Annotated in this window: 45 protein-coding genes and 3 pseudogenes (2 of these 48 running past the window's edge); 20 read left to right on the top strand and 28 right to left on the bottom strand. The window is 44.4% G+C overall.

The genetic code is table 11. The features are described 5' to 3' along the window. From PPM_RS12835 to PPM_RS28580, 11 genes and pseudogenes are all read right to left on the bottom strand, one after another. Positions 1 to 140 carry the start of an RrF2 family transcriptional regulator gene (locus PPM_RS12835; protein WP_013371316.1) on the bottom strand. 310 nt of this gene lie to the left of the window's left edge, so only the first 140 of its 450 coding nucleotides appear in the window; it begins with the start codon at positions 138 to 140; its stop codon lies off the left edge, out of view. A 123-nt stretch (positions 141 to 263) separates the two neighbouring features. Continuing rightward, positions 264 to 462: pseudogene (locus tag PPM_RS30085) on the bottom strand (hypothetical protein); the annotation flags it as partial. 128 nt (positions 463 to 590) lie between these two features. Then, a complete protein-coding gene (locus PPM_RS12840) occupies positions 591 to 2,999 on the bottom strand; it encodes a cellulase family glycosylhydrolase (RefSeq protein ID WP_013371319.1) in 2,409 nt (802 codons plus the stop codon). A gap of 482 nt (positions 3,000 to 3,481) precedes the next feature. Then, positions 3,482 to 3,763 (bottom strand): annotated as a pseudogene (locus PPM_RS12845) (family 43 glycosylhydrolase); the annotation flags it as partial. A 275-nt stretch (positions 3,764 to 4,038) separates the two neighbouring features. Then, on the bottom strand, positions 4,039 to 5,220 hold the full coding sequence (locus PPM_RS12850; protein ID WP_013371322.1) for a DUF4272 domain-containing protein: 1,182 nt from the start codon (positions 5,218 to 5,220) through the stop codon (positions 4,039 to 4,041). A gap of 58 nt (positions 5,221 to 5,278) precedes the next feature. Beyond that, complete coding sequence (locus tag PPM_RS12855) at positions 5,279 to 5,650, bottom strand: hypothetical protein (RefSeq protein WP_014599790.1); 372 nt, start codon at positions 5,648 to 5,650, stop codon at positions 5,279 to 5,281. A 451-nt stretch (positions 5,651 to 6,101) separates the two neighbouring features. After that, positions 6,102 to 7,208 carry a Gfo/Idh/MocA family protein gene (locus PPM_RS12860; protein ID WP_013371324.1) on the bottom strand — a complete coding sequence of 369 codons (1,107 nt, stop codon included), beginning with the start codon at positions 7,206 to 7,208 and terminating at the stop codon, positions 6,102 to 6,104. A gap of 75 nt (positions 7,209 to 7,283) precedes the next feature. Continuing rightward, positions 7,284 to 8,012, bottom strand: coding sequence for a ThuA domain-containing protein (locus tag PPM_RS12865; protein ID WP_013371325.1), 729 nt, complete (start codon positions 8,010 to 8,012; stop codon positions 7,284 to 7,286). 36 nt (positions 8,013 to 8,048) lie between these two features. Then, positions 8,049 to 9,221 carry a Gfo/Idh/MocA family protein gene (locus PPM_RS12870; protein ID WP_013371326.1) on the bottom strand — a complete coding sequence of 391 codons (1,173 nt, stop codon included), beginning with the start codon at positions 9,219 to 9,221 and terminating at the stop codon, positions 8,049 to 8,051. Positions 9,222 to 9,273: 52 nt separating this feature from the next. Then, on the bottom strand, positions 9,274 to 10,329 hold the full coding sequence (locus PPM_RS12875; RefSeq protein WP_014599791.1) for a LacI family DNA-binding transcriptional regulator: 1,056 nt from the start codon (positions 10,327 to 10,329) through the stop codon (positions 9,274 to 9,276). A 103-nt stretch (positions 10,330 to 10,432) separates the two neighbouring features. Beyond that, positions 10,433 to 11,344, bottom strand: a pseudogene (locus PPM_RS28580) (GRP family sugar transporter). A 447-nt stretch (positions 11,345 to 11,791) separates the two neighbouring features. Here PPM_RS28580 and PPM_RS12890 point away from each other — a divergent pair. Beyond that, entirely contained in the window at positions 11,792 to 14,026 is a 2,235-nt protein-coding gene (locus PPM_RS12890; protein ID WP_014599794.1) for an alpha-galactosidase, read from the top strand. Positions 14,027 to 14,182: 156 nt separating this feature from the next. Here PPM_RS12890 and PPM_RS12895 read toward each other — a convergent pair whose 3' ends face one another. Then, the gene (locus tag PPM_RS12895) at positions 14,183 to 14,497 is read right to left on the bottom strand and encodes an SDR family oxidoreductase (protein WP_014599795.1); all 315 of its coding nucleotides are present in this window, start codon (positions 14,495 to 14,497) and stop codon (positions 14,183 to 14,185) included. Positions 14,498 to 14,566: 69 nt separating this feature from the next. Between PPM_RS12895 and PPM_RS12900 the strand changes: the two genes are divergently transcribed. Both PPM_RS12900 and PPM_RS12905 read left to right on the top strand, forming a co-directional pair. Beyond that, positions 14,567 to 14,950 carry a hypothetical protein gene (locus PPM_RS12900; protein ID WP_048481107.1) on the top strand — a complete coding sequence of 128 codons (384 nt, stop codon included), beginning with the start codon at positions 14,567 to 14,569 and terminating at the stop codon, positions 14,948 to 14,950. Positions 14,951 to 15,013: 63 nt separating this feature from the next. Further along, positions 15,014 to 15,370 carry a hypothetical protein gene (locus PPM_RS12905; RefSeq protein ID WP_014599796.1) on the top strand — a complete coding sequence of 119 codons (357 nt, stop codon included), beginning with the start codon at positions 15,014 to 15,016 and terminating at the stop codon, positions 15,368 to 15,370. Between the two features lie 247 nt (positions 15,371 to 15,617). Here the strand turns inward: PPM_RS12905 and PPM_RS12910 are convergent, their stop codons facing one another. Then, positions 15,618 to 16,613 carry a Gfo/Idh/MocA family protein gene (locus PPM_RS12910; protein WP_013371331.1) on the bottom strand — a complete coding sequence of 332 codons (996 nt, stop codon included), beginning with the start codon at positions 16,611 to 16,613 and terminating at the stop codon, positions 15,618 to 15,620. 1 nt (position 16,614) lies between these two features. After that, the gene (locus tag PPM_RS12915; RefSeq protein WP_013371332.1) at positions 16,615 to 17,634 is read right to left on the bottom strand and encodes a Gfo/Idh/MocA family oxidoreductase; all 1,020 of its coding nucleotides are present in this window, start codon (positions 17,632 to 17,634) and stop codon (positions 16,615 to 16,617) included. 180 nt (positions 17,635 to 17,814) lie between these two features. On the opposite strand from PPM_RS12915, the gene PPM_RS12920 reads away from it, so the two are divergent. Then, the gene (locus PPM_RS12920; protein WP_013371333.1) at positions 17,815 to 18,681 is read left to right on the top strand and encodes a MurR/RpiR family transcriptional regulator; all 867 of its coding nucleotides are present in this window, start codon (positions 17,815 to 17,817) and stop codon (positions 18,679 to 18,681) included. A 110-nt stretch (positions 18,682 to 18,791) separates the two neighbouring features. Here the strand turns inward: PPM_RS12920 and PPM_RS12925 are convergent, their stop codons facing one another. Continuing rightward, the gene (locus PPM_RS12925) at positions 18,792 to 19,097 is read right to left on the bottom strand and encodes an ArsR/SmtB family transcription factor (protein ID WP_014599797.1); all 306 of its coding nucleotides are present in this window, start codon (positions 19,095 to 19,097) and stop codon (positions 18,792 to 18,794) included. Positions 19,098 to 19,208: 111 nt separating this feature from the next. Here PPM_RS12925 and PPM_RS12930 point away from each other — a divergent pair, with 111 nt between their 5' ends. After that, complete coding sequence (locus tag PPM_RS12930) at positions 19,209 to 20,372, top strand: MFS transporter (protein ID WP_013371335.1); 1,164 nt, start codon at positions 19,209 to 19,211, stop codon at positions 20,370 to 20,372. Positions 20,373 to 20,496: 124 nt separating this feature from the next. Here PPM_RS12930 and PPM_RS12935 read toward each other — a convergent pair whose 3' ends face one another. Further along, positions 20,497 to 21,624 carry an NAD(P)/FAD-dependent oxidoreductase gene (locus PPM_RS12935; protein ID WP_013371336.1) on the bottom strand — a complete coding sequence of 376 codons (1,128 nt, stop codon included), beginning with the start codon at positions 21,622 to 21,624 and terminating at the stop codon, positions 20,497 to 20,499. 150 nt (positions 21,625 to 21,774) lie between these two features. Here PPM_RS12935 and PPM_RS12940 point away from each other — a divergent pair, with 150 nt between their 5' ends. The 5 genes from PPM_RS12940 to PPM_RS12960 are packed head-to-tail and all read left to right on the top strand — an operon-like array spanning position 21,775 to position 26,062. Continuing rightward, on the top strand, positions 21,775 to 22,482 hold the full coding sequence (locus tag PPM_RS12940; protein WP_013371337.1) for a lantibiotic protection ABC transporter ATP-binding protein: 708 nt from the start codon (positions 21,775 to 21,777) through the stop codon (positions 22,480 to 22,482). A gap of 1 nt (position 22,483) precedes the next feature. Next, positions 22,484 to 23,215, top strand: coding sequence for a lantibiotic immunity ABC transporter MutE/EpiE family permease subunit (locus tag PPM_RS12945; RefSeq protein WP_013371338.1), 732 nt, complete (start codon positions 22,484 to 22,486; stop codon positions 23,213 to 23,215). Between the two features lies 1 nt (position 23,216). Next, complete coding sequence (locus PPM_RS12950) at positions 23,217 to 23,975, top strand: lantibiotic immunity ABC transporter MutG family permease subunit (protein ID WP_013371339.1); 759 nt, start codon at positions 23,217 to 23,219, stop codon at positions 23,973 to 23,975. A 36-nt stretch (positions 23,976 to 24,011) separates the two neighbouring features. Beyond that, a complete protein-coding gene (locus PPM_RS12955) occupies positions 24,012 to 24,671 on the top strand; it encodes a response regulator transcription factor (RefSeq protein WP_013371340.1) in 660 nt (219 codons plus the stop codon). Continuing rightward, a complete protein-coding gene (locus PPM_RS12960; RefSeq protein WP_013371341.1) occupies positions 24,662 to 26,062 on the top strand; it encodes a HAMP domain-containing sensor histidine kinase in 1,401 nt (466 codons plus the stop codon). Before PPM_RS12955 ends, PPM_RS12960 begins: the two co-directional genes overlap by 10 nt. A gap of 62 nt (positions 26,063 to 26,124) precedes the next feature. Here the strand turns inward: PPM_RS12960 and PPM_RS12965 are convergent, their stop codons facing one another. Then, a complete protein-coding gene (locus PPM_RS12965; protein WP_013371342.1) occupies positions 26,125 to 28,164 on the bottom strand; it encodes a fibronectin type III domain-containing protein in 2,040 nt (679 codons plus the stop codon). Between the two features lie 414 nt (positions 28,165 to 28,578). On the opposite strand from PPM_RS12965, the gene PPM_RS12970 reads away from it, so the two are divergent. Further along, positions 28,579 to 28,908 carry a DUF3817 domain-containing protein gene (locus PPM_RS12970; RefSeq protein WP_013371343.1) on the top strand — a complete coding sequence of 110 codons (330 nt, stop codon included), beginning with the start codon at positions 28,579 to 28,581 and terminating at the stop codon, positions 28,906 to 28,908. Between the two features lie 127 nt (positions 28,909 to 29,035). On the opposite strand, the gene PPM_RS12975 is transcribed toward PPM_RS12970, so the two are convergent. The 3 genes from PPM_RS12975 to PPM_RS12985 all read right to left on the bottom strand — a co-directional run bounded on the left by PPM_RS12975 (position 29,036) and on the right by PPM_RS12985 (position 30,297). Beyond that, positions 29,036 to 29,242 carry a hypothetical protein gene (locus PPM_RS12975; RefSeq protein WP_013371344.1) on the bottom strand — a complete coding sequence of 69 codons (207 nt, stop codon included), beginning with the start codon at positions 29,240 to 29,242 and terminating at the stop codon, positions 29,036 to 29,038. 37 nt (positions 29,243 to 29,279) lie between these two features. After that, positions 29,280 to 29,531, bottom strand: a complete 252-nt coding sequence (locus tag PPM_RS12980) for a YolD-like family protein (protein ID WP_013371345.1) — start codon at positions 29,529 to 29,531, stop codon at positions 29,280 to 29,282. A gap of 196 nt (positions 29,532 to 29,727) precedes the next feature. Next, entirely contained in the window at positions 29,728 to 30,297 is a 570-nt protein-coding gene (locus PPM_RS12985) for a TetR/AcrR family transcriptional regulator (RefSeq protein WP_013371346.1), read from the bottom strand. Positions 30,298 to 30,434: 137 nt separating this feature from the next. Here PPM_RS12985 and PPM_RS12990 point away from each other — a divergent pair, with 137 nt between their 5' ends. The 7 genes from PPM_RS12990 (at position 30,435) to PPM_RS13020 (ending at position 38,388) form a co-directional block, all read left to right on the top strand. Beyond that, the gene (locus PPM_RS12990; RefSeq protein WP_064964240.1) at positions 30,435 to 31,898 is read left to right on the top strand and encodes a DHA2 family efflux MFS transporter permease subunit; all 1,464 of its coding nucleotides are present in this window, start codon (positions 30,435 to 30,437) and stop codon (positions 31,896 to 31,898) included. 203 nt (positions 31,899 to 32,101) lie between these two features. Continuing rightward, positions 32,102 to 33,637: a nickel ABC transporter substrate-binding protein gene (gene nikA, locus PPM_RS12995; RefSeq protein ID WP_013371348.1), complete on the top strand. Its 1,536-nt coding sequence runs from the start codon at positions 32,102 to 32,104 to the stop codon at positions 33,635 to 33,637. 1 nt (position 33,638) lies between these two features. Further along, positions 33,639 to 34,583 (top strand): nickel ABC transporter permease, encoded by a 945-nt coding sequence (nikB, locus tag PPM_RS13000; protein WP_013371349.1) that lies wholly within the window; start codon positions 33,639 to 33,641, stop codon positions 34,581 to 34,583. Continuing rightward, the gene (nikC, locus tag PPM_RS13005; protein WP_013371350.1) at positions 34,580 to 35,434 is read left to right on the top strand and encodes a nickel transporter permease; all 855 of its coding nucleotides are present in this window, start codon (positions 34,580 to 34,582) and stop codon (positions 35,432 to 35,434) included. Before nikB ends, nikC begins: the two co-directional genes overlap by 4 nt. Before the next feature lie 5 nt (positions 35,435 to 35,439). Next, positions 35,440 to 36,276, top strand: coding sequence for an ABC transporter ATP-binding protein (locus PPM_RS13010; RefSeq protein ID WP_013371351.1), 837 nt, complete (start codon positions 35,440 to 35,442; stop codon positions 36,274 to 36,276). Further along, positions 36,269 to 37,111 (top strand): ABC transporter ATP-binding protein, encoded by an 843-nt coding sequence (locus PPM_RS13015; RefSeq protein WP_013371352.1) that lies wholly within the window; start codon positions 36,269 to 36,271, stop codon positions 37,109 to 37,111. The genes PPM_RS13010 and PPM_RS13015 overlap by 8 nt, the downstream gene beginning before the upstream one ends. Further along, positions 37,078 to 38,388 (top strand): MATE family efflux transporter, encoded by a 1,311-nt coding sequence (locus PPM_RS13020; protein ID WP_013371353.1) that lies wholly within the window; start codon positions 37,078 to 37,080, stop codon positions 38,386 to 38,388. The genes PPM_RS13015 and PPM_RS13020 overlap by 34 nt, the downstream gene beginning before the upstream one ends. A gap of 120 nt (positions 38,389 to 38,508) precedes the next feature. Here PPM_RS13020 and katA read toward each other — a convergent pair whose 3' ends face one another. The 5 genes from katA to PPM_RS13045 form a co-directional block, all read right to left on the bottom strand. Next, positions 38,509 to 39,966 (bottom strand): catalase KatA, encoded by a 1,458-nt coding sequence (gene katA / locus PPM_RS13025; protein ID WP_013371354.1) that lies wholly within the window; start codon positions 39,964 to 39,966, stop codon positions 38,509 to 38,511. A 286-nt stretch (positions 39,967 to 40,252) separates the two neighbouring features. Then, on the bottom strand, positions 40,253 to 40,855 hold the full coding sequence (gene cysC, locus PPM_RS13030) for an adenylyl-sulfate kinase (RefSeq protein WP_013371355.1): 603 nt from the start codon (positions 40,853 to 40,855) through the stop codon (positions 40,253 to 40,255). A 50-nt stretch (positions 40,856 to 40,905) separates the two neighbouring features. Then, positions 40,906 to 41,805 (bottom strand): TIGR02452 family protein, encoded by a 900-nt coding sequence (locus PPM_RS13035; protein ID WP_013371356.1) that lies wholly within the window; start codon positions 41,803 to 41,805, stop codon positions 40,906 to 40,908. Positions 41,806 to 41,810: 5 nt separating this feature from the next. Further along, complete coding sequence (locus tag PPM_RS13040; RefSeq protein WP_013371357.1) at positions 41,811 to 42,293, bottom strand: NADAR family protein; 483 nt, start codon at positions 42,291 to 42,293, stop codon at positions 41,811 to 41,813. Between the two features lie 30 nt (positions 42,294 to 42,323). After that, on the bottom strand, positions 42,324 to 43,229 hold the full coding sequence (locus tag PPM_RS13045) for an NUDIX hydrolase (protein WP_013371358.1): 906 nt from the start codon (positions 43,227 to 43,229) through the stop codon (positions 42,324 to 42,326). Positions 43,230 to 43,524: 295 nt separating this feature from the next. On the opposite strand from PPM_RS13045, the gene PPM_RS13050 reads away from it, so the two are divergent. Further along, entirely contained in the window at positions 43,525 to 43,827 is a 303-nt protein-coding gene (locus PPM_RS13050) for a hypothetical protein (RefSeq protein ID WP_043885972.1), read from the top strand. A gap of 110 nt (positions 43,828 to 43,937) precedes the next feature. Here PPM_RS13050 and PPM_RS13055 read toward each other — a convergent pair whose 3' ends face one another. From PPM_RS13055 to PPM_RS13065, 3 genes are read right to left on the bottom strand one after another with little or no spacing between them, the layout of a single operon-like run. Then, positions 43,938 to 44,819: a hypothetical protein gene (locus PPM_RS13055; RefSeq protein ID WP_013371360.1), complete on the bottom strand. Its 882-nt coding sequence runs from the start codon at positions 44,817 to 44,819 to the stop codon at positions 43,938 to 43,940. Then, the gene (locus PPM_RS13060) at positions 44,806 to 53,397 is read right to left on the bottom strand and encodes a non-ribosomal peptide synthetase (protein ID WP_014599799.1); all 8,592 of its coding nucleotides are present in this window, start codon (positions 53,395 to 53,397) and stop codon (positions 44,806 to 44,808) included. Before PPM_RS13060 ends, PPM_RS13055 begins: the two co-directional genes overlap by 14 nt. Beyond that, positions 53,398 to 56,841, bottom strand: coding sequence for a non-ribosomal peptide synthetase (locus PPM_RS13065; RefSeq protein WP_014599800.1), 3,444 nt, complete (start codon positions 56,839 to 56,841; stop codon positions 53,398 to 53,400). 177 nt (positions 56,842 to 57,018) lie between these two features. Between PPM_RS13065 and glsA the strand changes: the two genes are divergently transcribed. Next, positions 57,019 to 57,671 carry the 5' portion of a glutaminase A gene (gene glsA / locus PPM_RS13070; protein WP_013371363.1) on the top strand. The gene runs 286 nt beyond the window's last position, so only the first 653 of its 939 coding nucleotides appear in the window; the start codon lies at positions 57,019 to 57,021; its stop codon lies beyond the right edge, outside the window.

Genomic DNA, 57,671 nt, shown 5'->3' on the forward strand with positions numbered 1-57,671 from the left:
GGCTCCGACTGAAGATATTTGGCGAGTTCAATACTTGGACAAGCTATGCTTTTGTCCTCCTGCGACAATATAACAAGCGCTTGAACAGCCAGTCCAAACCACTTTGGGTGCTGAGTCGGTGTACAATACTCCTGCTTCAACCTTTACTCTCTCCTTCCAGCTTACTCTTAAGTAGTATGAGTAAATTGTACCGAATTCCCTAATATGCTGCAATAGACGAGCTTACATCCAATTTATATATTTAAATATGGTATTGACTTCTGTGCAACAGCTTCTTTGAAAGATGGAAAGCTTAACACATGATCTGCGGCTTCACGCAATTGATTTGTAGTCAAGCTTTCCATTTGTAACTTAATGTCTGCTCCCATATTGGCGACTTGCCCTGCGATGATCGGCTTGATCCGTGTTCCCAAATGCCTCAAAACAAAGCTTATAGAAGTCAATTGCTTGGTTAAAGACTGTCTTGTTTATTATTCTTTTATTGTTTGTAAGCTGGCAGCTCATGCAACAAAAAAAACCGCCAACTTGGCGGCTTTGTGTACAGAAAAAGCTTGTTTTCGTACTGAACATTGTTGACTAACGTTAAATACTCATGGTTTACTGGATGACTGTTTGTTGGATGAATCGCTATAAACCGAGCTTAACTTTGATGTCGCCCTAATACCATTGGGACCTTCAATGATAATACGACCTTGTTCCGTTAAGCTTGATCCTTGCCAGTCAGTAGTCATATCCAGATAATCAAGACCCGGACTGTTTCCTTTCCAAGACCATGCAAGATAACCGACTCCCTTTTGCTCAGCGTAACTCATAATGGTAGCCTCATCCACATCACCGCTCGTATGCTTAATGCCGAATTCTCCAATCAGCAGAGCTAGGTTTTTATTCAGTACATTATCCATATTGCTCTTTACTGTGGCGGCATTACCTCCGGCATATTCGTACATATGAATGGAGAACATCGTATTTTTAAGCGGATCTGCATTAAAGACTTCTTTTCCGTAGTCAAAAATAGATTGCGGATACTGTCCCCATCCTGCACCATCAACAATGATTGTGTTTTTGATGCCAGCATTTCTGAGCTTAGGTATAACAGACTTATAACCTTGCGCCCAGCCTCCGCCATCCCAAGTTCCATACCATTCGTTCGCGATATTGAGGATGACGGTGCTTTCTTTTCCAATGAGTGCACTTTTCATTTCAATCCAGTAATTAGTAATATTATCCAATACAGTAGCGCTGTCAGACCCTGTGCCATCATGTACTTCTAGAACAACGACCAATTTGTTCTGCTCTGATAAAGTGATTAAATTTTGTATCGCAGACAGATCATCTTTTGTCCATTGCTGACCATCCGACAGTACGATTCTGATGGTGTTCGCTCCCGTTTTTGCAATGGCAGGGATCGCTACAGACTCTTGCCCCTTATACCAGGTATAAGCGTGATTGATTCCCCTCATAACAAACGGATTCCCCTTGGCATCGTAAAGCGTTGTTCCATTAATATAAAAACCTGTATTCTCCGTTGTAGAATTCGTCGTAACCTTTAGGACATTGCTTGCTGTTGAAATATTTCCTGCTGCATCCCTGGCTTTGACAGTGAAGCTGTATGTTGTATTGGCGCTAAGCCCTGTCACCGTATAACTTGTCGTGGGGGTTGAATCGACCAAAGTTGTTCCATTATACACATCATAGCTGGTGACATCGACATCGTCTGTTGATGCTGTCCATACAAGGCTTACCGAAGTGTTTGTTTTGGAGTAGCTTTTCAGGTTTGCTGGTGCTGTTGGTGCCGTTGTATCAGGGGTTGAGTCAACAAGCGTAAACTTCCATTTCTGCTGATCATTTCCGTTATCCGTCCATTGCTGCACATTTGCCCCGTCATTAGTATAACCTCCGATTACATCCAGCGCTTTACCGCTAGATTGTACAAGCAGCTTATAATATCCACCGCCGACGTCAATCATTTTCCATTTTTGATTAGTTAAATCGCTGTCTGTCCATTGCTGTACACTAGCCCCATCTTCTGAAGAGCCTCCGACCACTGTTAATGCTTTACCGCTGGATTGCACAATCAATTTATAATATCCATCGCCAACGTCAATGACTTTCCATCTTTGCCGAGCGCTACCGTTGTTCGTCCACTGCTGCACCTTCGCTCCATCGGCAGTTGAGTCTCCTGCTTCCAGATTTTTTCCGCTATGCTGTGCCGTTAGTTTATAAGTTTCACCTGAGACAATATTTGTGTCAGCTGCGCTGGTGGTAACATCAATCACATTGCTTGCATCTGACACATTACCTGCGGTATCTCTGGCTTTCACATAAAAGCTGTACGCCATGTTGGCTGTTAGACCGGTAACGATGAAGGATGTCGACGCACTGGATCCTACGAGGTCTGATCCTTTGTAGATGTCGTAGCTGGAAACACCTACATTATCTGTAGATTCCGTCCACTGCAAGCTTACTGTTGTATCTGATACCGAGGAACTAGTCAGGTTGGAGGGAGCTGTTGGAGGTGAGTTATCCTCCGGTTCATCAGCTGAATGCACTTCAAATTCCCAAAGGGAATATCCGTAGCTGGTAGCTCTTTCGATACCGTTCATTTTTACATATCTAGCGTCTGTTACTTCGAAAGATATCTTATCGATTCCTCCATCTCCAGTCGTGGTGGAATAGACGGTAGTCCAATGATCATCATCCGTCGATGTCTGAACTTGGTAGGACTTCGCATAAGCGGCTTCCCAGTTGAGCGTAACGCCATTGATTTTGGTGGTGCTACCAAGATCTACACTTATCCACTGCGGATCTGAATATTGTGAGGACCATCTAGTTTGCGGGTCACCATCAATCGCAAAATCAGCCGCTTTACTTGAATCTTCGACGGAGCTTGCGGTTGCCGATTGGGTAAGCCTAGCATTTTCGAAAGCGCTCACATTTTTGAACGGCAACATACTCATCAGCAGTCCAAACAAAATCAAGCATGTTATGGTTTTTTTCATTCCCAAGCCTCCTATTTACCATCATAAATAGCTAATTGGTTACCCCTGCATTCTCATAGATTTCAATTCCATTCTCCATCCCTGAGGCACGGTAAAGTCTTCTCCTTTCCGATCATAATTGGGACCAAAACAAACAAACGTAGAACAACCCTAAAGTAACCGCTTTCTTTTACAACTGCAATTATTTCGCTTTAATAGATTTTCTGTATCATTCCCAGTGATGAGATTTTATCAAAGCGACCTAAAGCATATATATTTTTGTTTTCCAGTACTATTCCTTGATGATTAAAAAGTTTTAAAATCTGTTTTCCTAACTCCATAGCATGGGTCCTAAAAGTGCAAAACAAGACAACTTTCTCCCAGCAGTTGTCTTGTCTAGTATTTTTATATTTGTATAATTGTCGATTCAACTCGTTATTCTCAAGATTGTAATCTTGTTTAACAGAAATATAAATCGCTACCCTTGAGCTTGAATATAGCCTCTATGAAAAAATAATCGCCGTAAATGATGGATTGATGATGAAGTGGTCTCTAGGTTCTTCGGCTGGAAAAAGATGGATCGGCAAGTTCGGAGCTTCTGTCTCCAGAGTCGGTAACTTGCCGCCATGACTCAGGCGCAGCCAGCCGTCTTCAGTCCATATACACTTCTGAATCGCTGTTTCCCTGCCGAGTGGATTCATTAAAGAAGTACCAGGAAAAAGCCGAGTACATATATGGGCCATATACCATTCCCCATGCTGCGTTTCGACCAGCGTCCCATGACCCGCCTGCCAGTAGAAAGATTAGATCTTCTAAACATCGCTTTGCCGGATGGAAGCCTCAACTTTGTAAAAATGCTATCTGCGTCTACTACGTGAGGGATGAATATAAAAACACTCCTTTCCGCTTCTTCAAGCTGGCCATGATTGAGCCGCAAAGTACGATGTTGAGATCAGTGAATTGCGAATTTACGGTCAACGTCATGAATTTTAAGTAAAGTGCCCCACACCAAACAATCCTCTACCTATTTGGTAGAGGATTGATGTTTCTAGACTTCCTATTATGTATCTGTGCGCACATCATCCCAATCCTGTCCCATGTAACTGGTGAGCCATTTAAGCACACGATGACGTTCATACACTACACCATCATCCAGATTTCCAGGGGCTGGCTGTTTATGAATGCGGCTATCCACACACATCCAATCGTAACGACAAATTAAATCCGCTTCATCTAAAATTTCCTTGCTGCTGCGCAGTCTTGAGCTTGACAGAAAAGCCTCAAATGAGTCGAATTGCTGCAGCTTTGAAACAGACAACGGCACGTCGCAAATCCCAGTTGGGTCACCTAGCTTCTCAAGATGGCCCAAAGCCCATAACAGAGTCCAAAAGCCTTCATAACGCCAGGAGAACTGGATGCCCTCCGACTCATCGACATCATCATTGGATAAGAACCTCTTCTCTTCCGGTGAAAAGAAACGGTCCGCGCCATACTGATCAGTCACTTGATTTATCATCCGTTTCGTATCATCCTTGCTTTCGCCCGCACCGATACACTCGCCTTTCAGTGCTACAATACACAAAGCAACGGCACGGCCAGCCACTTCCTTGAGAGAACGGATGCTGTCTGCGGCTTCATCTCCTAGCCTGCCTGGGATCGGCGGCATTTGCGTAAAGCCTTGATCGACCAATTTCTTTTCCGACCGCAGCTTCCGCTCCATCCCGGATTCGCTAATTGGGTCCTCTCCGTGCAAATAACTGACATGAGCAGTAACTGTATAATCTTCCACTTCCGAACGCCCATTGACATCTAATAACAGACTTCCATCAGGTGCAAGCAAATTACCGCCACCCCAGAACATCAGCCCGTCCAACGAATTTATGATATCAAGTAATTCGGCAAAAAAGGCTTCAGATATATCCTCCTCGGTCTCCACACCAATCACCATATTTAGCGTACTCATCTTGATCAGCAACTTTTGCTGCAACTGTTCGTTTTCAGCAGGAATCTGACTGAAAAAATTTATCATTCCGTTAAGCATGGAGGCAAACTCCTCCGGATTCGTTTTGCTGGTCATTATGTTAAAGCCTTTGACTTTCTTATTAAACCAGCCCTTGCTTTTGACCTCAACTCTAGTTTTGCTTTCATTCACGTGTATCTTGTTATTGGGATAAATCGACTCTAATAGTCTCTCAACCTGATCCAGATCAAAGGTGGAGCTGTATAGCGCACAATTTCTCATGATGACCTCCTTATGGCAACACTACGAATAGTCCATGTTTGTTACTTGCTCGATTCAATTAACTCTGCAAAAGCCGATGCAGTAATGCCTCTCCCTCATTCTCAAACCTTCGCTGTTCCTTCAGGAATCCAGGAACATCTTGTAGCCGGGAAGGTCTGTACCCAGGACCGTCACATCCGCAGGAATGGTAAGAGTATCCGTTTTGGTACAAAAGCTCTACCTTTTTCCACTGCTTGATATCCGTTTGCTTCGGGGCCTGAAAATCATGCCCCATGTCATGCATGGGCGTCTGGCATTGCGGACAGACATGGACAATCCCCTCATATTCTTCCTTTGGAATCTCAAAGCGGGATGTTTGCTTATATACCTTCCTACAAGCAAAGCAGGCAAAGATATCTTTGTATGGACCGTACATTGCATATCTACACATATTTTCACCCTCTTCAAAAATTGCAATTGGTCTAATATTTTTCGCTCACAATTTAGCAATCTATAAATCTATTATTTTTGAAAATTTAAAAATACATTCACATCACCGTAGTATTAAGAGTACATAGATGTCAAGCTGATGTTTCTTTTATATTAGAACGACACTATAGAACTAATCAAGTTAAAAGGTCCATTCTAGCGCATTCCTCGCAGTAGTGATGTTATTTTTATAGCATTAAGATCTTGTTCAAGGCGCAAAATTATGTAGCATGATGTTTCAAAATTTAACTAAGAAGACTCCAAAGCCGCAGTCAAAGCAGAGCTGGAGCCTTCTTTTTTATAGTAATTAATATCAAATCAGAATGCGCAAATCCCCAGACCGACTTTTGGGACAGCCCCTCCAGTCTTATAATTCTTGTATGCTGCAGGTCAGCTTCAGGCTGGTACTTGTTTTATACATCTAACGTATATAAGGGTAGGTTTTCCGGTAAAGCCGCCGGGCGCTGACATGTACTCTGCATCGTATAAAAGGTCTGCTGATCGGAAGAATCATGGAACGCCCACATCGCTTCCAGCACATGGTAGGCCAGTTCCCCGCTGGCGCGGTGAGGTCGTCCGTTGCGGATAGCATAGGCCATATCAGCAACTCCGATACCCCGTGTATTTTCCTGGTAACCTGGCAGCAGCGGTACCTCTGTCCAATTGTGCTCGCCTAGCAGCCTGAAGCGAACTGGCCCTCCGAATGTGTTCGGGTCAGGTACCTGCAACGTGCCATGCGTACCATACACCTCGATCGGTGGCAGAGTGCTACCTCCAAAAATGTCAAAGCTGGTAATCAGCGTACCGACAGCTCCCTGCTTGAAGCGCAACAATCCAGCCACATGGGTCGGAATATCGACTGGGATAGTCTGGCCTCTCTTTTTCTCGCTCGTAATCGTTCGCTGATCCATCGCCTTGCTGGTCATGCCCGAAATGGTGGCAATCGGTCCCAGCAATTGCACCAGAGCTGTCAAATAATAAGGGCCCATATCAAACATCGGGCCACCGCCGTCTGCATAATAAAATTCAGGATCGGGATGCCAATGTTCATGTCCACGGCTCATCATGAAAGCCGTAGCAGCAACCGGATTCCCAATGACTCCGTCTTCAATCAACTTCAATGATGTCTGTATACCGGAGCCGAAGAAGGTCTCCGGTGCGCAGCCAACAAGTAGTCCCTTTTGATGAGCAAGATCCAAGACAGCCTGGCCCTGCTTACGAGTGACGGCAAGTGGCTTCTCCACATAGACATGCTTGCCAGCCTCAAGAGCTCTGAGACACACCTCGGCGTGAACGGCCGGAATGGTCAAATTAATGATGAGTTCGATCTGCGGATCAGCCAAAATCTCATCTACCGAATATACGTTCGGAACGTTGAACGCTATCGCCTGCTCCTCTGCCCGACTTTGGTCCAGATCCGCTACTGCGAACAGCTCCAGAATGTCGAAACGATGGCAATTTTCCATATAAATTCCGCTAATTTTACCGCAACCGATAATGCCCACTTTCATTTTTTTCATGCCTGGACTCCCTTCTCCTTCAGAAAAAATGGATAATGGCATTCTTTTATTACATCGGATACTATCCTGTTCACGCTACTGTTGCTGGTTGTCTGCCATACCCGTGTATGCCTCTGCCAGCGAGCTACCTCGGCTGGTCGCAGCCTGTTTGCCTGCCGCAGTCCACAGGAATCCGCTGCGCATCATCTCGGTCACTTGAGGAATTTCTATGATATCTGCGTGATGACCTAGCGAATTGTAGAACACGCGGCCGTTTCCCCACCGCTTTGTCCATACAACGGGCATATCCACTGGCCCATTGGCCGAATGAGGTCCCGGAACGACCGGGAAGCGTGTGGTTGCCAGCACCTCAACCGCAGGGTCTACATGGAGGTAGTACTGCTCGCTTATGACCTGAAAATCCTCAATATGGTCCAACAGCGGGCTCGATCCACGCTTTATGTTTACCATGTACTCCACCCCATCATTGCCGGGATGTGCAACCCATTGCCCACCTGTCATGAATTGCCAGTCCACGTTGTTTCGAAAGGCATCACACATGCCACCGTGACAGCCTGCCAGACCTACGCCGCTTTGAACCGCTGCTGAGACATTATTGATCAGTTCCTGCTCAATCTGTCCCATGGTCCACATGGGAACGATCAGGTCCAGGCCAAGCAGTTTCTCCGCATCCTGATACGCTTCAAGGGTACTGGACACCTCCACCTCAAACCCTTCTTCCTTCAGAATGCGTTCAAAAATGGCCGCCACCTGCTCCGGTTCATGTCCGTTCCATCCACCCCATACAATCAGTGCCTTGCGCATCTGTAATCCACTCACCTTTCGGAATGTGTTGTTAACCTACATTTCTTCAATGGATACCCAACGGCGTTCCTTTATAGATCGTTCTACTGCTTCAAGCACGGCCTGGCAAGCGACCCCGTCATGAAAGTTTGGTGAAGGTTGCCGTCCTTCGGAGATAGCACTCAACATCTCTAGCATCTCGTGGGTGAAGGTATGCTCGAATCCAATTGTATGTCCTGCAGGCCACCAGGCTTCGGAATACTTGTGTGCCGGATCGGTGGCGAGCACGCGGCGGAAGCCTTGAACACCTTCCTCATCCTGTGTGAAATACACTTCCAGCTCATTCATTCGCTCAAAGTCAAACCGTACACTGCCCAGACTACCGTTGATTTCGAATGAATTTGTGCTCCGATGTCCGGCTGCAAAGCGTGTGGCCTCAAAGCTGCCCAGCGCACCTCCAGCAAAGCGTGCTAGGAACAACGTGGCATCATCAACCGTCACTTCTCCCATCGGTGCATTGGCCTCGGTACTCCTTTTGGAGCTCAATCCGCTCATCTCCGTAGCCAGCGGACGCTGTTTGATGAACGTCTCGCTCATGCCGATGACTTCGTGAAACTCGCCGACCAGAAACCGAGCGAGATCAATCAAATGGGCGCCAAGATCACCATGAGAGCCAGAACCGGCCACTTCTTTTTGCAACCGCCATACCAGCGGAAAGGACGGGTCCATAATCCAGTCTTGAAGGAAAAAGGCGCGAAAATGATAAATCTTGCCCAGGCGACCGCTTTCGACGAGCTGCTTCGCCAGCTGGACAGCCGGAGAAAAGCGGTAGTTGAAGCCAATCATATGGTTGACCCCTGCTTTCTCTGCTGCTTGCAGCATGTCACGGGAATCCGCCAATGAAAGCGCAAGCGGCTTCTCACAAAACAGATGCTTGCCATGGAGGGCAGCCTCAATGACAATTTCCCTATGGGCATTACTCGGGGCGTTAATGTCAACAAGATCAATATCGCTACGTTTCACTAGATCACGCCAATTCGTAACACTTTCGCTCCAGCCGAACTGGCGGGCAGCTGCCTGAACCCCCTGCTCGTTACGTCCACAGATAACGGACATCTCTGGTTGCAGCGGGGCATCCGGGAAAAACATGGGTAGACTACGGTAAGCGTTGCTGTGAGCCTTGCCCATAAATTTGTAGCCAACCATTCCAATACGAAGACGGTTAGACATGTCGTGATCCTCCTTATGGGTATGAGTTTCAACGAATTATTGATGAATGATGTTATTGACGAATGGATGACGCCCTAATAATCAGCTCTGTGGACAGGAGTTCTCTGATTAAGTCGCACCCAGTCAGTTCCAGAGCCGGAGTGAGATCCTGAGAATCGGGTATAAGCTTCGAGGCTGCAAGTTCCCCCATCTCATAAAATGGAACACGGACACTGCTTAGTGGCGGAACAGCCATCTCAGCTGCATCCGAGTCATCATAGCCTACAAACGCTGGAAACCGCTCAACTGCCAGCCCGCGCTCACGGAGACCCTGCATTACACCGAGGGCCATCCGGTCGTTCGCCGCAAATACGGCATCAATATCATCTAATTTGTCTGCGATTGTAGCCGACGCTTCGAGCCCGCTTCGACGACTGTAATTACCTTCCAGAATCAGCTCATGGTCATATTCAATACCAGCCTCCTGAAGCGCGATGAGATAACCCTTCAATCGCTCAGTACTGTTGGAATAGATATCCGGACCGTTGAGAAAGGCTATCCGCTTGCATCCCTGCTCAATGAGATGACTTACAGCCGCCCGGCTTCCTTCTACATGGTCTGCATCCACTTCACAGAACGACTGCCCTTCAAAATGGTGATTCATGACACAGAACGGTCGCCCCTCTTGCTGAAGTCTCTTCAGAGCCTCCACCTCATCGTGCTCATCCCTTGCTCCAAGGATGATACAACTGTCGACCTTTTGCTGACGGAAAAGACTGCTGTAGTCCATCCGTTCGCCCGGTTTTCGGAATAATAGTAGTAGATCGAGCCCGCTGTCTCTGGCCTTGTTACCGATACCGCTCAGCATCTCGGAGAAAAAATAAGCAGAGAACAGGTGCGCCTTCGGGACATAAGGCATAACCACACCAAGATGGCCGCTTTTGCTTCGGGCAAAGTTGCGGGCCAATGCACTGGGAACATATCCAAGTTGATTGGCAACGTCCAGGACCCGTTTCCGCGTATCTTCCTTGATAGGACCGGTCGCGTTCAATACCCGAGACACCGTCGCTTCAGACACGCCAGCGAGTTCTGCTACTTCCTTGCGCGAAACGATATTGCCCACCTCCAATCATTTTATGTACGCGCGTACATTTTCTCATGCTGCTATACCTCTGTCAATCCCGAAAAGCGTGCCCTATTGATATATAGGCTTTTTTCTCCACAAATTCTCTCTAGGGCTTAAGCAGGCTAATCATTCCTACTCCTATCATCAGCACCGTAATTCCCACAAGTATAGCTAACCATTCATAAAGACTTTTCTTTTCCTTAAATATTAAAATGCTGCCGACACAAGCAATTGCAATGCTCGCTTGAGAGATCGGAAAACTAGCCGCCATGCCGATCAGACCGTTGGAAATAAATAGTGCTAGATTAGCAATGCTCCAAACCAATCCTGTAAACAAATTGCGAAGCACTGGAGAGAAGCGTAGCCGATGTTTGCCTTTCAAATTTATGACCAGGGCCGAGTATAACATCCCGAGCGATTGCGGCAGAATGACGGACAGCCCAGATATATTAAAGTACTGATTGATAACTACATAACTGCTTAACGCTAACCCGGAGCAAACCAGCATCATGATAATTCGTAACGGCATAGGCTTAGACAGCCCAGCAGACTTGCCCTGATAGCTGGTCAATAGAACTCCCGCTAAAATACACAGAAGAGAACCAACACCCATCCCATATTGGTAACCTGTTATCTATTCACCCAAGATAAGTGCGGCAAATAACGTCGTCCCTATCAACTGTAGACCGCAAATTACAGGAATGGCGATGGATACGCTTACTTTTTGGAAAGATCGAAAATGGAGTAATTGTCCAGCAGCCCAGAAAATACCGGATATAAAACTTACCACGAAAGAAATCGGTGCTAATGAGGCTGGATGATTGATATACACGCACAGGGCAAACAGCACAGCACCAATAACGGTACCTGTCAGCTGTTCTCGGGGACTGGCTTTAGTCATATACGCCAATATCGGCATGACTCCCCAGCCGACAGCTGGAATAAAGGTAGTTATGAAATCCACGTGCGGTTCTCCTCCCGTAAAAAGTATTCTTCCTACAATCGTTAAAAATACCATGCAGGAAAAAACCAATAATTTTACGATAGCAAAGAAAACCGCTTTCAAATACCAATATTTTTATAGATTAATATAGCAAAAACAAAGAAATTGTTCTCTATATGTGCCTATCCCACAATTTTATAGAATCAGATCCGATATATTTTCATGCTCTGAACTGGGATGTGTATCTACATCCTGAAACGTATTCTGGCCCATTCGCACCCTCCCCGTACTTTGCCCAATATAGAATCTATGTTTGTTAATTTATCAGTATAGCATAAGTTAAGGATGACAAATGCATAGAAAAAAGGGTGGATCTAACTATAAATTTTCTTTAAAGGTTTCTTTGTTTTTCCCATAATACGCTTTAAAAAAGTAATGTATTTTCTATCCCTGGCTTTGTTATGCTGAGTTCTATAATAACGCTTTCAACAGGACTGTTATATTTTGAAAGGGGCTATGTACATGGCTAGTATACAAGTTAACCCAAAGGAACGTACATTTCACTTAACGAACAAATACTGCAGTTACCTTTTCCGTGTCATGGAGAACGGGCAATTGGAGCATTTGTATTATGGCAAAAAAATGGAGTACCTAGGTCAATATGACCGTTTTATTGAACGAAGCTACCGCTCTGTGTCTGTCGGTGAGTTTGATGGTGACTTGGTAACATCATTGGAAAGCATCAAGCAGGAATTTCCTTCTTCGGGAAGTGGAGACTTTAGAGAACCAGCAGTTGAGATCATACAGGAGGACGGTTCTCATGTCATGGAGTTCATCTTTGACCGTTACGAGGTCATCACGGAGAAACCTAAAATCCCCCATCTCCCTGCTACGTTTTGTAATGAAGCAGATGAAGCAGAGACACTCCTGATCACGCTGACCGATTCCCTTACAGGAGCGGTTGCCGTGCTTGCATACACCATCTTCAGTGAACTGCCTGTAATCACGCGATCCGTATCCATAACGAATTCCGGAAATAGTGTTCTGAGAGTCAACCGTCTAATGAGCATGAGCCTTGATCTTCCTGACTCCGAATATGAAATTATTCATTTGTCGGGGGCATGGGGTAGGGAACGACATGTGGAGCGTACACCACTCAGACCAGGTGTTCAGTCCATTGGGAGCACACGAGGAATTAGTAGTCATATTCACAATCCATTCTTGGCGCTTGCCAAACCGGGATCTCAGGAACACCAAGGAGAAATATATGCAGTGAATCTTGTCTACAGCGGAAACTTTCTTGCCCAGGCGGAAGTGGACAGCTACTCAACTACCCGACTGAGCCTCGGTATTCATCCTGACAAATTCTGCTGGACTCTGAATCCTGGAGAATGTTTTTATTCGCCTGAAGCAGTTATGGTCTACTCACAGAGCGGTTTGAACGGCATGAGCCAGGCGTTCCATCGCCTGTACAATAAACACTTAATTCGTAGTAGCTGGGCTGAACGGGAACGACCTGTATTGATCAATAACTGGGAGGGTACCTACTTTGATTTTACCGAAAAGAAAATAGTGGATATGGCTAAAAAAGCAAGTGAACTAGGGATTGAGCTCTTTGTCTTGGATGACGGTTGGTTCGGTCAAAGAAACAATGATACCTCCTCACTCGGTGACTGGTTTGAAAATCGTGAAAAGCTACCGAACGGAATCTCAAATTTGGCAAAGAAGATCAATGAGCTTGGTATGAAATTCGGTCTTTGGTTTGAGCCGGAAATGGTTAACTCCGACTCTCATATTATGAGGGAACATCCGGATTGGGTTGTGGGAACACCCGGGCGTAAACGCAAGCATGGACGGCATCAGTATGTTCTTGATTATTCCCAACCGCCTGTTGTGGATTACCTGTTTAAGTTAATGGATGACGTGCTCTCTTCTGCTCATATCGAATATGTAAAATGGGATATGAATCGCTGCATTTCAGAAGCCTATTCATTATCTCTGGGCAAGGAAAGACAGGGCGAGTTTTTCCATCGTTACGTCCTAGGCGTGTATGCTTTATATGAGAAGCTGATTACCAAATACCCTGAGGTTTTGTTTGAGTCCTGTGCTTCCGGTGGAGGACGATTTGATCCAGGGATGCTTTATTATGCTCCGCAAACATGGACGAGCGACGATAGCGAAGCTATTGAACGTCTTAAGATTCAGTATGGCACTTCCATGGCCTATCCGCTTAGCAGCATGGGTGCTCATGTGTCAACCATTCCGAACCACCAGGTAGGCAGAACCGCACCGCTGCAAACCAGATCAAATGTCGCCTACTTCGGTGTATTCGGTTACGAACTTGATCCATTAGCTTTAACCGAGGAAGAGTGCAATATAATCAAAAAGCAAATACAACTGTATAAACGTCACCAACGATTAGTTACCCAGGGAACGTTTTACCGTCTGCTAAGTCCCTTTGAAAAAAATGAGACAGCTTGGATGACCGTTGATGCAGAACGTGAGCATGCTCTCGTCGGCTGGTACCAGGTACTCTCACGCCCTAATGCAGCTTATTCACGGCTAAAGCTCATCGGACTGGACGAAATGGCAGTATATTTCGTGGAAGAACTGGATCGACGTTTCACAGGCAGCGAGTTAATGAACATCGGACTTATACTCACCCCGCCTTATAAGGCTGACCAGGATTTCAATATTGCGGAGAAATATGATTTCTCATCTCAATTATTTACTCTAACTAAAGAGACTTCCTCGTGATTGAGATGTATAAGTTTCATTGAGAGATAGACTTTAGTTAGAACGCTATGATTGGTGCTATTGATCTTAAATACGTCATACCGGGTAAAATCATTTTCGTATAAATTCGATGATTTTACCTGGTACGACTCTCTGAAAAAAAGGTATTCCATCAATTCAATCTCCACAGCTATGAAGAATTAGATCATAGCTGTTCTTCTCTCCAACTCCTCCGTATATCTCATACTCATCAGCCTTGACTGCATGTCTAATCGCGCAATATACAGTGCTGTCTGGGTAGACATTATGTCCAGCAATAGAAGACAAGTTAATGATGTGTCCCGATTTGTGTTCCCGCATCGCAGGCAAATCAGCTGCAATTCCATACAAAATCCCTCTGCTGTTCATATCAATCATCATATTCCATTCATCAATTTGCTCTCGCCTAACTATTCGAATCAGACCATTGAGATTTCTAATCTCAAATCGCATTTGCCTAGGTTCAATTGTTTTGTGTCGGCATATGTTGTAACAAATAAAAAAAATAGAGGAGTGCTACTTGTGTACTACAATCTGGTACCTACGCTAACTCATTGCAGGCTTATGCACAATCGGGAGTCTTTTGTTAATGCACAAGCGACTCGGCAGGAACCGGATATGACGGGAATCTGGCGAGGCAACGATGGAAGCGTGTACTACATTCGGCATGATGACCCCCATGTCTGGTGGGCAGGATTTAGCGACAACGGCAGTGGGCAAAACTGGACACACGTGTTTCATGGAATTCGACAGATTGGACCAGAGGGAGTGGTAATCTCAGGAAATTGGGCCGATGTACCGCGTGGAAGGAACAAGAACAACGGTACCTTGGTCTTAACCCGTAGTGAAGACCAGTTGACCAAGGTATCCGGTGGAATTATCACAACTACATGGCAACGATGGTAAAGCAAGCTGCTGTTGTGGACTTATGCTGTAACGAATAATAAATTCAATAGAGGAGTGCAACCTATGTACTACAATCAGGTACCTACACTAACTCATTGGAGGCAACCTGCGTATGATTTGACAGGAACCTGGCAAGGCGACGATGGAGGCATATACTACATTCGGCACCTTAATAACAATAGGATCTGGTGGACAGGATTAAGCGACAACGGCAGTGGTCATAATTGGACCAATGTGTTGGAAGGGGAAGTGACTTATGATCCGACCGGGGCGGTGGAAGTCAGCGGACAATGGTATGATGTACCCCGTGGAACGAACAGGGGCAGCGGTATCTTGGGCTTTTCTGTACGACTTGGTGATCTCGTCAAAACATACCAAAGCAGTGGATTTGGTGCGAATATTTTGAGGAAAATATCATAGTTGGTTGAGGGCACCCGAAAACAGGTCCTTTTACGTTTAAGCCCTCACTTTTACCTTCCCTCCAGTGTACTTGTCCAATAATAGATGAACTTCGGGACGAGGATGGCCGAGCAAATTGGCATGCTTTTGGACCGGAAATTGTGAATCTGGGCAAAAAAAGAGTAGCAGACGTATCTATCTGCTACTCTCAAATCCATGAGTCAGAAGCAGCTCAAGCGAGTTGCTTCTTCAATTTCAGGTACAAGCATTAAAGATTGTGTTTATCGGGACCAAACACAAGATTGGCCGACTGTTTGGCCTTCTCAATGACATTCATGACCTTTTCGCTATGTTCAAGCATATCCGAGACTTTTTCCAAATCATTTTCTCGGATGATACGTTCGAATTCAACGAATTCGTCATACATACGATGCGAATGATCTTTTAGGTCCACCTGGATGGGCGTTTCCTTATTAGGAGTGTATTCAAAATAATCGCATATATTAGCTGAACTCGCCATGTGTACATAGCCTTTATTGCCTTGAATGTTCACTGCATTGGGTGCCGTACTGTCTTTTGAACCTATGCAAACACACTTAAAATCGCCGTAATCAAGCAGCAGTATGCCTGAAGTGTCAATTCCACGTTCCATGTTCGCCAAATATTCTACCTTCTTAGGGCTCCCGAAGAGGCCAACAACAAAATGAATATTGTATAAATTGATATCCATCAAGGCTCCGCCAGACATTTCCGGATTAAACGCAGGCTGGATTACTCCCGCTTTAAAAGCCTCATACCGGGATGAATATTGAGAATAGTTGCATTCAACTATTTTAATCTCGCCAAGTTTAGGCAGATACTCCTTTATGGACAAATAATTTTTCAAATATTGATTCGTAATAGCTTCCACCAATACCAGTTTTCTTTGCTGAGCAATTTCTTTTAGCTCTAGAAATTCATGCACATTGGATGTAAATGGCTTCTCACATATGACATGTTTACCACTCAGTAATGCTTCTTTGGCATATGAATAATGGAGATGATTAGGCAAACCAATATAGACAGTATCTACGTCGTTATTCCTCAGCATTTTGCTGTAATCCGAATAAATCTGAGAGATTCCATATCTATGTTGCCAAGCTAGTAATTTCTCTTCATGGCTAGGCCTAGAACAAATGGCCTTTAATAAGATCGTCGGGATTTCCTGAATAAAGCTCAATAGATCCCCTACGATCATTCCTGCTCCGACAATTCCCAATTTCATTCTAGTTACACTCCTCTATACCCTTCTCAAGTATTTCCATTGAAGTTATGGTTTCTTCATCTGTAATCGCTTTTTCTTTGCCGTGTATGATCGAATGATAGAGATCGTCATACACTCGGGCATAATCTCCTTTTTCAGAAACAACTTTTTCTTCATGGTACTGACCATCATCATCCAGGTACGTTAAAATGCCATAATGCTCAGGCTGGTCGATGCCAAAATCGGCGTGTCCCTTAGGTAGATAGTATAATTTAAGATGCTCCTCCTGACGATCCTTTGTCTGCTTTATAAAAACGCCTTTTTTGCCGTATACTACAAAACTCGGCCGCTCTTTTAAACGAAAAAAGCTGGATTTAATGGATACCTTGAGTGAGGGATAATAAAAATCCAGATCAAAATAGTCATTCATTCTTCCAGAACCGAGCAATTGGCGCACGTCGTAATGGATCGTGTCAGGTTTCCCAAAATAGGAAAGAACCTGGTCAATGGTATGAGCGCCATGTCCATAGAGGTAACTGTTATATTTGGAAAAATGAGAGGTGGAGTTGGGGGTTTCAGGGCGGTAATAATCAAAATGCATTTCCACCTCCAACAAATCACCGAGTTTTCCTGATTCAATGACCTTCTTGGTAGTGAGAAAATCCGAATCGTATCGTCTGTTTTGGTAGCACTGTATAATCAGATTTTTCTCTTTGGCATATTGGAAGATGGACACTGCTTCTTCTTTCGTTAACATAAAGGGTTTCTCAATAAGTACATTTTTTCCGTGGTCGAGTGCCATTTTCGCATAAGTGTAGTGGGATTCTACAGGTGTACAGACAACAATCAACTGAATTTCCTTATCGTTCATTAAAGATTCAAGATGATCTGTATACTGCACGCCAGGAATTTTCTCCCACTCCCCTTTATCTGGATTACGGGCGTAGATCGTCTTTACTTTCAAATGATCTCTGGTCAATGAAAAAGGCAGATGATACCGATTGGTGCTTTTGCCATTCCCAATATAACCGATGGTAAGCATATTAATTCCCCCTAGGCTCTTTTTCATTTATTATAGTAGAAGAACGTCGATCGTAAATAATTTGCCATCAAAACGGTACATTTAACCGAATATTTGTAAGCATGACGGCTTGTTTTTAAACAAAATGTTTATTGGGTATCTTTTATCAAACGTTATTTCAATTGAACCGGGGGGAACCTGTTGAAAATACTGATGCAATTATCAGAAATGCAAAACTTTACACCAAACGAAAAAAGCATTGCTTCCTACATTTTGGTCCACAAGGAATCGATCCTGCACTTAAATATTCAGGAGCTTGCCAAAGCTACGTATACTTCGCATTCCGCCATTAATCGATTAATTCACAAACTTGGGCTATCCGGCTTCAAGGAGTTTATAATAAAACTCGCTCGGGAATTCCAGCAAGATACCCAGAATATTTCTAATGTAGACCCCAACTATCCATTCGGGTTTGATGAAACCCCACTTCAAGTGGCGAAAGAAATTGCTGAATTAATGAAGGAAACGATTGAAAAAAACTTTACATTCATGGATGATCACTTGCTGTCACAAACAGCCCAGTTACTGGATCAAGCAAATAGGATCTTTATATATGCGTTAGGCGATTCACAAATCCGAGCAAAAAGTTTTCAGAATAAATTAGTAAAAATCAACAAGTATGTGGTTATAGCCACGGAGCTGTCTGAATGGGCTTACCATACGGCTAATCTAACTTCAGAAGATTGCGCTATTTTCTTAACTTACCACGGTAAGTCACCGATTTTTTTAAAAGCGGCACGACATTTTACGCGTGAGAATATCCCTTTTATCACCATTACAGCTACCAATCAAAGTGAATTGGCCAAACGAAGTAGTATATGTATCCAGGTGCCTAATGACGAAGTAAAGCATGCCAAGATTGGTACTTTTTCGTCGCAAATTGCCTTTGACTATGTATTAAACGTGATTTACTCCTGTATCTATAAAATCGACTACTTGAAAAATATGCAAACCCTGACACAATCGTTGGAGAATTCGCATCTCAACGACATGATGAATGACGTGTAGAGGGTTCAGCTTCTCTCTAACTGCAAAATAAGCGGCAATTTATAATTATATATGGTTGTTCTTCGACAAATAAGGTCTAGTTAGTTTTATGCTAACTAGACCTTTTTCTTTTATTGCTTCAAGCCCATCAGTACGGCCGACAGCAAGCTAGGAAAGCGTTCATTCAAATCATCGTAACGGATAGAGATAAAGCGTTGGGTTCCCTCTATTCTCGTATGAATGACCCCTGATTCCCGAAGAACCTTAAAATGATGAGACAAGGTTGACTTTGGAGCTGAAATATCTATCGAGCTACAGGATTGCTCCCCTTTTTCGTCTAAAATCTGGATGATATTAAGCCGAATGGGGTCACTTAGAGCATATAAAACTGTAGGTAGAGTAATTTCAATTACGTTGGGATGATACAGCGTTCTCAAGATCCGTTCACCTGCCTAACAAAGAATTATAGTTGCATTATAGCATATTGGAATGCTATATTTCTATTATTCTAAAATATTCGAACTATAGAACAAATGGAGGGTTTCGTTTTGAATAAAATTATCACCTTGTTTTTCTTGATCATGTTTTTCATTGGTACAGATACGTTCATTGTGTCGCCTCTTCTACCTATTCTTCGTGAAAGCTTCGGCATTTCTATCGAACAATCGGGCTGGATTGTTTCAGCCTATGCTTTAGGGTATGCTCTGTTTGCCTTAATTGCAGGACCGTTGTCAGATGCATGGAATCGAAAAAAAGTACTACTGTTCGGCTTACTTGGTTTTGGTATCTTCACTCTACTTTGCGGCTTTGCCGTTGATTTTTGGACCATGTTTGCTTTTCGCTTATTGGCTGGCATTAGTGCCGCTTTTGCCTCACCTCAAGTTTGGGCAGCCATTCCTCAGTTAGTTCAACCACATAAAGTGTTAAAAGCCATGGGAGTTGTCACCGCAGGATTAGCTTTTTCCCAAATGCTGGGCGTGCCCATTGGCAGCTATCTCGCTACCGCCGGGTGGCAAACACCCTTTATTATGATTGGTTGCTGCACCTTCCTGATCGTTATTTGGACTGCTGTTCTCTTGCCCGCCTTGCCTCCTTCTATACAGAAGCAAAAGGCTCTCTCGATTAGGAACAGATACCGTTCATTGCTGCAGGGGTCAACACCTAAGGTCGCTTTTCTGGCCTACTTCCTGTTCCAACTCGGAAATTTTGCTGCCTTCTCTTTTATTGGCACATGGCTGTCCGACAAATTCAGCCTCAATGTTGCAAATATTGGTACGGTGATATTATTCCTTGGTTTAGGAAATACGATCAGCAGCTTATTTGGGAGCAGCTTAGTTAACAAAGTGGGGCCTAAGCACTCTTTGATCTATGGCGTAATTTTCATCGGTCTGCTTTATTTGCTTCTGCCCTATTTACCTAGTGTGACCTATGTCGAAATTACATATTTTCTGATCTTCCTTATCCTTGGAATGATTTTTCCGCTTATGATGAGTATGCTTCAAACCTTGTCTGCCACAGCACGCGGAACAGTCTCATCACTTGCCAATTCTTCTATGTATTTTGGAACAATGGTTGGCTCTTTCACAGCAGGAATGCTATACGCGCACAGCGGTGGTTTTATTTCCGTTAGCCTGTTTTCTGTGATTTGTTTCGGTGTGTCACTAATCTTGTTCATACGTAGCGGGGTTTTACTAGGTCTAAGACTAAAATAGAAACGAGTAACCTTAAAAATCGACATAAGCTCTATCTTTGGGCCAGGAAAAGAACTTATATTATTAGAAAAGCCGCCAATATGGCGGCTTCTTATGCATATCTACTGTTGTCCAGCTTCTAGGATCAATCTTCATCAATAGCATTTCGAATATCATAATCATCGATGTTGATATCCAAAGCCATTCCCAGTGCTAACTTTGCCAGTTGGCTTCCAATAAAGGGACCCATGGTCAGCCCGGATGCTCCAAGCCCATTGGCAGCTATAAGGCCGTTCCAGCCAGGCACAGCTCCAAGCACCGGTAGAAAACCGGGGGTAAAAGGACGGAAACCGACTCTTACCTCCTGAAAAGTGCTATTTGCCAAACCAGGTGCTAATTCTAAACCTTTATTTAGGATTTCCTGCATTCCACCTGCTGTTACTCTTGTATCGTAGCCTTCGATTTCATTTTCGTGAGTCGCACCTATTACGATCTTCTGTTGATCAAACGCCAACAAATACTGGTCAGAAGGCGGTATGATTACAGGCCAGGTGCCTGTATCTTGTCCGGCAGGGATCTGCAAATGCATGATTTGTGCCTTTTGAAAACTAACTTTAAAGCGAATGCCCAAAGGCAGCATCAGTTGATTGGCCCATGCACCAGCACAAACAATGACTACGTCAGACGAAAAACTATGTCCATCGACCATTACTCCGGTTACATGGTCGGAATTATATTGAAGCACAGCATCCCCATGGATAAGGGTTGCCCCATTTCTTTGGGCTGATCGGATCAACGCGTCACGTAGCGCACGACCATCTATACGAGCGGCACCGCTAATATGAACAGAATGATATCGATCTTCTAATAAAGGAAACTGTTCATGGGTTTCCTTTTCATTTAGTTGCGTAATTTCACCGATTTCCGGTGCATCTGTATGTCGTAAGTGTGCCCGTTCCTGCATTTTTTTGATTTTCTCCAAATCATCGTGAATACTGAGAGCCCCAACTTGAGCATAGCCAGTTTCTGTTTCTCCCTCGCTTTTGAGTTCTTCAATCAATTCGGGGTAAAAACGTGCGCCCGCTTTGGCTAGCTGGTACCAAGCCTGATTGCGTCGCTGTGATAGCCAGGGACAGATAATGCCAGCAGCTGCATCAGTCGCCTGTCCTTTATCTTTGCGGTCTACAAGAATGACATCAGCGCCCATTTTTGCTAACTGGTATGCTGTCGATGCCCCCAGAATTCCTGACCCGATTACGATAACCTTCTTCATGATTACATCCCTTTCCTAAATCACTGTATCCATTATAGCGAATACTGCATGAATGCATAAAGTTTGAAACATTAATATTTCAATCCTTATAAAGTTCTTAGAATTGATCTGTAAAGTAGTTGTCAGAACGAATGAAAAGGATGAACTGATATGGATAATATTATTTTACAGACTAAAAATCTCTGCAAAACCTTTGGACGACAGCAGGCAGTGAACAACGTCGCGTTGTCTATTCAGGAGAATTCCGTGTATGGATTGCTCGGGCCAAATGGGGCAGGAAAATCAACTACCTTAAAAATGCTAACCGGTATGCTACGCCCGACAGCCGGTGAAATTTTATTTCAAGGGAAACCTTGGTCCCGAAAAGATCTTGCTCAGATCGGCGCACTGATCGAAGCTCCTCCACTCTATGAGAATTTGACAGCTAGAGAGAACCTGAAGGTTCGCACAACGTTGCTTGGACTACCTGATTCGCGGATTGATGAAGTGCTGAGCATTGTTGATTTGACCCATACCGGGAAAAAGCGCTCCGGCCAGTTCTCAATGGGTATGAAACAGCGGCTGGGCATTGCGATTGCTCTCCTCAATCATCCCAAGCTATTGATCTTAGATGAGCCAACCAATGGACTAGACCCCATTGGTATTCAGGAGCAACGTGAGCTAATTCGCTCCTTCCCGAAGCGAGGAATTACTGTAATTCTTTCTAGTCATATCCTATCCGAAGTCGAACAAATCGTTGACCATGTCGGTATCATTGCCGGCGGCGTATTAGCTTATCAAGAGGCGGTCACTCCAGGGCAAAACCTGGAATCATTGTTCATGCAGATTGCACAGGAATACCGAAAGGGAGGTGAGTAGGATGCAGCAATACATAGCCGCTGAACATCTAAAGTTAAGGCGCACCTTCACGAAAAAGTTGGTCTGGCTTGCCCCCATCGTTACTCTTACTCTGTGTACCGTGCTCATGGGGGGACGTATGCTCCAAAGCGCCAGCTACAATTGGTGGTATTTCATGCTGCTACCAGGTGCCCTCACCTTAATGTGCTCAGGAGTGATCCAAAAGGATGGCAAGAAGCTGAAATACCGTGCTGTCCTTGGCATATCTGTAGATTTGGCTCGGATATGGTACGGTAAAATCGGGGTTTGCGTAAGGCTCTTAATGGTTTCCTCTATTATCCTATTTATAGGGATAACTCTTGGCGGATTCGTATTCTCAACTTCCGTGACACTAGCAGAAAGCGTCGCTGCAACTCTGCTACTCTTCATCACCTTTTTGTGGCAAGTTCCACTTTGCCTGTTCCTAACGGATCGAATAGGCATGTTTGCCACCCTAATCATCAACATGCTGGGCAACGTAGCCTGCACCGTCTTGTTCGCTACGTCTTCTGTATGGTGGGCGGTACCCTATGCTATTCCAGCGCGATTGATGTGCGCCGTCATTCAAGTGCTGCCTAATGGGCTTTCCGTTCCTTCAGGAGATCCACTTTTGGATAGAGGCATAATTGTTCCCGGCCTGTTGATCACAGTATGTCTATTCATGATTCTGTCAGTGCTGACGGCCATGTCTTTCCGTAAACGGGAGGCTAAGTAAGATGATATCTTTCTTCCGCAATCTGAAATCTGATGTGCTCAAACTTAGAAGGCAGCCCTTATTGCTGGTGCAGCTGCTTGTGCCACTCTTAGGCATAGCAATCTTTCTTGCCTATTATTCCTTCACTCCATACTCATCGATTTCGAAGATAGACGGCTATTTGCAGGTCCTGGCTGTGACTCTTCCTACCATGATTGGTATTGTATGCTCCATTGCTGTTGAGCAGGAGTCAGTCGCTGGAAATTTTCAACACCTCTTGACCTCACCGGTGAAGCTGTTACCTTTTTTGAGCAAGCTTAGCCTGCTTCTGTGCTTGGGATTTGGTAGTGTGCTGCTTGCCTCAGGCGGCTTTGGAGCTGGCTATATATATCTGTTGAAAGAGTCCCCGTATGGCTTGAAGTTTTATGTGTTGGGTGCCTGCATTCTGTTTATGTCGAGTTTATTCCTTTATATTCTACATTTTTTCGTTAGTTTGCGATTCGGTAAAGGAGCTTCTATCGGTCTGGGCATCATGGAGAGTCTATTGTCCGCTTTGCTTCTAACTGGGCTGGGTGATCATAATTGGATATTCATCCCCTCTGCTTGGGCTGCCCGCTTCATCACGATCTGGGTGCAATACGGCGTAAGCTCAGCAGATTCTATCCCTGAAACTATACAGCTTGATTTGGGAATCAGATATTGCGTAGTAGGGACCTTAGTCATCATGGTATTATTAGGGTTATGGATTTGTCGTTGGGAAGGACAAAATTCATCCGAGTAAAGATTAAAGAAAGAAAGCAAGGGAAGTGAATAAAGCATGGCAAACTTGTTGGCCGTTGATGATGAACCCGCCGTTTTGGCACTACTTCAAAATATTTTGCAGAAAGATGGCCATGTTGTCACGGTAGTCTCCACCTCCCCACAGGTTCTCACCATGCAGCTTGGAGCCTTTGACCTCATCCTGCTGGACGTGATGATGCCGAACATGGACGGATTCACACTCTGTCGGGAAATTCGCAGCAAGGTAGACTGTCCGATCCTGTTCCTTACAGCAAAATCCATGGAGAACGATGTAATGTTGGGCCTTGGGGAAGGAGCCGACGATTATATTGTCAAGCCGTTTGGGGCTGGAGAGCTGCGCGCTCGAATCAACGCCCATCTCAGACGAGAGAATCGTGAACGGCGTAATGTATTCTGCATCGGGGAAGTTCATTTCAATCTGTCGGGTAAGGAAATCACCGTTCAAAATGTTGTAATCCCGTTTACCAAAAGTGAATATGAGATATGTAAGTTTCTAGCTCTGAACTGGGGCCAAGTGTTCTCTAAAGAACAGATTTACGAAGCCGTCTTCGGCTTTGATGGAGACAGCGACTCCGCCACCATCGTGGAGCATATCAAAAATATTCGGGCCAAGCTTGGCAAAGTAGAGGTTTCGCCAGTGGAGACAGTTTGGGGGATCGGATACCGATGGAAGTAGCCAAAATACAGCAAGCACATAAGACAACCAAACTGCGAACCATTTTTCTGGGTTATTTAGTTATGTTCTGTATCGGGACGATTGCGCTAGCGCTGTTCCTGGTCCTCACCTTCTATATCCTGATGTCTTGTGGAACCATTCTTCCTGCGAACTATGCTGAGAATCAGGTACGGGAGGATAAGGCAATCCTTGAAGCTGGCAAGACCCTACAGCCGGATTCTCGGCAGAAACTATATAGATACGCGTCATTCACTTCGGAAGGCCGCCACATTGAGGGAAATCTTTCTGAAAAGCAGGCTCAAGCCGCTTGGAGTGTTACGCAGCAGAGCAATACTGCCTATCAATTTCCCTACAACTATGTAAAAGTTTCACATAATAATGAAGTTACTGTGATGCGCTACTCTGTCTCGGCACAGTTTGAACTTCCTATTCTACGTCAATATCTGCCGAACGCGGAATTGTCCTTTTTTGCCGTGTTTTGTATCGCCTTCCTGGGGGGAGGAGCCCTACTCGCTTCCTCCTTCGGACGAAAGTTGACGCGCAAAATGAGTGGATTGCAGCAGGCTACAAAGCAAATTCAAGCACAGGACCTGGACTTCTCAATTCAGCTCAGTGGTGTGATGGAGATCGATCGGGTGCTCCATTCTATGGATAAAATGAAAGAAACGTTAAAGACTTCGCTTCAGAAACAATGGAATCTCGAAAAATCCCGTCGTGAGCAAATATCCGCCCTGGCACACGATGTCAAAACACCACTCACTATCGTTCGCGGAAACGTAGAGTTGCTGTCCGAAACCGATCAATCGGAGGAGCAAAAAAACTATACCGATTATATAGCGGAGAGCACCAGGCAAATGGAGCAGTATATTAAGACTCTTATTGAAATTTCAAAAGCGGAAACAGTAGCCACCCTGCAGGCGGAAACGATAGATACTGACTTCTATCTAACTAAGATAAAAGATCAGGTAATGGCTCTGGCCGCTGTCAGAAAAATATCTGTCGTATTTGCTACATACAACCTCCCTAGTACGTTGTATGTAGACCCAGTTCTGCTTGAGCGAGCCATCATGAATGTTGCTTCTAATGCGGTAGAGCAAGCGCCGGAATATAGCGAAATCCGGCTGACTGCGGAGTCTGCCGAAGAGTGTATTCGTTTAAGCATCGTAGACGAAGGCCCAGGCTTCTCTCCTGAAGGCCTCAAACAGGCAACGGAGCAATTTTATATGGGCGACTCGTCCAGAAGATTAACTGGACATTACGGCATGGGTCTGTATATAACAAAATCCATTGTGAACCTACATGGCGGACAGCTGATCATCACTAACTCCACCCAGACAGGCGGCGGACAGGTAAGCATTGAGATACCAATCCGTGTATCATCGACATCATGATAAACTCCTAACAAAAAGAGTTCTAAAGTTTTTTTACTTTAGAACTCTTTTTGTTAGAGTATTTATTTGGTAATCGTAATTTGTTTGGAAACACTATTATAGTTTACCTGATAACCCGAAAGCTCGCTGATGACTCGTAATGGAACCAGCGTGTAGCCGTTAACAATAACCGGAGCAGTGATGTTCGTCGAATAATTTCGGGAGTTGTTTAACTCATATACAGCAAGGGTGGAATTCTTGACTTGAAGTACTATTTGTTTGCCGTCTGTAGGACGATTCAGAATGATCTTTTTAGTCCCTTTTTCATAGTTTACATCGTAACCCACCCGTTCACTGATAAAGCGTAACGGGACCATCGTTACCCCATTTATAATTTTTGGCGCCTGAGCTATCGTTGTAGCCCGACCATCAACATAAGCTGTTTTAGCTCCTGGTGTCAGGGTGAACGATGTTGTATATGAAGCAACCGCATTGTTCGTGTAACTCGTCGTAGTGCCGGAAGTCGTTGTAGTTGAACTCGTCCCGGACGATGAACTACTGGTGCCTAATGCCCTATTGCGAATAGCCTCCAGTCGATCTAGCAGATCGCTTTTACGTGTACCGGTTGGCAGATCACTTATCGCATCTCTGGCAGAACGCCAGTCGGACGCATTTAGACTGTTCTCCGCAATCCGCATTAAATCTCTCGCTTTCTCATAGTTCGATGAACTAGAGGACGAAGAGTAGTAACCATCCGAATTCGTGCGTTCGGATATCTTTACACCACTAGATTCCCTTCCACTACTATTTACGGTTATGACTTTAATCTCATACCAGCGTCCTTCTCGTAAATCCGTTATTTTATAGGATTCTGAGGTTGTATTTCCCTTATAATCACCATCAACATAGATTTTTACCCTCTCTGCTCGACTCGGCATATCATAGGTGATTTTGATCCAGGTGTCGCTTTTGCTATCGACTTCAAGATTAGACACTTCTGACGAATTGGAAGATGTGCTGTCCGTTGTGGCAGTCAGCTTCACACCGGAGGATAACGCACCTGTGCTCCGCTTGGATTTTATCGTGAACGTGTATGTCTGGCTTGCCGAAAGATTGTTAAATGTATAGGATGATCCTGTTGAATCAGTTACCAGTTGTCCATCCTTATATAGACTGACTGTACTAATTCCGCTAGGTTTTGTCCAGGAAACAGTAACACTATAGTTATTAACTGATGTCACTGAAGCACCTGTCACTTCGGGCACGATATCGGTAGAGACTGAAGACGTTGTAACGGGAATACTAACTCCTTGAGATATGTTTCCGGATTTGTCTATCGTTTTGACCATTACAGTGTAGGCTGTAGCAGCATTCAACACATTAAACGTGTAAGACGTGCCTGTGGTTTTCTGAATTTCTGTACCATTTAAATAAATAATCGCTTGGCTTAAGTCAGCATCCTTAGGCAGTATGTAATTGATGGTAAATCCATTATATCCTATATTTGTCGCTGTCAGCCCGCTTACTTCTCCTGGGGGTGTCTTATCCACAGGGGCATCAGTGGAAGCTGTTTTAACCTGTACTGTCGTACCTAGAGATTCGTTGCCGCTCTTATTCACTGTCTTTACTCGAAAGGTATATGTCGTATTCGGCTGTAAACCACTCATCATATAAGAGTTACTTCGAATGTTATCAACATATACATCGTTAGTGACATTAACCACTTTTACGTGGTCAAAATTGATGTCCGATGGATTAGTCCAGGACAAATTTACTTTTGTTGTTTCTGTAGGAATCGCTGTCAGATTGCTTACCTCTGCTGGCGCAATATTCGCAGTAACCAATTGGGTCGACATTAATTTCATCACTTGGTTAATATTAGGCTTCTGACCGGTTAATGTAGTCAATTTCGTACTAGAAGTGATCGGTATTTGGCGTCCTTGAACGGTCGCTAATTTGGTATGTGATTGTGGTATGTTCAAACCTGTCAGATTTGAGTTATGCCTTTCAGTCGGCAACGCGCTAGCCACTGCATCGGGTCCCAAAATGCCATACCCCGTATTCAAAATCAGCGTAGCCGTTGCGAACGGAGCCATCCATTGACGCAAACGTTTTTTATTCATGTTTTATGCTCTCCTTGATACCAGTATTGAAATTTTATGTTGTCAAAACGAATAAGTAGACTCACAAACCCTTCTGCTGTAATCCAGCTTTTAAAATATATACCATAACGTACAGACGTTCATTTAACTGTTATCGGAATTTCCATACCAAATGTTTAGACCTGACACTAGCATTCTTTAGTAATTGGGTACATGTTAACCTCGAAATGTCCATATACACAATGCCTTCGAGCTTGGCTAACTAGACATTTTTTTCTTGCGCTAAGCCATACAAAGCAAACCTTGTTACCCTAGTCTCAGAGGAAATATTAAGAGCAAGCTGTAAATATTCGATATATCGTAACTTTCTACCGTTTAATAACATTGCATTATAGGATATATTAAATTTTAAGTAATAGAAAAAGGAGGTGTATTATGTTCAAAAATGCTTTTAAGACGTTTGGTGCCATTGGTAATATTGAAGCGATTTCTTATCTGCTGCTTGTGTGTATTGCCATGCCACTTAAATACGCAGCCGGAATGCCGCAAATGGTAAGCTGGGTGGGAATGATCCATGGGGTACTGTTTGTGGCTTATGTGGTTGCCACTATTGTCATGCTGATTTTGCGTAAAATTACGCTGCTGCAAGGGCTTGCAGCCTTGATTGCCTCGCTGTTGCCGTTCGGCCCCTTCATTTTCGATCGTAAGGTGCTTAAGAAAGCCGAAGCCCGTGCCAGTCATGCCAGCTCGATCAAAGCTACATAAACCCATACCAGGCCTAGGTCAACGCAGCAATGCGGTGTTCTCCTTACCACTTATACAGCAGAATATAAAAAAAACAACCGATGGCTGTAAACCACTCGGTTGTTTTTTTATTCACGAATAATAATTATTAGTTCCTGGCATTTTCCAAAAATTCATAATAGCCATCATTTGACGGATCATCCTGGCTGTTACGTTTGAGATATCCTACTGTAGCTAGATAAGCAAAAAGTCCGAACATAGCAGCAGAAACAGCTATATATACTTTAAAACCGAAAATTATTGAAAAGATGATCATAAAAATACCGATTGTAAGGGAGACGCCTAACTTTGACATTCTTTCATCCCTTTCTGTTATATTTATGTAATCACAACTAATCTCTCGGGTAATTTACACTCATGATATCCATAAAAGGAACTTTATCCGTTTCTCCATTACTCTCTACATGAACCTTGCCTGTTCTCGAGTCCATTTTAACGATTTGTCCGCGGGTTGCTTCTTCGCGTCCCCATACTGTCAATACAACTTCGGATTGCTCTTGTTGTGCTTCTACAAGCTGATTCCCGATTTCCTCCAGTACAAATTCATCCCGAGTAGGCCGTTTGGGTACCTTCGCTTTTGCCACTTGCTATCACTCTTCCTTTCGCGCAAAATCAAATTCATTCCATTTTACCATACTTTTCATCATTTGGTGCTGGTAATGTGAGTAAAATTACGTCCCAGGATGCACCAAAAAGCCGAGTTCTCAAAAATGAAAACATCGACTCTCTAAAGTCGTTTGTTGGAGCTCATTAGGGGCGCTTGAAAACCGACCAGCTAAGTCATTTGACCAGCTGTGGAATGTAATCCACGATATTATAAATAGGAGCACTGCTCTGTTGTGTAACGGCCAAAATTAATGCACCTTCAAGCATCGAAATGATCAGTACCGCCAGACTGTGTGCCTTTTTCTCGTCCAAGCCCGATTCCTGAAGGCGTTCCATATAGATGTGCTGCCAATCTGTAAACGTATTCACACAGGCATGACGTAGTGATTCACTAATACAGGAAGTTTCCGCGGCAGCCCAGAAGCCAATCGGCATGAAGCTGTCAAAGCCGAGACGGTCTGCCTCCTCAGCTGTATGACGAATAAAATCCTGAATGGCTACTACAGGATTTTCGTTTCCACTCAGTGCCTGTTTTAATTTTTGCTTAATAAACTCATTCCCTCTTCTTATGCACTCCAAAGCCAACTCTTCTTTACCATGTGGAAAATAATAATAAAGTGATCCCTTCGGTGATCCACTCTCCGCAAGAATCTGATTCAGTCCGGTAGCATGATACCCCTGGTGAAAAAAGAGCCTCGACGCCGTTTGTACGATATTCTCATATGATTCGGGTTTAGCAGCCATATACAGCATCCTTCATTATATAATATTTGAAACTTTTACTTTGACAAAAAAATAATAGCATGTTTATTATATATAGACCGATCGTTATAATTCAATACCCATTAATTTATTGGAGGAACAAAAACAACATGAGTACAATGAGTCAAACAAGCTCACCCTCTGAACCCAAAACGTTCAAGGTGCTACCTATTATGATTGCCCTGCTCCTTAGTGGCTTTATTGGAATGTTCAGTGAAACGGCACTTAACATTGCGTTGAATGATTTGATGCAGATTTTGCATATTACAACTGCAACAGCTCAATGGCTGACTACCGCTTATCTGCTGACACTTGGTATTTTGGTGCCTGTATCGGGATTGCTGCTTCAAACCTTTACCACAAGACAGCTGTTTGTGACATCGTTGCTATTTTCAATAGCTGGTTGTCTCGTTGCAGCGCTTGCCCCTACCTTTTCAGTGTTATTGATCGCACGCATTTTACAGGCTATGGGTACAGCGCTGTTATTGCCGTTGATGTTTAACACGATCTTAATTATCTTCCCAGCTGAAAAGAGAGGCGCGGCTATGGGAATCATCGGATTGGTTATTATGTTTGCACCTGCGGTAGGACCTACCATTGCAGGACTGGTACTTCAGAATTTATCTTGGCACTGGATCTTCTGGATCTCTCTTCCTTTCTTGGTCCTCTCGCTGATCTGCGGTATTTTGTTTATGCAGAACGTCTCAGAACCGACCAAGCCCAAGATTGATCTATTATCTATTATCCTGTCTTCCATTGGCTTCGGCGGTGTCGTGTTTGGTTTCAGTAAATCTGGTGAAGGTGGCGAAGGCTGGACCAGCCTGGTTGTTTTGCTTCCTGTGATCATCGGCGTGATATCGTTGATTCTGTTCTCTGTACGACAGTTGAAAATGAAAGCACCTATGCTGAATTTGCGTGTATTTAAATATCCAATGTTTGTGATCGGCGTTATCATGGTGTTCTTATGTATGATGACGATCCTTTCTACGATGCTGATTCTTCCACTCTTTTTGCAAAAAGGGCTGGCCTTGTCCGCTCTAACAGCAGGTTTGGTGCTTCTGCCAGGTGGGATTATCAACGGTCTCTTGTCGCCTATTATGGGCTCCTTATTCGATAAATTCGGTCCCAAATGGCTTGTGATTCCAGGACTTGTGATCGTGGCCGCTGTGTTGTTTTTCCTGTCCGGCATTACAACGACATCCACGCTCGTACTCATTATTGTGCTGCATAGCTGCTTGATGATCGGTATTTCTATGATTATGATGCCAGCCCAAACTAACGGTCTAAACCAGCTCCCTATGGATCTATACCCAGATGGAACGGCTATTATGAGTACGCTCCAGCAAGTCGCTGGTGCAATCGGTACTGCCGTAGCGGTAAGTATTCTCTCCAAAGGCATGGACAGCTATTTGAGCCAATCCAGCATGCCTCAATCCGTAAATGAAATGGCTAATGCCATGGTAATCGGATCTCAGAATTCATTTTTCTTTGCAATGGTCATCAGCGTGATCGGTCTGATCCTTGCGTTTTTCATCCGCAGAGTTCATGTTGAACATGGCACTGCTAAAGCACCCATGCACTAATTAATTATTATTTTCATTCCAAATGTAATACCTGAATAAACCTAAAGGCTGCTAACCATCTCATTTATGGTTAAGCAGCTTTTTTTTATGAATCTAGATAGGTATTCATATAATTACATATTTACAAATCCTCCTCATTTGGTTACGATATGACTTATGGAGTAAAGCGTAAAAATTACGATTACTATTAAGGAGGTTCCCTGTTGTTTAAACGTTCATATTTTAAACTATTTATCCCTGCGGTCATGGCGGTGATGATGACAGCCTGTGCTACATCTCCATCAGCTTCATCCACATCCTCTACGGCACCACAAGATAAAAGTGTCACCTTATTGTTCAACGTGCAAAGCCCTTCTATTGATCCTCATGCAGATATCAATTACACAGCCGTTCGTGCTGGAGTAAATGAAACACTGATCAAAGTGAATAAGGATCTCAAGCTGGAAGCTTGGCTTGCAGAAAAATGGAACAGTAAGGACGGGCAGCACTGGACCTTTAGCATCCGACCAGGCGTGAAATTCCATAGCGGTAAAGCCGTAGATGCCGCAGCTGTCAAAGCCTCTTTGGAAAGAGCACTAAAGCTCAATCCATCGGTTAAAAATGCGCTACATATCCGTGATATTCATGCAGAAGGGCAGATTTTGAGCATTACGACGGACAAGTCCTTCCCGGAATTTGTATCTGAGCTGGTTCATCCGAATACCGCAATTATGGACACCACAGCCGCAGGTGACTTCCCATCAGGAACGGGGCCGTTCAAAGTTGTCAGTTTCCGTGCCGGAAGTGAACTGAATCTGGATCGCAACGAGGACTATTGGAACGGTGAAGTAAAATTGAAACATGCCAAATTCATGTTTAACGAAGATGCCAATGCACGTCAGCTTGCTTTTCAAGCTAAGACGGCCGATATTGTGTATCGTCCGCCCGTTGAAAGTCTGGAGCTTTTGAAAGCTGATTCTACCGTTAAAGTTGACTCTCTTCCTAGCCTGCGGACGCACCAACTTATTTACAATATGAACAATCATGATCTGAAAAAAACAGCTGTGCGCAAAGCATTCGATAATCTGATTAACCGGGATGAGATTGCAAGCGGTATTATGTCTGGTCAGGGAACCCCTGCTCAAGGTCCGTTCTTGCCGGACTTTCCTTTTTCACCGAAATATACCACGAAAAAGTTTGATTTGAATGCAGCACGAGAAGGCTTCAAAGAAGCTGGATATACAGTGGAGAACGGAAAAGTTACGAATTCTGACGGGTCCTCCCTTCATCTTACATTGTTAACCTACCAGTCGAGAGCGGAGCTTCCACTCATTTCACAGCTGATTCAGGCTAACGCTAAGGAGCTTGGCATCACGATTGATATCCGTCAGGTTGATAATATTGATGAATATCTGGCCGCTCATCAGGATTGGGATTTAGCGACTTACAGTAACATTACAGCCCCGCGCGGTGATGCAAGTTATTTCCTGAATGCGGCCTATATGCCGGAGGGAGCATTGAATTACGGTCATGTGCATGTACCAGAACTCGCGAGTATGATTACGCAGCTGAACACAACCGTGAATGAGGAGCAACGCAACAAGCTAGCGCTGCAGGCTGTCACTCTGATTGACCAAGAAAATCTGCAATCCTTTCTAGTTCATCCAAACAACGTAGTGGCCTATCGTAATTACGTACATAACTGGGTAACCAGCCAAAGTGAATACTATCTGTTGACCCAGGACTTGGATGTGAACTAGCATGCTTCAAACTATTGCCAAAAAGTTTCTGACGCTTATATTGTTCTTTCTTATTCTTTCCTTTGTGAGCTTCTGTCTGCTTAAGCTTGTTCCGGGCGATCCCGTTCGGAGCATTCTCCGAGTAGATGATGTAGCTGTATCCAATCAGCAAATTGCGGATATGCGCAGCCAACTGGGGCTGGATCAACCATTACCTGTGCAATATGGTAAGTGGCTGGTTCAGTTGTTACAGTTGGATTTTGGACAATCTTATCTAACCCATCGCCCAGTCTTGACAGAGTTTATAGAAAAGTTGCCTTATACACTCCTCCTGACTGGAGGCTCCCTGTTCATTATGCTGCTGATAGCTCTCCCGTTGGGCACAATGTCCGCACTGTACCGTAACCGCTGGATTGACAGTGCCAGTCGTGTGTTTGCCTTAATTGGTTCCTCAATTCCCAGCTTTTGGTTGGGGCTTTTGTTTATCGAATGGTTTGCAGTAAAATTGCGTATTTTTCCGTCTATGGGGGATGGAACCGTTTTTCATTTAGTCCTCCCTTCTCTTACCCTCGGATTGGCAATGGCGGCTGTTTATGTACGAATGATTCGTGCAAGTCTGATTGAAAGCTCGGGACAGGATTTTATCAAAGCAGCTCAAGCCCGTGGAATCAGTCCGGTTCGCATTTTTTTCAGACACATGTTCCGTCACAGCTTAATTCCACTTATTACGATATTCAGTGAGAGCATAGGCAGCCTACTGGGAGGTACGGTGGTAATCGAAGTACTGTTCGCCTATCCGGGGCTTGGCAAATGGATTGTGGATGCAATTGCCGCGAGAGACTATCCCATTATACAGGGCTATACAATTTTTATGGCCATATTCATTATATGTCTCAATATCTTGGTAGAACTGTCCTACCGTTGGGTCAATCCTGAAATTGCTTTGAAGGAGAAACGTTTATCATGATAAAATCCGTACATGCGGAAAACAGGCAGTTCACCAGGGCACGATTGTCCAAAGCATGGATCGGATCACTCTCCATCCTGTTCATTCTTACAGCCATTACAGTCATACCCTTCCTAGCTCCACAAGATCCGTATCATATCCAGATGGGGAGTCGACTTCAACCGATCAGCGCAATGTACTGGCTGGGAACCGATCATTTGGGTAGAGATGTGCTATCGAGGGTCATAGCAGGACTACGGACGACAGTCGGAACCAGTTTGTTGATTTTGATCGTTTCACTGGTTGTCGGGGTACCCCTCGGTCTGCTGTCAGGATTTATTGGAGGCTGGATGGATCGTGTATTCCAACGTGTGGTCGATGCCTTCATGACTTTGCCTGATTATATTTTTGCCATTGTACTAAGCGGCCTGCTCGGACCAGGCTTAGGGAATCTTATATTTGCGGTGTCTGCAGTAAAATGGGTTGGTTATGCCCGACTGGTGCGCAGTACCGTTCTGGCTGAAAAGCAAAAGGATTACATTTCGTTATCCATACTCGCGGGTACCTCCTCCCTGCGAATTGTCATGCGGCATATTCTGCCCCATGCCATTGGGAATGTACTTGTACTGGCTACGCTGGATATCGGCAAAATCATTTTAATGATCGCCTCTCTATCTTTTTTGGGCTTAGGTCCTCAGCCGCCCATTCCCGAATGGGGCACGATGTTGAATGAAGGGCGTGCATATTTTCAAATGGCCCCCCATTTAATGCTGGGTCCCGGCATAGCTGTCGTGCTCACGGTGCTATTAGCGAACGTGTTTGGAGACAAGCTACGCGACCGTTATGATGTTAAAACCCGGTCAGAGGAGTGAACTACATGCTGACTATTGAAGACTTAACGATTCGGACAAAAGCGAAAACGATTGTAGAACAACTGGAGCTTGCCATTCGTCCGGGAGAATGGTGTGCTCTGGCAGGAGAAAGCGGAAGCGGTAAAAGCATGACTGCGTTCGCTATTGGCGGTCTCCTCCCTGCTTCTGTTAGCGCTGAAGGCATCATAATGTGGAATGACGAGAATTTGCTTGCCCTACCCGTTAAACAAAGACGTTCCTTGCTTGGTAGTGAAATATCTTACGTTTTTCAAGACTATCACGGGGCTTTTACCCCTTTTTTGCGTGTGGGCAGCCAACTCGACGAGCTGATGCGTGCTCACGGCAAGCAAGACCGTAAAGCGCGTAAGCAGCGCTGTCTTGAGGTGTTGGAGCACGTACAGCTTCCCGCCGAGCGTGTGTACCGCAGCTATCCATTCGAGCTCAGCGGCGGTCAATTGCAGCGAGCAGCTATTGCAGCTGCACTGCTTCTAGAGCCAAAGCTGCTCATTGCCGACGAGCCAACAACTGCGCTGGATACGCTCACTGCACACCGAGTACTCCAGCTCATTGACCAAATCCGGATGGAAACGGGGATTTCCGTCTTGTGGATCACTCACGATCTACGGCATGTACGGAAGTATGCGGATCGAGTTGCAGTAATGCGTACAGGTGTTTTGCTTGAAGCTGGTCAAACGCAAGCGGTGCTGGACCATCCAGCCCATCCATATACGCGTCGCTTACTGGCGGCTATTCCGCCGCTGTCTCCAGACGCTCCTTCACGTTTGCCATGCAACAGCACCGATGAACAGCTTGCACCGGAAAGGAGCATATTACATGAATAATCAAGCCGCCTGCGCTCAGTGGCAAGACAGCCCCCATCCTGTTGTTACCGTCTCCGGTTTGACGAAGGCTTACGCTGGGGGCAAAACTGTACTGCACGATGTTGCTCTGTCGGTCTCACCCGGAGAATGTCTGGGTGTTGTCGGAGAAAGCGGCAGTGGGAAAAGCACACTTGCTCGCTGTATTTTGACATTGGACACGTTTGATCAAGGTGAGCTTAAACTGGATGGACAGTCCATTCGAGGATTAAAGCGAAGTGAATTAAAACGGATTCGCAGCAGACTGGGGGCGGTATTTCAACATCCATCCGCAGCTTTGAACCCCAGACTAACCATTTTGCAATCCCTGCTGGAGCCATTGGATCAGCTTAAATGCTATGTTCCTTCCTTTATGGCGGGGATGCCCTCTGGACGTTGGAATATAGCAGAACAACTGCTAGGTATGGTAAAGCTTCCGGCAAGCTACCTGGATAAGTTTCCACATCAGCTCAGCGGTGGGGAAAAGCAGCGTGTAACCATTGCACGCGCCATTAGTACAGAACCGGAATTTATCGTATTGGACGAGCCGACTGCAAGTTTGGATGTGACCACACAAGCCACCGTTTTAAACCTGCTCAAGGATTTGCAGGATGAGTTTGGACTGGCTTATCTGTTTATCTCGCATGATCTGGCGGCTGTGCACTTTATGAGTGATCGAATCTTGGTTATGAAAGAAGGCCGTGTGCTTGAGCATTTTTCCAAGGAAGCATTATTTCATTCGGATCGGCTTCCCTATACACAATCATTACTGGAGGTTTTTTCAACATGCTGCCTTCCCACCGAGCCTATCTTGCTTTAGCAATCCCTTTAATTATTTCGACGATTACTACCCCGCTACTCGGTGCGGTGGATACAGCAGTAATCGGTCATTTGAGCCAGTCTGCCTATTTAGGTGGCGTGGCAGTCGGTACTCTTATTTTCAATACTTTATATTGGCTGTTTGGCTTTCTGCGAGTCAGTACGTCAGCTTTCACAGCACAAGCCGCAGGTGCACAAAATAACGACCAAGGCATAGCTGCTCTCATGCGCCCACTGGCTATAGCTCTACTCATCAGTGCAGTATTTATTGTCTTGCAAAAGCCCATCCTGCTAGCTTCTCTCCAGCTTATCCGTCCAGCTCAGGATGTGGCAGAGCAAGCTGCAATTTATTTTAACATCCGCATTTGGGGAGCACCCCTTACATTGGTGAACTATGTGCTGCTCGGATGGCTGATGGGATTGTCCCGCGTGAAAGCTACATTATTTTTACAAATATCAATGAATGTAATCAATATGTTATTAGCTCTTGTATTTACACAGATCATGCATTGGAATGTCACTGGGGTCGCAAGCGCTACTCTGATTGCAGAAGCTCTTGCATGTGTATTGGGTCTTGCACTGGTGTTCCGTTCACCGATTTGGAGAGAATGGAAGCGCAGTGGACAGAGGAATTGGCGAGAATGGTTCGGTGCCTCAGAGTTGAAAAGTGTCATGGCGACGAACCTTGATCTCATGATTCGTACAGCCTGCCTGTTGACGATGTTTAATCTGTTTACGGCGCGCAGTGCGAGCTTTGGCACCGATCAGTTGGCGGCAAATGCTATTTTGTTGCAGATCCATTACATTATGGCTTACTTTTTTGATGGGTTCGCCAACGCCAGTAGCATCATGACGGGTCAGGCTCGTGGTGCCGGAGATCGTAAAATGCTGCAAAGAGTTATTCATTTGTCCTGGTTTTGGACACTGGTTACCGGTGTAGTGACGGGAGGATTGTACCTTGCACTGAAAGAGCCGCTGATCTCGCTATTTACAGGGAACGCTACAGTGATTAGCCTGACAATTCCTTACAATGGGTGGCTGGTGATCTTTCCCCTAGCAGCCGGGCTGGGACTGGTATTCTATGGTGTATTTACAGGGATGACGGTAACGTATCCGATCCGTAATTCGATGCTGATTTCACTGGTCTGCTTTTTGATCGCTCTCTTCTGGTGCGTTCCGCATTATGGGAATCATGGACTTTGGTTATCCTTTATCATCTTTGCCCTGGGACGGTCACTGTTTCTGGTGGTCTATTTGCCTCGGTTGAAGAAGATTTAGCAGACCTGCTTTACATCGCTCTCAAAAACAAAGGATGTCCCATCCACCATGTACGTGGTGTGGGGACATCCTTTTATTATTTATTCATACAGCTTTCAGGTTAGGAGTATACCAATCCTTCTACTCGCCTTGTGGAACGGTCAAGCCCAGACCATCCGCTACACGACGTCCGTATTCAGGATCAGCTTTATAGAAATGACCGATCTGACGCAGTTTGATTTCATCACTTTCTACAGGCTTCATCGCATTTACGATGTTTCGGACCAGGCGTGAGCGCTCCTCTTCACTGAGCAAGCGGTACAGGTCCCCTGGTTGTGTGTAGTGATCGTGATGATCATAGGCTACACTTTGTGCCTCACCAGACACTTCAAAAGGAGCAATTTTGTGAGCTGGTGATTCTTTCGGTCCACCGAGACTATTAGGCTCATAATAGACAGATCCCCCGCCATTACTGTCACTGCGCAATGCACCATCGCGTTGGTAGTTGTGTACTTCCGCATGCGGCCGATTGATGGGCAACGCATTATGGTTTGCGCCTACACGATAGCGATGTGCGTCACCATAGGCAAACAAGCGTCCTTGCAGCATCTTATCCGGGGATGCCTCAATACCAGGAACAAATGAACCGGGTGAGAATGTCGCCTGCTCTACCTCAGCAAAGTAGTTCTCAGGATTGCGATTCAGCACCATGCGTCCTACCTCGATCAGCGGGTAATCCTTTTGAGACCATACTTTGGTCACATCGAATGGATCAAAACGGTACGTATCCGCATCTTCTATAGGCATAATCTGCACATAAAGTTTCCATGCCGGGAAATCGCCCCTTTTAATCGCATTAAACAAATCTTGTATATGATAATCCGGGTTTTCACCGGCAATTTTCGCAGCTAAATCCACATCAAGATTTTGTATACCTTGTTCTGTTTTAAAATGATATTTCACCCATACGGCCTGTCCCTGTGCGTTTACCCACTTGAATGTATGGCTGCCAAAACCATGCATATGTCTAAGTGTAGCGGGAATACCGCGGTCAGACATCAGGATACTTACCTGATGCAGTGATTCAGGAGATAGGGACCAGAAATCCCAGACCGCATTCGGGTTTTTTAAATGCGTTTGGGGATGACGTTTTTGCGTATGAATAAAGTCAGGAAATTTAATAGCATCCCGAATAAAAAAGACAGGTGTATTATTGCCCACGAGATCATAGTTTCCTTCTTCTGTATAAAACTTTACCGCAAATCCACGTGGATCACGTACAGTATCGGACGAGCCTAACTCACCTGCCACAGTAGAAAAACGGATAAACATCGGTGTACGCTTGCCCACTTCGGACAAGAAACTTGCTTTTGTATATGAAGACAAATCATTAGTGACTTCAAAATATCCGTGCGCCCCCGCACCTTTAGCATGAACAACGCGTTCCGGCACACGCTCCCGGTTAAAATGCGCCAGTTTCTCCAGCAGATGCACATCCTGAATTAATGTGGGACCACGTGAGCCTGCTGTAATCGAATTCTGATTATCTCCAACAGGAGCGCCCCAGCTTGTAGTCAGGTTCGTTGGTTGGTTACTCATAATTGAAATCACCTCTTGAATGAATTGGTTGACCATGTGCTTTTCACTATAAATTGTGCACAAATAAAAATCAATACTTTTTTATAATTATTATAATCTAGGATTTAGAATTAGTTTAAATTAAAAAAGAAAAAGCAAGCCCCATAAGGCTTGCCGTAATACGTGCTGTATTTATTTACAATAAAATGACTTGAATTTTTTACGTTCTGTAATAATTACATTGATCACTTTTTAGGTTTTGTTATGGAGACTTTCAGACAATATTCATATGGAATTCATCATAAAATCATATTAGGAGCTGCTTTCTATCGAGAAAGTCTAGAATATCCAGTACCGACTGACTTACCTCCCGACCTTCAGTGGATACGATTAAATCAGGTTCCAGCGGTACTTCATATGGAGCATCAATCCCCGTAAAATGATGAATTTCTCCGGCTCGTGCTTTCTTGTACATTCCTTTTGGATCACGACGTTCACATTCCTCTAGACTGCATTGGATATAAATCTCGTAGCAGCCTTCCTGTTGTAAAATGTCCTTTACCATCTCACGATCCTCACGATAAGGCGAAATGGTAGCGCAAATCGTTAGAACACCCGCATGTGCCATTAGCTTGGACACTTCCGCTATACGACGAATATTTTCTTTGCGGTCAGCGGGTAGGAAACCCAAATTGCGATTCAAACCATGCCGAACATTATCCCCATCCAAAATAAACGTACGTATCCCTCGTGCATATAACGCTTTTTCGAGTGTGGAGGATACCGTTGACTTTCCCGAGCCAGACAGCCCCGTAAACCAAAGCACCGGACTCTTATGTCCGTTCAGAAGCTGTCGAGCTTGCTTATCCACTTCTGATACATGCCAGGTAATGTTGGAAGATGGGTTCATTTCAGCACTCTCCTATTTCATCAGTATTAATGGTTAATATGTCTCTGATATCAGGATAGAGCATTTTTAAAACTGTTTAAAGTACGCTGCTCTGTTTTGTGGTCCAATACTGCAAACACAATCTGTTCAAACAGCAGTCCATATCCTTCAGCTACAAGTACTTGCTTAAACCAGTCGGCAACCTCTTCCGGCTTATTGCGGAATACCCCACAACCATAAGCACCAAGCACAAGATGTTCTACACCATTTTGCATGGCCATTCCCAAAATATAACGGATACGCTCCAACATGACTTCTCCAATCCGATTGACCTGCTCTGGCTCCCGTTCACGCACGACTCCAGCATTCACAGCAGGCGCGGTCAGGAAATCGACTAAATACGGATTTTCCAGCAATGTTCCCTGATCATCCCGAAAAACAGGAACTTGGGGAGAATAAATCATATAATCTGAATAAAAACAGCTCCGCAGCTTCCGATTATGTTGATACATTTCCTCCATTTGTGAAATGCAAGGATACAGCGCGGACGAACGAGCCAAGCTTTCCTCTTGAGCCTGGCTGCCTCCAAGGAATCCGCCCCCGGGGTTTTTGGCTGATGCAAAATTCAAACACGCTACGTGTTCCCGCTTCTCTTCGACCTGAAGTCTATGTGCGGCCTGCAACGTACTTTCTCCCGTAACTTCTATCTTTCCAATGACCGCCTGTTCGACTACATCGGAAGAAGCTCCCCATATACTTTTTATTCTTTGCTCTGCCTCTTGCTTTATGGCTACCAGTTGAGAAGGTCTATATAGCTTCGAGCCTGTGACCGCATTTTCTACCTCTTTTGCTATATTTACTTGTACCTGTTTGGTATTCGTATAATGCCCATTTTCCAAAATGGACAGTGTTTCATGCGCCATATATGATCGAACATCCCGATTACTCCGGGAATTCATTGTGTTTTTCATGGTGACTAATCCTCCTTTTGCAATAAATCCTCACGTAAATTCGTCAATATTTCCCCCAGCCAGTTCGTACCCCGCCATAGCTTCCGGTGCCGTATACGAGCATCATTTTCAGCCAAGCCTACACCCCAAATGGTGTCCGTCGGACTTGCCTCAACCAGAGTAGTTCCCTTCGTTTTAAGCAGGTGCTTGAGCAAATTCTGATTTTGGGTAAACTTGGCATAATTTCCGTCATACACAATTTGCTGGCAATTTGCTTCCCACAAGGATTGGTCAAATCCGCGCACACTGCGACCACGGGCTTTTTGCTCCCTTGGGGTGGGGGCTTGCATAATTTTCAGGGCTGCCTCTTCGTCTCCAAAAAGCTGCGCTTTTTTTAGCATCATATATTGCTCGGCACAGTTAAACTCCAACCCATCCACGACAAATTCACAAGGGTACCATTGCGAAAATGGCGAATGACTGCGATAAAAAAATGTAAACTTTTCCATAAATATTCCTCACTTCTTCTTTCTTTTATGCTATATAAAACGTGACCGTGGCTTAAATCGGTATAACTTGGACGGACGATGCCCGGCCGCCTTCCTGTATTCATTGGTTTCTTCCACGAGATCTGCTATTTTGCGACGAAAAGCTGCGGCCAACAGCTCCTTACCTAAAATAATTTCATACACCTGCTGAAGTTCACTCAGTGTAAACAGAGCTGGCATCAGGTGAAACGCAATATCTGTATATTCAATTTTGCTGCGCAGACGCTCAATACCATACGCAATAATTTTGGCATGATCAAAAGCAATTCCCTGTGACTCCAGCACTTCTCGCTTGATTTCTATGGTTTTCCCCTTAAGAATTTCAGTTACTTTCACTTTGGCTGACAGGAGAATGTCCGCATGCTTCAATGTAATGTCAATGTTTTGCTCCCATGTATAACCTTCCGGTTGATTCGTCCGCGTCTCCTGAACCACACTGTAATCCAGTTCAAACCATTGAGCATCTGCGGCATCATCCCCTGCCTGTACCTCCAAGGATTCATGATCAACTAACGCCATATAAGCGCAGCTGATCACCCGCATACGCGGATCACGTGCCACATCTCCCCAAGTATACAGCTGCTCCATATAAATCTGATCTACATTGGTTTCGGTTTTAAGCTCGCGTCGTGCAGCTTCTTCGAGGCTTTCATTCATGTCTACAAAACCGCCAGGCAACGCCCATTGTCCTATAAAAGGGTGCTCTCCTCTTTGGATCAATAGAAGCTGAAGTGTCTTCTCCGGTAGCTTACGGTAATTTTGCTGGAGCTGATCCATTACAGTAAATAGCAGCATATCTACCGTTACGGATGGGCGTTCATATTGATTCGCATCATAAAGGGCCAGAAATTGCTCTTCCGTCAAGCCACTGTGATTGTGTTTCAATTTATCTTTCATTTGTGTCACCCACCTGCTCATATTTGGGGCATCCTCGCTTTTGCTTCACAAGCAAGCAACGAATGCTTTATGTAATTTTTAATTTGAATAAATTGATAAAAACAAAATGTTAATATCAATACAATAATATATAAATAATGCTTCGTCAATAGGGTGTATAGACCTATTTTTGATCATGTGATAGTACTATTAGACTGTTTACTGAATTTTTCTTGTTGCTTATTGTCATATCATGTATGATGTTTTGGTCAATATAGGAAACACAACATACTAAACACGTAGGGAGAAGATTCAATTGTCTAACCAGTTTAATCCGCAACACAATCAACAAGGAGCACCATCCAGACCAGCCCCTGTTTACCCGCCACCTGTTTCATTCAAGGAGTGGATGATCAGTTTACTCCTGATGGCTATACCGGTAGTTGGGCTTGTTATGCTGTTTGTGTGGGCTTTTAGCGGCTCGACGAATCCGAGCAAAGCGAACTACGCTAAGGCAGGTCTTCTTTGGGCTGCTATTGTAATTGTGATCTATATCATTATGGCTGTTGCTCTATTGCCTGCTATTATAAGCTCATTGAACTCCAGCAGCTACTATTGATTTCAAGTACATAGCAAAATAACCTTCCGATGAATCAAACTGAACCATCAGAAGGCTTTAAACTAAACTGCCGATCCTGTCGGCAGTTTTTTTATTTGATCTCTTTCACTTTACTTGTACCAAAGATCATCGGTTTCGAGCTCCTGTAGGCTGCTCAAAAACGATTTTGAGTTATCAACATAAAGTTCGGTGTCGATATAGTACAGCTTTTTATCTTGTAAGCATTGATCAATATACTCTGCATTCAAAATACTTTTATCTTCTACATTGGCGGCAAATGCTTGCAGTTTGGGAAGTGCAGTTTTCTGATATTCAAGCCACGAATGATGGAATCCAGCCGGCTCCTTCAGACAATAAATGTCATGATACAACGCTTCAGCAATCCCCTTTTTCCTGAGATAATCGGGTGAGAAAGGCATACTTTTGAAGTAGCGTCCGGTCATAGCAAACACGCGATAGCTCCAATGAGGAGCACCATGATTAGATTGGCAAAAAAGATTCAGGAAAAATACAGAATAGTGCATTTTTATCGTCATAATATGATGTTTCTTCACTTCCGCAACAATACGATCCGCCATCCGGCTGTCAATGATCTCATCGAAATCAGCCAAGATGATCACATCATCATCCTCAACCTTTTCCTGCAAAATAAAGGTGCTCCTGTTTCTTTGGCAAGCTTCATTGTGAAACGCACTGTTATGACTGAGCAGACTCCAGTACCAGTGGTCAAAGTGATCTGCGCCGCAGCGATCCACATCAAAATACAATGAATGCTCTTCAGGTGCGCGAAACAGTTCATCCGCATGAAATGGATGGTGAAAGACCTTTGGACCTATATAACCTGGATTAAAGTTGCAGGGCTTATCCAAATAGCTGAATGTCTTGTTGGCTTCGATTACGTGCAGTTCGTCGATCCAGCTGGCATTTTCTTTTATTTTAATCTCTGCAATGCGATTTTCATTGAAAAAAGGGCAAAATTCATATATTTTCATAATCTGTGGCTCCCTCCATTATCATGCTATATGGTCGAACACCAATGCTTCGATACAGATATTCGGATATAAAGCGTATTAGCTCTGCGATCGTCTGATCCTTATAATGCAGTGAACTATAATAGCAGGTTAAACTTAATCTATCTCGTCTAAGGTCTGCCGTCATATTTAACTTGTAAGCAGAGGGGTTGTCCGCCGCATTCGTGCTTCCGTAAGAAATCGATAAAGGCTCATACAAATCATCAGCTATTCCGTTCATTTCCTCTGATTGGTAATGGAAAAGCATGTGCGTTCCGTCTCTCAGTGGTTTCGTATTTGGATAAACATCCTGTATCATATAACGTAAAATAAAGTAATCCATGGCTTCAGATGGAACATGCTGCAACATGTGTATGACATGTCTCAGTGCCATTTCCCAATTGTCCGACTGATCTCCTGCCGGGATCTGAATACGAAGGGGATATGCTCCAGCAAAAAAACCAATAGTACGATCAATCACAATACCCGGCAAAAAGGACTCACGTTGATAAGACATGACATGCAGCAGCAAATCCGATTGGTTTTTCAATTGAAAACAAGCCTGTGATAATGCCGTTAGTAGGATGCTCAGTGGTGTAGTTTGATGCTTTACAGCCAATGCCTTTAATAGCTGAAGATGCTCTTCTCCTTCAAGTAAATCAAGCGTTATAGTTTTCATGTGGCGATGGAGAGGCTGTGCCTCAGATTCCGTGTCAACCTGCAAAGATTGTCCGCCTTCTACAATCCTGTTCCAAAAAGTGAATGCTTTAGAAAAAGTGTCTTTCGCCGCATATTGCGTCAACGCCATGCACCAATCCCGATAATTGCTTCCCTCCTCCACATGTAGCGCCAGATTACTCCCTTGTCCCGGCAAGAGAAGATGTCTCAAATCCTCTAAAAAAATGTTTATAGAGATTCCGTCAAAAATTAAATGATGGAACAGAAGCAATATCACCTGTTGGCTCTCGTCGTAAAAGTGCTCAAACCATACAACCTTCCATAAAGGTCCTTCCTTGATATCGAATTCATGCTGTACTTTCGAGCAGTAGTCCGAAATATAGGCGTCATGTGATCCCGAAACCATGCGCAAATCCACGTAAGAAACCACCTGTTGTACACTTATTTTCTGCTCAAATTGATACCATTCATCATCCTCCAGTTGAGCAAATGACAGCCGTAACGCCGCATGTTTGCTCAATAGTTGTTCAATCGACGGGTTCAGCAATTCTGTAGGAATGTAATTTTTGAGCCGAGCCAGGTAAGGTACATTATACATGTTGCGATTCACAAGATCTCTTTGGAAAAAACGTTTTTGTACAGCAGACAGTGGAAATCCGTCATACGGGTATGTTTTTCTTATAGACTGAATATACGGGTTATCCATGTTTGGAAAGAGGGCAGCTGCTGTATCCGTTATTGCATTGCTCAACGAAAGTGCCAAACGTTCGATCGTCTGTTCGCGAAATATCTGGTTAACCGTAACCGGATATCCGCTTTTTTGCAGCAGGCTGGCTATGCGCAATGCATGGAGTGAATGTCCTCCCAACGTGTGAAAGTCTTCATTCTTGCCAATGTAATCTAGCTTCAGGACCATGCTCCAAACTTCTTCTATGGTTTGCTCCAATTCAGTCCACGGTCCAGCATTTGCTTCTTTATCGCTATGGATTTCAGGCAAAGGAAGCTTTTTGCGATCAATTTTCCCGTTAATCGTTAATGGGAACGATTTTAGCCAAATGTAACGAAACGGCAGCATATATGATGGCAGAACGTCAGCCATAAAAGCATGAAACTGTTCCTCTCGTTCTTCCTCTTCCGCTGTATAGTAAGCGAACATTCGGAGATCGCCATGAACCTCCTGCATAAGGACCAGGCATTCTTTTATCGCAGGATAGCTACTAAGACGGAACTCGACTTCTCCGAGTTCGATTCGATATCCGCGGAGTTTTACCTGATCATCAACCCGTCCGATATACTCGATATTCCCGTCTGGCAACCATCTCACTCGATCTCCCGTACGATATAAAACTAAATTTGTGCCTCTTTCGCAATCTTTAGCAGAGCGGTGTGGATTTGGAGTAAACGCATGCTCTGTCAATTGGTTTTGCTGCCAATACCCCCTCGCCACCCCGTCTCCTCCCACGTATAATTCCCCGACTGCTCCGACAGGCTGAACACGGCTCCGTTTGTCCAAAATATAACAAGTTGAATTACTTATGGGCTTACCGATAGGAATATTCTGCTCAAATGGCTTTTCAATCCGGTAACTCGTCGAAAAAGTGGTGTTCTCCGTAGGACCGTATGCATTGAGAATCAAAAGTTCCGGATAGGCGAGCCGGATACGATTGATATGTTTAACCGACAAAATTTCCCCACCTACGACCAACCATTGGAGTCCAGCAAACAGCTTTTCATTTTCTTCAATCCAGTGATTACACAGAGCAGAACTTAACCATAGGGTATTAATTCTCCACTCCTTTATCCGCTGCTCCAGCACATGGATATTTAAAAGATCGTCTTTGGAAATTACAAACAGCTGACCACCATTTAACAACGTCCCCCAAATTTCAAACGTAGAAGCGTCAAAAACAGGCGAACCTGTATAGAGTAATCTGATGTCAGAAGAAAATGGGAAATAACAAGTGTTTTTGACCAAGCGAATGACATTGCGATGTTCCACCATAACGCCTTTCGGTTTTCCCGTCGATCCAGAAGTATACATGAGATAAGCAAGATCATTGGGAGTAACCCTATTTTCCTTCTTTTCTCGTTGTACAACTCCATTTTGGTCAAAATGTTCTGTATCAATCAATGTTAAACGGATTCCCTTACAAGCTTCCGCGATACGTTTTGTTCCTTCCTTTGAAGTGAGGATAGTGTCCAGTCCAGCATCCTTGATTAATTCTCGGGTTCTTTCTGCCGGAAAATCAGGATCAATAGGAACATAGGCATATCCCGCTTTCATGATCGCCAGGATGGAAACAATGAATTCAAGAGAACGCGGCAAGTAAACTCCAATAAACTTTTCATGACTACTGGCATTAGCATCATCCGCTAACCTGTTGGCAATGTGCTGAGACATGAGGTTTAGGCTGTGGTAGGACATAACCTGATTGTGCGCGATTACTGCTGGCTGTGAAGACCGCAGCTTTGCTTGCTCCTGAAATAAGTCAACAATCGAACGATCTCTGGGATATGCTGTATACGTATTATTCCAGTCATAGACGATCCGATCATATTCATCCTTATTCATGAAGCAAACGTCTCCGACGGTGTGTTTCGGATATTCCAGCACATATTGCACCGTATTTTGCAGTTGTTCTGCCAATCGGCTAACCGTTTCTTGCTTCAGTCGATCTGCATCATATATAAACTTGATGATGATCTGTTCCCCGTCATGAGCCACGGTGATCGTTATTGGATAATTCGTTTTCTCTCGTTCCTCCATAGCTGACATCTTCAATTCATTTTCAGGCTGCCGATAGTCGTTCAAATAATTTTCGAATGCCACGATGCTATAAAACATGGCATGTCCTTTAATACCAGACCAGCTCTTCAATTCGTTCAGACTCACATAACTGTGGTCGTTTAGTTTCTGAATGGTTTGGTGCAGCTGTTGTACATACTCCGTGATGGTTTGCTCCACATTCCAGTGCATGACTAAAGGCAGCGTATTAATCAGCATACCTGTGATCCGATCCGCTTGTGCAAGATCCGATCCTCTCCCGGATACCACCATGCCAAAAATGGTTGTATCGGCATCATGATAGACTTGTAGCATTTTGCCCCATGCGAACTGTACCAGTGTATTTAGCGAAACTTGTACTTGCTGTACAAAATCAGCGATCTGCTTGGTTCGTCTTGAATCGATAATAAGCGTTTCGATCTGCTGGTTCTCTATCGGTTGATGTACATCGGGAAGTGTACCTTTCTCTATCGGTGGTCGTGTCGGCTCCGTTACGTCGGCCAAATACGCCCTCCAGAATGCCTCGGCCTCCGTGCGATCCTTAGAGTTTAACCAATGAATATAAGATTCAAAAGAACGGGTCAAGCTGCGCTGAGGCATCCGATTTTGCAGGCTGCAAGCATAGAGCTCATGTACCCGATTCAGCAGTAGCGGCAGGCTCCAACCGTCCAGCAAAATATGGTGGTAACTCCAAATCATCGTCCATTCGTTCGAAGCAATCTGAATTAGGGTTAGGCGGAACGCAGGCTGAGTTAGATCAAAACGGCGATTACGATCCATTGTCATCCAGCGTTCGATATGCTCTTGTTGCCGCTCTGGTTGCTCTGCTTCAAAATCCAAAAACGTCCATTCCAATTCTGCATTTCGGACAATACATTGTAAGGGCTTGTCCAACGTCTCCCAAATGTAGCAAGTCCGCAAGCTATCATTTTCGGCAATGACGCTGTTCCAGGCTTCCCGGTAACGATCTACCTCTAGCCTGCCATGATATTTCCAACGAACCTGCACGAAATATTGATCGGAGGCGGGATGGTCCAAGTAATGGAACAGTAGTCCTTCCTGTAAGGGACTTAGATACAGCATTTTATCAAGACCATGTTGCAAGTGATATGTCTTTACGATCTGATCGAGCGAATGCTGTTCCAGGGACACGGATGGAAAATCACTAGGCGTGAATTCTTCGTGTTCAGCCTGGCTGCAATGCTCGATAATAGCAAGCAGACGTGTTATAAAAGCTTCTAGCAATTGAGTTATAGTTACTTCTTCATAGTGACATTTGCTATATTTCATAAACAGATGCAGCTTGCCATGAACTATGGAACAATTGAGTTCCAATAGGCTTGTTCCATGATTAAGCGGTGAGCTATAATCCTGTGCTGCGTCACGTGTAAACTCTAGCCACTCGTTTGACTCGTTCATATTACCCTGATCAAATTGGCCCAAGTAATTAAAAAGAGCCTGAGGTTCAGAAGCTGCTAACTCGGAACGGACTTCTTCGTGCGGGTGGCAGTATCTCAAAGCACCATATGACATACCACGGTGAGGAATATAGCGCAATTGCTCTTTGACAGATTTAATCGTCGCTCCCAAAGAGCCGCTATCCAGAATCCGAATGCATACCGGAAACATAGAGGTAAACCAACCGATAGTTCTTGTAAGGTCTATATCCGATACAAAATGCTCACGTCCATGACCTTCTAAGCGAAATGCAATCGTTGTCTGTCCAGACCAATTGGAGAGTGCCAAGGACCAAGCTGTAAGCAGCAAATCGTTGATCTCAGTATGGTAAGCCTGGGAGCAATGGTGCAAAAGCAGCTCCGTATCGTCGAAAGTAAGCATCGTAACCAATTCCGACGATGCACTGCTCTTTTTATGAGCCGGGTAATGGTCTACTGGCAGCACAAATGCTGCAGCTTGGTGCTGTACTATTTTCCAATACTCAATATGACTTAACGTATCCTTATGTTCAGAATAACTCATCAATACAGAGTGCCACTTTTTGTATGGATTCAAAACGGGCGGCAGTGCAGTCCCCTGATACAATTGACACAATTCCTGAACCAATATTCTCCAGGAAACTCCATCAATGACCAGATGATGTATAGTCATAAATAAACGAGCTTTACCATCAGGATGACCTTGGATTACTCCTGCATATATCATAGCGCCGGTCTCATAATTCAATTGTCTGTTCCACGCATCACATATGCTTAAAATTTCGGATTCAGGATAATCAATTTGTTGAAGGATATAACTAGCCAGTTGGATGGAAGTATCCGTTCGGTAGCGCTGCCAATACACATGTTCCCTGACCACGATCTCCGTCGAAAGCTCTGGATGTAATCGAATCAATTGATTAATGGCAGTTTCCAATCTCACAGGATCAAAATCACGGAGCACAAACAGCTGGGATTGATTGAAATAATGCGGCTCTACAAACTGTTGCTCGAAAAACCACTGCTGAATCGGTGTCAAGCCAAATTCGCCTGTCAAATCAACCATAAGCTCTTCCGTTTGATTACTGTTTGTCCAAGTAACAACAGTAGCTAATTTCTTAATAGTTGGATGCTCTGCCACTAGTCTTGGAGTAAGTATCATACCGTGATCTCTGGCCATAGATACGACCTGAATGGCAAGAATTGAATCTCCCCCAACAGCGTAAAAATGGTCGTTAACTCCGATATCTCCCCTTTTTAAAATCTGTCGCCAAATCCTAAGCAAACGCTTTTCAAGATCATCCTCGTCTGCTTCCACAACTTCATCAGCTTGAAGAAATAAGGTACTCTTCGGGTCGGGGAGAGCCCCGCGGTCGATTTTCCCGTTAGTATTTACTGGAAACGAATCCAAATGGAAGAAATATGAAGGAACCATATAAGCTGGTAATACAGCACCTAAGTGCTGCGTCAATTCCGCCTTTTCTAGTTCTTCTAGAGCAGTATAATAAGCTACCAGTTTATGGTATGACCCGTCCTTCCAGGTTTGAACGACACATTGACCGATGTCAGGATGTTGGCGTAGCTGATATTCTATTTCACCCAGTTCGATACGATACCCTCTGATTTTAATCTGTTCATCACTACGCCCTATAAATACCAGTTCTCCATCCGGCGTCCATTTCACAATGTCCCCGGTTTTATATAACCGCTCACTGTGTGACGGATATTCACTGCTGACTGCAATCTCTTTGTGAGCGAATCGTTCTCGAGTCAGTTCCTCACGATTCAAATATCCTCTGGCAAGCCCAATGCCCCCTACCCATAGTTCGCCGGGAACGCCGACAGGCACAGGATTGCCGAATGAGTTCAAGACGAATAAACGTTTGTTATAAACGGGTTTGCCAATCGTAATTTCTTTTCCTGGCTGGCAGACAGAAGTAGCACAAATAATCGTTACTTCGGTCGGCCCGTAAGCGTTCACAAATCGTCTTCCTCTTCCCCAATAGTCGACAATATCAGGTGTACAGGGTTCTCCAGCAGATACAAGTGTACACAATTTGGGCAATTCTCTATGTTTCATTGTTCGGAGCACCGATGGCGTCAGCATGGCAATGTGGATCTTCTTCTCTGCCAGAATATCTGAAATGTCTGCATAAGGTGGTAGTTCATCGTCTGAAAGGACAACCAAAGTCCCGCCTACTGATAACGTGCCGATCCATTCGTAGACCGAAGCGTCGAAGCTCATGGAGGCGAATTGCATGACTCTTGAGTCGGTCGTAATACCAAACTTTTCAACAAGATAAGGGATCAACGTAACCAAGCCAGCATGTTCAATGAGAGTTCCCTTCGGTTTTCCGGTAGACCCAGATGTGTAGATGACATAAGCCAGATCATTCTGTTTCAGCCCGATCTGCAAATTTTCGTAAGGATAGCAGTCCTGTTGCTCCGAGCATTCATCCACACAAATCAGCGTATGTGGTTTCATACCCAGTTGAGAAATATATGGATTTATCCTACTTACTAATTGACTGTGCGTTATAATCATTTGGGCCTGTGCATCTTCTAAAATAAATCGCAACCGCTCTCCAGGATATTGGGGATCGACCGGAAGGTAAGCAGCTCCTGCTTTCATAACTCCGAGCATTGACGGGATCACATCTGCGCTCCTGTCCATAATGATAGCAATCAGCGTGCCAGCCGGCAGAGAGCCATGTCCTTGCAGCAAATGCGACTCTATAATCATGTGGCTGATTTGATTTGCCCGGTGATTTAACTCATAATAAGTCAGCTTCTGCTCACCAAACTCCAAAGCGATCGCATTGGGTGTTCGATCAGCTTGCTCCTCGATCAATTGAACCACCGTTTTATCCAAAGGATAGGCTTGTTCTGTATCATTCCATTGTTGCATCTGTTCGAGTTCTTCCGTGGTCAGCATGGGGTGAAATAGTATCTTTTTCTGCGGAAAAAGGAGTGCATTTTCCAGCAATGTTTGAAAATGGCCTGCGAAGCTAGCGATTTGTCTTTCTCCAAAACGATTGCCATCATACTGTATTGCGCACTCCAATATATCCGCATCATAATGGTAGCAGAGTGCGATTTCTAGCTGATCTATACTTCGTAAGAGAGCCTGTGCTTTCACATTTGAACTTGGAGATAGGAAATGATCACACATTTCTGTGATACCCACATTGAAGAAATCCTTCTCTCCCCCTGATCGAGGACCGACTTTAGTCTGCTGCGAAGAATCCTTTCTCCAATCGCCGCAGGTATGTCGTTTGTTCCAATCCATTTGTGTCCTTTGTATCAAAGAGAAAAGATCATCTTCCCTCTGTATATGAATGAGTAGCGGATAATCCAGACGATCTCCTTTTTCTTCTTTGTCGGATATCATAGAATATACAACAGGCAAAGCATATTGATTGGCGTAATGGGATAGCAGTACGGACCATATGGATGTTATAAAGGAAGGCATACCTATCTGATGATCCTGTACAAATTCTAAAATCGCTTGGACCTGTCTTGTCTCCAAACGTATGCCGTAAAGCACTTGATTGTGGCCTGCAGGCTGTGAGATATTTCTACTGGAGTGAGAAAATAAAGGCAAATAACGTCGTGGTCTATCAGACCCACTCTGACTAGGTATAGTGGATGACTCTATCACTTATTGTACCTCCCCTATCCGGGATGCTATACCAGCAGCTTGATAAAAAGCAGCCCTGACTTCCTCTACTTCTATCTCGTAACTGCATCGTATAGAAAAGATAAGACCATCCGTGTAGGAAGAAGCAATGCAATTGAACAGTGAATGGATCGGCAGTGGATTCGGTTGCTTTATAACGGTATCATCATAATAATTGCTGTATTTTGAGCCTGCCTTTGTGCTGTTTCCTAAATAGTTAAACATGAATAAATCTAGTTGCTCATACTGCTTCCCCAACTGTGCAAGTGTTCTGGTCCGCTTCCACTTGTCTTTGTAATCAGGGCTTGTAAGAAGATGCATAAAATTGATCGTATGGTCTTTTAATAAATCCAGTCTGCTTCTGACAGACTGCATCATTTCATCTGGATTTTGCTTCAGATCCAACAGCATAGGCACAAAATCAATAAATTCACCGGTCGTGTTATAATAAGCTTCCTCGTCGTATCTTCTTCCATCATATAAAAATAACAATGGCAGCTTATCCATACCTAAATATGTTTGCAGGCCCCTTGTATAGACATAAAGCGCCAGCTCTAAAGAAGGATTTGCAGCGGGAATGCATACGTTAAACAGGTAGGCTTCTGTGCTCGTTCGAAGCTTCGGGGCTTGGAAGATGTATTGCTTGCTTTTTTGGAACGCTTCCAAATTAAAAGATGATATTAATTCTGGTTCCGTGATTCCTTTTGGTCCACTTTGGATTTGTCTAACATACTCCACATAGGGCTTCACTTCATCCGTAGGAAGGGAGCGATTTTGAAGTAGACTCCTGTAGCTAGCAATCAGCTGTCGCTCAGCTACTTCCGAGGTCACCCGGTCGCATATCGCATGATGATAAATAGTAATGACATAATGTTCACGCAGGTTCCGTTTCAGCACAAACATGTGGAATAACATTTGCTCTCCGGCGAATCGGGTATTTGTAACATAATCATTTATCATTTCCATGAGGGGGCCACATGGATTGTAAGCTGACACATCAATAATGTTAAGTCTTGGCACATTATCACTAGGCAGTACGTATTCCCTCCAATAAGTCCATCCATCTCTTTGGGTCGGAACACTCCTCAGTAATCCTTGACTTTGGACAAAATGATTGTAGGCCTGATTCAAAAAATTATAATGTACACACTCATCCAGCCTAAATACACCTAAACTTGGTGGTGTTTGAAACGAAATTTGCATTTGTTGAATTCCACTTAGTGGATATTCTTGTGCCACTTCTCCTCTTTTAAGAAACTGATCTTTTTTCAAATAATCATCTTCCAATTGCTTGCGTAAACTTTCCACTGGATCCGAATTCATGCTCTTTAAGCCTAGACGCTGGAAAAATTCCTCTTCATCCATCGTCCAGTATTGATCAGCCATTTCAGCTCTTAGATGCAGTGGTACAATATAGTGTGGCAGTAGCTCTGGAGCTACTTTTCCGTCCATAATCCGCAAGATATGGTTAACGTCAGCCACCATGTCGGAGTAAAGCACCTGAATATCTCTAACTTCGTGAATAAAATCCCTTACTTGGTATTTCACCCACTCAAAAACACCATCCGTTTCTTGGTGAAGCCAAGACATCAGCTGATGTCTTGTTTTAATGATGCCCTGCTGCTGTTGGGACCCGATAACACTATTCTGTGTTGAACGAAGGTAATCAGCGAGGGCCCGAATCGTTTTATAGTGATAAATGTCTGCTAAAGTGACGTGATATCCTGCCCACTCCATCCTTGACATTAATGTAAGCGCATGAATAGAATGTCCACCGAGGTCGACAAAGCTATCTAAAACACTGATCTGCTGCAGTCCCAATACATCCTGCCATATATCCATCAGCTTCGTCTCCAGTCCCGGCTCAGGAGGGACATATTCTGCTCCAGCATGCATATTTCCTTGAAGGGCCAATAGTGCCTTGCGATCCAGCTTACCATTCAGTGTCAGTGGCATCTGCTCTAATTGAGTAAAAAAAGAGGGAATCATGTAATTCGGCAGTTTTATAGAGAGAGCAAATTTAATTTCATCTGTTGTCAGTTTTGTGGTCGCTGTAAAGTACGCTTCCAGTTGCTTCTGTCCGTCCTCATTTTCGCGGGCAATAACAGCCGCTTCTTGTATATCATTTATTTTTAATAGATGCGACTCTATTTCTCCTGGCTCAATTCGGTACCCCCGTATTTTCACTTGACCGTCGATCCGGCTAATATATTCGATGTTTCCGTCCGCTTGCTCTTGTACCCAATCTCCGGTACGATACAACCTGCCTCCAGGTACCCGTGAAGACTGAATAAACCGCTCTGCTGTCAGCTCTGGACGATTCAAATAACCTTTAACTAATCCATCGCCAGTGATGTACAATTCGCCTGCAACTCCCTGCGGCAGAGGACACAGCTTCGAATCCAGGACATAAATCTTCGTGTTGCTAATTGGTTTGCCGATCGGCACAGTATTCGCATTTTCGTCCAAATGATCAACCGGGTAATACGTAGCAAATACCGTGCTCTCCGTCGGCCCATAGACATGAATTAAACGGCCGGGACCCAGAACAGCGAACGCTTTACGCACATGGCTGACCGACACCTTCTCACCACCGAATAGCAAGGTTTCAATGGTTGCAAAGCAGCCGGGATCAATATCCACCAATGCATTAAAAAGAGCCGTCGTGACAAAGCATTTTGTAATCTGTTGTGTACGTAGTATATTTGATAGCTCCCGTGCATTCATAGATTGATCCTGTGTACTCAAAACAAGAGTGCCCCCATTAAGCAAAGCCCCATAAATACCAAATGTAGCACCATCAAACGAAAAACTGGACACTTGCAATATCCGATCTTTTGTCGAGAAATGGATGTAATTTGGCTTTTTAACAACACGTGTAATGTTGTAGTGCATCGTTAAGGTTCCCTTAGGTTCGCCCGTAGAACCGGACGTATACATAATGCATGCTAGCGTATCGGAACCTTGAATAGATGTGAGATTCCCTGTTTCTTTTCCATAATTCCGCTTGTCCATCAAATCCAGTACAAGACTATCGAGCTCCAATGGGTTGTGGATTGGAAGCCGGGTCAGCAGGAGGGTTGCGCCGGAATCCGTCAGCATATAGCGTATACGTTCCTTGGGATATTGCGGATCAATCGGCACATAGGCTCCCCCGGCTTTTAAAATTCCGAAAATCCCGATAATCATCTCCAACGAGCAGTCAACCATGATCCCGACGGGCTCGTCTTTATCTACACCTTTGGCTCGCAAAACATGCGCAAGCTGATTGGCCTGTTTGTTCAGATCGGCATACGTCAAGTGCTTGTCCCCAAATACAACCGCTACGTGGTCTGGTGTACGCTCAACCTGCTCCTCAAACAATTGATGAATCGTTTTCTCCCGCGGGTAATCCGCTAACATACCGTGTAACATGTTTAAGATCATCTCCTTCTCCTGTCAGCCATAATCCAGATATTACATTAGGTTGGATATTTAACTGGAGAAAAAGAAATGACATCAGAGCTTGTTTTTCGACTGAAAATTTCTTTAAAATAAGTATATAGCTACTTCTTGCTCTACAATAAAATACCACAGATTGGTTACTCGACTGGAGGAAAAGAAATGACATCGGAGTGGCAGAGATTACAGACCAAACTGCCGGAATGGGTAGAACAAAGCCGTCATGAGTATATTCATGGCAAGGTAGCAGCATATATTCCCGAACTGTCCAAAGCCCCGGCCGACGCGCTGGGTATTGTGGTAATGAACGGTGCGGGTGAGACCGTGGTAGCCGGAGATACGGAAATACAATTTACGATGCAGAGCATCTCAAAGGTATTTACGCTCATTCTGGCCTTGATGGATAATGGAGAGGACGTTGTCTTCTCTAAGGTGGGGATGGAGCCTACCGGGGACCGTTTTAATTCCATGCTAAAGCTAGAACTGGTTGAGCCGGGGATACCGTTTAATCCACTGATTAACGCTGGAGCAATTGCTGTCTCCTCTCTGATTCGCGGAAACAGTCCAGAAGAGAGATTTGCCCGTGTCCTTCAATTTTTCCGTCTGCTTACTCATAATGACACATTGGAATATGATCAGGATGTCTACGATTCAGAATCAGCCACAGGCCATTTAAACCGTTCCCTTGCTTATTTTCTAATGGAAAAGGGGATTTTAAGAGGTCATGTGGAGGATGTGCTTGACGTCTATTTCAGACATTGTGCTGTCAAATTGAACTGTACAGATTTAGCACGTATGGGACTCATACTAGCCTA

Source organism: Paenibacillus polymyxa M1 (assembly GCF_000237325.1).
In the GTDB taxonomy this organism is placed as follows: Bacteria; Bacillota; Bacilli; order Paenibacillales; family Paenibacillaceae; genus Paenibacillus; species Paenibacillus polymyxa_C.

Bases quoted from the DNA above. Each gene is read 5' to 3' on its own strand.
- PPM_RS12840 (WP_013371319.1), bottom strand. From the start codon at position 2,999: ATGAAAAAAACCATAACATGCTTGATTTTGTTTGGACTGCTGATGAGT.
- PPM_RS12850 (WP_013371322.1), bottom strand. From the start codon at position 5,220: ATGAGAAATTGTGCGCTATACAGCTCCACCTTTGATCTGGATCAGGTT.
- PPM_RS12855 (WP_014599790.1), bottom strand. From the start codon at position 5,650: ATGTGTAGATATGCAATGTACGGTCCATACAAAGATATCTTTGCCTGC.
- PPM_RS12860 (WP_013371324.1), bottom strand. From the start codon at position 7,208: ATGAAAAAAATGAAAGTGGGCATTATCGGTTGCGGTAAAATTAGCGGA.
- PPM_RS12865 (WP_013371325.1), bottom strand. From the start codon at position 8,012: ATGCGCAAGGCACTGATTGTATGGGGTGGATGGAACGGACATGAACCG.
- PPM_RS12870 (WP_013371326.1), bottom strand. From the start codon at position 9,221: ATGTCTAACCGTCTTCGTATTGGAATGGTTGGCTACAAATTTATGGGC.
- PPM_RS12890 (WP_014599794.1), top strand. From the start codon at position 11,792: ATGGCTAGTATACAAGTTAACCCAAAGGAACGTACATTTCACTTAACG.
- PPM_RS12895 (WP_014599795.1), bottom strand. From the start codon at position 14,497: ATGCGATTTGAGATTAGAAATCTCAATGGTCTGATTCGAATAGTTAGG.
- PPM_RS12905 (WP_014599796.1), top strand. From the start codon at position 15,014: ATGTACTACAATCAGGTACCTACACTAACTCATTGGAGGCAACCTGCG.
- PPM_RS12910 (WP_013371331.1), bottom strand. From the start codon at position 16,613: ATGAAATTGGGAATTGTCGGAGCAGGAATGATCGTAGGGGATCTATTG.
- PPM_RS12915 (WP_013371332.1), bottom strand. From the start codon at position 17,634: ATGCTTACCATCGGTTATATTGGGAATGGCAAAAGCACCAATCGGTAT.
- PPM_RS12935 (WP_013371336.1), bottom strand. From the start codon at position 21,624: ATGAAGAAGGTTATCGTAATCGGGTCAGGAATTCTGGGGGCATCGACA.
- PPM_RS12940 (WP_013371337.1), top strand. From the start codon at position 21,775: ATGGATAATATTATTTTACAGACTAAAAATCTCTGCAAAACCTTTGGA.
- PPM_RS12945 (WP_013371338.1), top strand. From the start codon at position 22,484: ATGCAGCAATACATAGCCGCTGAACATCTAAAGTTAAGGCGCACCTTC.
- PPM_RS12950 (WP_013371339.1), top strand. From the start codon at position 23,217: ATGATATCTTTCTTCCGCAATCTGAAATCTGATGTGCTCAAACTTAGA.
- PPM_RS12955 (WP_013371340.1), top strand. From the start codon at position 24,012: ATGGCAAACTTGTTGGCCGTTGATGATGAACCCGCCGTTTTGGCACTA.
- PPM_RS12960 (WP_013371341.1), top strand. From the start codon at position 24,662: ATGGAAGTAGCCAAAATACAGCAAGCACATAAGACAACCAAACTGCGA.
- PPM_RS12965 (WP_013371342.1), bottom strand. From the start codon at position 28,164: ATGAATAAAAAACGTTTGCGTCAATGGATGGCTCCGTTCGCAACGGCT.
- PPM_RS12970 (WP_013371343.1), top strand. From the start codon at position 28,579: ATGTTCAAAAATGCTTTTAAGACGTTTGGTGCCATTGGTAATATTGAA.
- PPM_RS12975 (WP_013371344.1), bottom strand. From the start codon at position 29,242: ATGTCAAAGTTAGGCGTCTCCCTTACAATCGGTATTTTTATGATCATC.
- PPM_RS12985 (WP_013371346.1), bottom strand. From the start codon at position 30,297: ATGGCTGCTAAACCCGAATCATATGAGAATATCGTACAAACGGCGTCG.
- PPM_RS12990 (WP_064964240.1), top strand. From the start codon at position 30,435: ATGAGTCAAACAAGCTCACCCTCTGAACCCAAAACGTTCAAGGTGCTA.
- nikB (WP_013371349.1), top strand. From the start codon at position 33,639: ATGCTTCAAACTATTGCCAAAAAGTTTCTGACGCTTATATTGTTCTTT.
- nikC (WP_013371350.1), top strand. From the start codon at position 34,580: ATGATAAAATCCGTACATGCGGAAAACAGGCAGTTCACCAGGGCACGA.
- PPM_RS13010 (WP_013371351.1), top strand. From the start codon at position 35,440: ATGCTGACTATTGAAGACTTAACGATTCGGACAAAAGCGAAAACGATT.
- PPM_RS13015 (WP_013371352.1), top strand. From the start codon at position 36,269: ATGAATAATCAAGCCGCCTGCGCTCAGTGGCAAGACAGCCCCCATCCT.
- PPM_RS13020 (WP_013371353.1), top strand. From the start codon at position 37,078: ATGCTGCCTTCCCACCGAGCCTATCTTGCTTTAGCAATCCCTTTAATT.
- katA (WP_013371354.1), bottom strand. From the start codon at position 39,966: ATGAGTAACCAACCAACGAACCTGACTACAAGCTGGGGCGCTCCTGTT.
- cysC (WP_013371355.1), bottom strand. From the start codon at position 40,855: ATGAACCCATCTTCCAACATTACCTGGCATGTATCAGAAGTGGATAAG.
- PPM_RS13035 (WP_013371356.1), bottom strand. From the start codon at position 41,805: ATGAAAAACACAATGAATTCCCGGAGTAATCGGGATGTTCGATCATAT.
- PPM_RS13040 (WP_013371357.1), bottom strand. From the start codon at position 42,293: ATGGAAAAGTTTACATTTTTTTATCGCAGTCATTCGCCATTTTCGCAA.
- PPM_RS13045 (WP_013371358.1), bottom strand. From the start codon at position 43,229: ATGAAAGATAAATTGAAACACAATCACAGTGGCTTGACGGAAGAGCAA.
- PPM_RS13055 (WP_013371360.1), bottom strand. From the start codon at position 44,819: ATGAAAATATATGAATTTTGCCCTTTTTTCAATGAAAATCGCATTGCA.
- PPM_RS13065 (WP_014599800.1), bottom strand. From the start codon at position 56,841: ATGATCTTAAACATGTTACACGGTATGTTAGCGGATTACCCGCGGGAG.